The following is a 57099-nucleotide window of genomic DNA, read 5'->3' on the forward strand; positions in this document are numbered from 1 at the left end:
GTCTTTGGGCATCGGCACGACATGATCGACAAGATGGAGTCGATGCTTCCCGGTGCAGACGAGGCACTCACCGGCAAGCTGTATTTCCTGCTGGCAAAGCAGTATGCCAACGCCGGCAACAAGGAGCGCGCACGCAGTTATCGTGCTCGTTTTGACGAGCTGATGGAGGCACAGCGCCCCGCCTCGCCCTCGCAGAGCTAACGCGCCCACTTCGTGGCACCGCCGCGACCTTAGGTTGGATAACCCCGGGAGTTCAGTTCCCGCAGATATAGGCATATGCCCCAGGCAAGTTGGGGTGTGTATAAAGGAGGTACCTCTTATGATTGGATTCATCCTTACGGGCCACGGTCACTTCTCGAACGGCCTCAAGAGCGCCATCGACATGGTCGCAGGCGAGCAGCCCGCTTTTGAGATCGTCCCCTTCGAGGGCGATAAGGCTGGCGAGTACGGTGACACCCTGCGCGCCGCGATCACCAAGATGCGCTCTGAGTGCGACGGCGTCCTCGTGTTCGTGGACCTGCTCGGCGGCACGCCCTTTAACCAGTCCATGCTCGTCTCTGCCGACGTTGACAACATGGCCGTCGTTGCCGGCACCAACTTACCGATGCTCATCGAGCTCATCATGACCCGCTCCGACTCCTCCGAGCTCGGCGAGCTCGTCGAGAAGGCGGTCCAGGTGGGTAAGGACGGCGTTATCACCATGGCGCTGCCCACCGCTGGCGCGGACGATGACGACGAAGACGACGAGATGTAAGAACTGACACCTCGTGAGGGAGCGCCGCAAGCGCCCCACCGTGCGTGCCCGATCATTCGGGAGAGAGCTATGGCCATGCGAGCCAAGCGGCAGCCGCTCTACGACCAGCTCGTGGACATTCTGTCGGAGAAAATCGAATACGAGTACCGGCCAGGCGACCTCATGCCCTCCGAGCGTGAGCTTTCCGAGCGCTACGGGCTTTCGCGCACCACGGTGCGCCTGGCCTTGCAGGAGCTCGAGCGTCTGGGTCTCGTTGTACGCCAGCACGGGCGCGGGACGTTTGTTGCGGACCGCTCCGCCCGCACGACAAACCTCTTGCAGGCCTATAGCTTTACCGACCAGATGATCGAGATGGGCCGCGTGCCCGAGACGACGATTCTCGAGTTCAGCGAGCACGAGGCCGATGCCAAGATGGCCGAGTGCATGCAGATTCGCCCGGGCGACCGCATCTTCAAGCTCAAGCGCCTGCGTTCTGCCGACGGCATGCCCATGATGGTCGAGCGCTCGTACCTCCCGGTGCGAAAGTTCCTCTCCCTTAAGCGTCCACTCCTCGAGCGCAAGCCCCTCTACGACATTATTGAGAAGGACTTCCACGAAGAGATCAGCGTGGCGGAGGAGGAGTTCTACGCAAGCATCGCTCGTCCCGCCGACGCGCGTCTGCTTGGCATCGGCGAGAACGCTCCTGTGCTCGATCTGGTGCGCACCACCTATAACGTCAGCAACGAGGTCGTCGAGTACACGCTCTCTGTGGCGCGCGGCGACCAGTTCAAATACAAGGTCTATCACCACCGCAGAGATTAGCCAGAAAGGACTAAGAGACATGTTCGAGAAGAGTGTGGACGAGCTCAAGGCACTCGGTGCCGACATCACCACCGCCGAGATCGCCCAGCAGCCCGACCTCTGGGAGGATACCTTCCAGATCTACGCCGACAACAAGGCTGCCATCGAGAAGTTCCTCGCCGAGGCAAACGCCATGGGCGAGGGCCGCACCGTTGTAGTCTTCACCGGTGCCGGTACGTCCGACTACGTGGGCGACACCTGCGCGAGCTACCTCCGTCGCGCCGGTGACACCGACACCTACGACTTCAAGCCCATCGCGACGACCGACATCGTCTCCGCCCCGTATGACTGCCTGCGCGCCGACGACCCCACCATCGTGGTCTCCTTTGCGCGCTCGGGCAACAGCCCCGAGAGCCTTGCCGCCGTGCAGATTGCCAAGCAGGTCGTGAAGAACGTCAAGTTCCTGAACATCACCTGCGCGCCCGAGGGCAAGCTCGCCGTCGAGAGCGCCGACGATCCGGATGCGCTCACGCTCCTCATCCCGCGCGCCAACGACCGCGGCTTTGCCATGACGGGCAGCTTCAGCTGCATGACGCTGCTCTCGACTCTTATCTTCGACACCGCCTCCGACGAGCAGAAGAAGGCTTGGGTCGATGAGATCGCCGCTATGGGCCGCGAGGTCATCGCGCGCGAGGACGAGGTCGCAGCGTTTTTGGCGGGCGACTTCAACCGCGTGACCTACCTCGGCTCCGGTGCCTTCACCGGCCTTGCCCAGGAGGCCCAGCTGAAGATCCTCGAGCTCGCCCACGGTCTGGTGGCGACCTCTTGGGACAGCTGCATGGGCTACCGTCACGGACCCAAGAGCTTCGTTGACGACAAGACCCTCGTCTTTGTCTTTGTCAACAACGACCCCTACACCCGTCAGTACGACCTTGACATCCTGAACGAGATCGACGGCGACGGCATCGCCCAGAAGACCATCGCCATCCAGCAGGATGTGGCGCCCGCCTTTGAGCACGAGGCGTTCACCTTCTCTGGCCACGAGGCGCTGCCCGAGGGCTATCTTGCCCTGCCGTTCATCATGGTCGGCCAGACCGTGTCGCTTCTGAACTCGGTGCGCGTGGGCAACACGCCCGACACGCCGAGCCCCACCGGCACGGTGAACCGCGTCGTCAAGGGCGTGACGATTCACCCGCTCGCCTAAGGAGGCGCTCACCATGGCAACATTTGCTATCAAGGCCGACCGCTTCGTTCTTCCCGGCGCGCTCATGCAGGGCGGTTACCTCACGATCGAGGACGGGGTCTTTGGCGCTTGGAGCGCCGATGCGCCCGCGTACGAGATTCGCGACTACACCGGCTGCACGGTGGCACCGGGTCTGGTGGACACGCACATCCACGGCTTCCACAACCACGCGACGACCGACTGTGACCCCGACGCCATCGATGACTCGAGTATCGCGCTCGCCAAGGCGGGCACGACGGCATGGCTCCCCACCACCTTCACCGAGTCGGTGGAGGACATCGGCCGCGCCTGCGCCGCCATCGCCGAGGCGGACGAGCGCCGCAGCGCCGATTTCACCGGCGCGCACGTGGCAGGTATCTTCCTCGAGGGGCCGTTCTTCACCACGGCACACGTGGGCGCGCAGAACCCGGTCTATCTGATCGAGCCCTCCGAGGAGGTCTTCGACGGCTGGCAGGAGCAGGCGGGTGGGCGCATCCGCAAGAGCGCGCTCGCGGCAGAGAAGGCCGGCGCGCTGCCCTACATCGCCGCGCTCGACAAGAAGGGCGTGGTGACCGCCATCGGCCACTCCGACGCCACCTATGACGAGACGCTCGCCGCGGTGAACGCCGGTGCGAGCTGCTTTGTCCACACCTACAACGGCCAGCGCGGTCTGCATCACCGCGACCCGGGCGTGACGGGCTGCGCCATGACCACGCCGGACACCTACGCCGAGGTCATCTGCGACGGCAAGCACGTGGTGCCCGCCGCCATCAAGGCGCTGGTGGACGCCAAGGGCTGGCAGCACACCGTGCTCATCACCGACTGCCTTATCTGCGGCGGCATGCCCGAGGGCGAGTACGTCTCGGGCGGCATGCCCGTCATCATGAAAGACGGCCTGTGCTATCTCAAGGGCGAGGACGGCGCGACGGGCAACATCGCCGGCTCGGTGCTCACGCTCGCCCATGGCGTCAAGAACGTGGTCGACTGGGGCATCGTGACGGCCGAGCAGGCCATCCGCATGGCCTCCGAGGTCGCCGCCAAGTCCGCCCGCGTGGATGACAAGGTGGGCTACATCAAGCCCGGGCGCAACGCCGACCTTACCATCTTCAATGCGGACATGACGCTGCGTGACACCTATGTGAACGGCATCTCCGTGAACGCGTAGCCGCCGAGCACGCCATCGCGCCATTGCACGAGGGCTGACGATCGCCCGCGAAGCTGCTTCGCCTGACTAAAACCTCCCGTCCGTTGCTCCATGAGGCCCAAAGGACGGGAGGTATTCTGTTTGCGAATGGCGATGTGGTCAAATCACCCCGTGAGAGGGCATTTTCTACGGCGCTGAGTGCACGGGAAAGCGAAATACAGGGGTATTTGAACGTCAATGGACGCCATCACAGGATGGAAACGATTCATCTGGTGGGTGCCGAGCTGTCAGGAATGCCCCCTCACGGGGTGATTTGACCATATGGGTCAAACCGACCTGTTCCAAGCGGTCACGGTACGCCGCGTTGCCGATAGAAAGGGGCGGGCCGGGCATCCGATCTGAATGTCCGGCCCGCACGGTCAGCGGTGTTGCAGATAATTCTATTGCCCTATAGCGCGTCGATGAAGCGCTGCTGGGCGGCGCGGCCCGCCTCGTCCCACTTGTAGACGCCGGCGTCCTCGAGCACGTGCCCAAAGACTGCGCCCACCTCCTCGCGCAGGATGGTGTCCACATCGCCCGAAGCGATCTCCTGGGCACGGCGCGCGTACACACCGCTTGCCCATGTGGCGTGCGAGGAGCACGCGGGGTCCGCCTCAAGCGCGGCAAGAATGTCGATGGCGGAGGAGCCGGCCTCTGCCGCAGCGCTTAGGTGCGCGCCCACAGCGGCAAGCTCGTCTTTCAGACGTGCCGGCAGAATCGCGAGGCCCATGACCTCGATGAGGCCGATATTCTCCTTCTTGATGTGGTGGTACTCCGCATGCGGGTGGAAGACACCCAGAGGGTTCTCGTCGCTTGTGATGTTGCAGCGAAGTGCGAGGTACGCCTCGTAGCGGTCGCCACCAACGTTGCCGGCGCCGTCCACGCGGCGGATGACCGGCGTGACCGTGTTGTGCGCAACGCCGTCGGGGGTGTGCGCGACAATCCCCACGGACTCGTCCGACCAGCTGCGCCACGTATCGATTACGTGCACGCATGCGTCAAGCAGGCGGGCACGGTCCGCGCCGCGCAGGCGGAGCACCGAGAGCGGCCAGGTGAGCACCGCGCCCTCGATGTCCTCAAAACCGGGCATGGTGAAGCTCGATGCGACCTCGGCATGCATCATGGGGAACTCGTGCGCGCCGCCCTGGAAATGGTCGTGCGAGAGAATCGATCCGCCCACGATGGGCAGGTCGGCATTAGAGCCGATGAAGTAGTGGGGGAGCGTGTCGACAAAGTCGAGCAGGCAGGTCAAGCTCGCGCGGTCGATGTGCATGGGCCGGTGGTGCGCGCTCATGGCAATGCAGTGCTCGTTAAAGTACGCATAGGGGCTGTACTGGAATCCCCAGCGCTCCCCGCCGAGCTCGATCGGCACGATACGGAGGTTTTGACGCGCGGGGTGGTCGCCCGAGGGGCTCGCGGCGCCACGGCCGGAGTAGCCCTCGTTCTCGATGCAGAGCTGGCAGGCGGGATACTTCTCGCCGGTGTTCTTGGCGGCACCTGCCGCGGCGATGTCGCGCGGGTCCTTCTCGGGCTTGGAGAGGTTGATGGTGATCTCCAGGTCGCCCCAACGGGTGGGCGTGGTCCAAGCGATGTTGCGCGCAATGGCGCTACGGCGCACGTAGCCGGCGTCGCAGCACAGGCGGTAGAACCAGTCGGTTGCGGCCTTGGGGCCGCCTGCGGCTTCATGCTCGGTCCACGCTGCGGCAATGGCAGAGGGGCGGGGCATGAGGGCGCCCATGACGCGCATAGCGGCGCGGTCGTGCCCGGTCGAGGTGTCCTCTACGCGTCCCTGTGCGGCCGCAACCTCGGCAAGCAGGGCAAGCGCGGCGTCGAGGTCAAAATCGTCGTCGTGCGCCGCGTCTGCGAGAACCCATTCCTCGGCGAGCGCGGAGCCCTCGGCGCCGATCGTGTCGAGCACGGTGTTGTAGGCCCAGATGCGGTCTGCGGCGTCGATCATGCCTGTGGTGCAGGCGTAGTCAACAAGCGAGCACACGCAGGTGCGCAGGTCGTTTTCGGTTACAGCCATGCGGCGGTCGCCCCTTCCTCGGAGATGACGTAGTGGCGGCATGCGCCCTCGCCAAGCCAGGCGTTCATCTGGGCAATAAAGGCGTCGACCATGTCAACCGGCACGAAGCACTGGATCGAGCCGCCAAAGCCGCCGCCGTGGATGCGGATGGCACCGCGCCCGTCGAGCAGGCGCTCCGCCATGCCGAGGGCGAGCATCGCAGGCTGGTACGCACCGCCGGTGGAGACGTTTTGCAAGAACATGCCCGAGCTCGCGCCCGAGTCGCGGGTGAGCTTGAGGAACGCGTCGATATCGCCGGCGTTCAGGACCTCCCAGCGACGGTCGACGAGGTCGTTCTCGTACCAGTAATGAATGGCGCGCAAAAGGGCGCGGTCGCCGAGCTTCTCGCGCAGCGCCGGAAGCTCGCGGTCAAAGGCGGCCGGGTCGACCTCGCAGAGGCGCTCGGCGCCAAACTCGCGGGCAACCTGCTGCATCTCAACGGGAACGGTGGCGTAGTCGTCGGTAAAGGCGCTGTGGTCGCAGCCCACGTTCACAAGACAAAGCGCGTAGCCCGCGGCGTCAAAGTCAAAGTCGAGCTTAGCGGTCTTGGGCTCGGTCTCCTCAAAATCCATGTAGGCGAGGCCGCCCATGCACACGGCGAGCTGGTCCATCAAACCGCAGGGCTTGCCAAAGTAGCGGCGCTCGGCAATCTGGCTCATCTGGGCGAGCTCCACCGGCGTGATGGCGCGCCCGGGCCAGAGCGCCTCCATGGCGCGACCGTACGCCGCCTCGACCGCGGCTGAGCTGGAAAGACCGCCGCCAGAGGGAACGGTGCACACAAAGGCAAAGTCAAAGCCCTCGGGTGTGCGACCGGTCTCGGCAAGGGCGTGCGCCATGCCGCGCACGAGGCTTGCGGAGGAGACCTTCTCGTCCTCACGCGGCTCGAGCGAGTCTAGCGTGATCTCAAACGTGGGGAAGCCCTCGTCGGCCACACGGATCTTGTTGGTGCCGTTGGCGACGGCGATGCCAAAGACCGCCACGTTCACGGCGCCGGCGATAACGTGGCCGCCCTCGTGGTCGGTATGGTTGCCGGCAATCTCGGAGCGACCGGGGGCATAGACGGCAAGCTGGCGGGCGTCTGCCGCCGGCGCGCCAAACTCCTCCTCAAAAAGTGCCCGGGCGCGGGCGAACTCGGGGGCTTGCGTGAAGTCGGACATGGGCGATCCTTCCTTTCGGGGCCCTGAGGGGCCGCTTGCGTGACAGATGGATGCGGCGCCTAGCAGGTGCCAAAACGGTAGACGATGGTCTCCTCATAGGGATGGTTGGGCGTGCAGACGGGCTGCGGCCAGTCGGCGTGGTGCATGCCGTCTGGGTAGTACTCGGGCTCAAAGGCAAAGCCGGCTTGCGGGCTGTAGGTGGCGCCGCCCTTGGCAAGGTTAGCGCCGTCGTCGAGCCAGTTGCCCGTGTAGAGGTGCGCTCCCGGTTGAGTGATGGCGATGGCGAGGCTGCGGCCACTCGCCGGGTCGTGCACCTCGAGTGCGGGGCGCGGTGCGGCATCAAGTTCAAAGCCGTCGATGCAGAAGCAATGGTCGTAGCCGCGGCCGCGGGCGATCTGCACGTTGTTCTGGGCGTCGACGCCGGTGCCCAGCGCTGCGCCAGAGCGCAGGTCAAAGGGCGTGCCGAGGACGCTCTCGATAATCCCCTCGGACACGGAGTCCTCGCGCACGGGGAGGTAGCGGCTGGCGTGCACGGTCGCCTCCTGGGCGCGAACGTCGCCCGAGGCGTGGCCTGCGAGGTTGAAGTAGGTGTGGTTCGTCATGTTGACAAAGGTGGGCTGGTCGGTCTCGCAGCGGTAGGTGAGGGTGAGCGTGCCGTCCGATGCAAGCTCGTAGGTCGCCGTGAACGTGCGCTCGCCGGGGAGGCCGAGTTCGCCGTGCGTGAGATGGCACGTAAAGGTCACACGGCAGGCGCCCTCGTCCACGACGGCCGCCCACATGCGCTTATGGAGGCCATGCTCAAGGTCGCTATGCAGGTTGTTCTCGCCCTCGTTGGCGGCAAGGTGCCACGAGGTGCCCGCTATCGTCACCTCGGCGCCGCACGTGCGGTTGGCAACGGGTCCAATGGTCGCGCCGTAGCAGGCGGCATTCGTGCCCGCGTAGCCGCCGATGCCGGCAAAGCCCAGCACAATGTCTGCATTGTTGCCGGCAGCGTCAGGGGCGTCGATACCAAGGATCGTCGCGCCAAAGTCAGACAGACGCACCGTGACGGGCCCGTTCGCAAGCGTGTAGACGTGCGCGGGCGTTCCGTCCGGAGCGGTACCGAACGAGTTGATGGTAATCATCTAGGAGGCCTCCCAAGATGTGTTGGAGCGACAAAAGACTGCCATTGTGTTTATGAGTACGTTAACACTTTGCAGGTAATCGGGTTATGAGGTGTTAGGGCGCATCCGCAGACGGTAGATTTGGACCGGCGAGCGGACGTCGGTACGCGTGCGATTGAGGCCATACCGGACAGGCGCCGGCTTCGCTATGATGGAATGTGTTGTTAACGTATGCGTAAGGGTGCGATTACGGCGTTTTGCAGATGAGCGAATAGACGGCAAGAGGGAGGAGCATGCGACCTCACGGCTCGCGGGCGGCAGATGCGCCCCATTCGGTTTCCATGGCGGACGTGGCGCGCGTCGCCGGTGTCTCCCAGCAGACGGTGTCGCGCGTGGTGAACGATCAGGCAAACGTCAAGGCGGCAACGCGCGAGCGGGTGCTTGCCGCTATGGAGGAGCTGGGCTTTCGCCCCAACTACGCGGGCCGGTCGCTCCGCGGCGGCTCGTACCGGGCGGTGGGCCTCTTTATGCCCGACCTCATGTACGCCGGAAACCTTGCTACGCTCAACGGCCTCATGGCGGCTGCTGCCGAGCGCGGCTACGCAGTGACGCTCGCCGACCAGCCGAATGCCGCCGAGCGTTCGCTTACACGCGAGTCACGTCAGATGGCGGCGCTTCCCGTGGACGGCATCGTCATCAACATGAGTCAGAAGACCGCGGACTTCGACGAGTTCGTGCCGCTGCCCGGCCTCAAGACGGTCATCGTGGGTGCACTGCCGCATCCGCGCTGCACCACCGTTGACTCCGATCATTACGGGGCGGCCGTCATGGCGGTCGAACACCTCATCGTGCATGGGCACCGCCAGATTCGTCACATTGCAGGTCCGGTCGACTCGGTCCCGGCTGAGCAGCGCGAGCGCGCATGGCGCGATATGCTCGAGCGGCATGGTCTTCCCGTTGTGGACCCTTGTTGTGGGGATTGGTCGGCAGACGATGGGTATGAGCTCGGGTGCCGCTTAGCCGAGGACCGCTCGGCGACGGCGCTGTTTGCCGCAAACGATCAGATGGCCTACGGCGCCATGCTCGCCCTGCGCGAACGGGGCGTGCGCGTGCCTGAGGACCTGAGCGTCATCGGTATCGATGACTCGCTCGAGGGCGTCGTGCCGCACAACATGCTCACGACGGTCCGCCTGAACCTCGAGGAGCGTGGCCGAGCCGTGTTCGAGCACGCGGTGGGTGTGCTCGCCCAGAGCACGGAGCCCGCAACGGTGCGTATTCCCGGAACGCTCGTCACGCGCGCGTCAGTGGCGGATTTGCGCTGATGCTGCCCTTGTCCGCATGGCGCGGTACAATTTGAGGAACGGAATTCGACCCATCGAGGAGCAGCCATGATCCTGACCGTTACCATGAACCCGTCGATTGATACGGCGTATCAGCTCGACCACCTCATCATCGACGACGTGAACCGCGTTGTGCCCAAAAAGACCGCGGGCGGCAAGGGCCTAAACGTCAGCCGCGTGCTCGTCCAGCTGGGCGACGACGTGCTTGCGACGGGCCTCCTCGGTGGACACGCGGGCGCGTACCTCGGCAGCCTGATGGACGCCGATAACATTTCGCACCGCTTTACTCCCATCGCGGGCGAGAGCCGCACCTGCGTCGCCATCCTCCATGACGGCAACCAGACCGAGCTGCTCGAGAGTGGCCCCGAGGTCTCGGCCGAGGAGCTCGAGGCGTTTCTCGCCAACTATGCCGAGCTGGTCGAGCAGGCCGACTGCGTGACCATCTCCGGCAGCCTGCCCAAGGGCGTCGCCGCAGACACGTACGCGGGCATGGTTGCCACGGCGGCCGCCGCTGGCCGTCCGGTGCTTCTGGACACCTCGGGCGCCGCACTCGACGCCGCGCTCAACGCCGAGGTCAAGCCCACCCTCATCAAGCCCAACCTCACCGAGATTAACGGGCTTTTGGGCACGAGCTTCACGCCCGACGACCTGCCGGCGCTCAAGACCGCGCTCGAGGCCGACACGCGCTTTGCGTCCATCCCCTGGGTCGTGGTGACCATGGGCGGCGCTGGCGCGGTTGCGTTCCATGAGGGCCGCGGCTACCGCGTGATTATGCCCAACATCCCCGCCGTGAACGCTACCGGCTCGGGCGATTCCACCATCGCCGGCTTTGCCCACGCCATCGCGCGCAACGCCGACGATGATACGGTGCTGCGCTGCGGCAACGCATGCGGCAAGCTCAATGCCATGGACCCCCAGACGGGCCACCTGGTAATCGACCGCTGGGACGAGGTGTACAACGCTATTCAGGTCAACGAGCTCTAAGCGCACACACGGGCGGGGCGGCAGCGTCGTCAGCCGGCCCCTCGCCAAGACGTTTAGCAGCGTATCCAGCTGGTACTACCAATTTGAGCCAGTTACACGGTGCTCTGTTGCCTAGAATAGAGGCAGGCGAATACCCGCGATCGTACACGCGGGGCGTTACGAAAGGATGGGCAAGATGCTCGTTACCACCAAGGAGATGCTGCTCGACGCGCAGAAGAACCACTACGCTGTGGGTGCTTTCAACGTTGAGAACCTCGAGTTTGTTATGGCGGTCCTCGCTGCTGCCGAGGAGACCAAGTCCCCCGTCATCATGCAGACCACCTCGGGCACGATCAAGATGACCGGCCTCGATTACTTCTACGGCATGGTCAAGGCCGCCGCTGAGCGCACCTCGGTGCCCGTGGCGCTTCACCTCGACCACGGCGACGGTTACGACCGCTGCATGAAGGCCCTGCGCACCGGCTACACCTCCGTCATGATCGACGGCTCCCACGAGACTTTTGAGGACAACATCGCCCTCACCAAGCTCGTTGCCGATGCCGGTGCCGCCATGGGCGTGCCCGTTGAGGCCGAGCTCGGCAAGGTCGGCGGCAAGGAGGACGACGTCGAGGTCGAGGGTGAGAGCCCCTACACCGACCCGGACGAGGCTCGCGAGTTTGTCGAGCGCACCGGCTGCACCTCGCTCGCCATTGGCGTGGGCACCTCGCACGGCGTCTACACCGCCGAGCCGCACATCGAGCAGAACGTCGTGAAGGCAATTCGCGCCGCGGTGGACGTGCCGCTCGTTCTGCACGGCACCTCCGGTGTGCCCGATGAGCAGGTCGCCGAGGCCGTCAAGAACGGCATCTGCAAGGTCAATTACGCCACCGAGCTCCGCCAGGCCTTTACGAAGGGCTTCATGGCCTACATGGCCGAGAACCCCACCTGCTTCGACCCCAAGAAGCCGGGCCAGGCGGGCATGGCCGAGATTACCAAGATCGTGAAGATCCGCATGGAGAACCTCGGTTCGGTGGGTCGCGCGTAACACTGCGTGTCTCCGAGGGCGTTGTACCCATGAGCGCCGGTGGGTCCATTGAGGTGCCCGAAACGGCGAGGGGGACGGCCCTGTGCATATTCCTGGCACCAAAAGGCGGCCGGGCAAAACCATGCTGTTGCCGGTGTGGTTTTGCCCGGCCTTTCTTGTTTGCCGCCCACCGGTTCCGCATACTGATTGCGCAGGTTGTGCACATAGCAGCTCATGGACGGTGCCGTCGAATGCTCGCACGAACCGGCTGTCCTCGAACGAGCTGGCGGAACGCATGGTGGTCGCGCTCGGCCACGCAGGCGAGGCTTCAAGGGTAGCTGGAGCAGAGCGGGCTTGTAGGACCGCGTTGGTGCACACGGAACGGGTTCGCTCCCTCTGCCGGTGCTGGGGAGAGGTTCAAGCCAGTTCTGTGCATCAAATTCTGGAAACGTGGCGTAGAGGTCGTAGGAAGACGGTGATCAACAGGGGATTTGCTGTGTTTGAAGCTTAGCTACTCGGCTTGTTTGTTATTTGATGCACAGACGAGGCTTGAACTTGTGCCGGTTCTTGAAAGTTGCGCGAGGATGTCCCTTCGCGCGCGGTTATACGGTGAAAACGGCGAGGGATGAGGGCTATATTCCAGATCGCGGCGTATCACGAAGAGCATTGCCGGAAATCTCGCAACGAGAAGCCTGGGGCTCAGTTTTATGTTCGCTTTGGTGAGAAGGGCGGATGTATGCACCGCCTGTCCCTTTGAGCGCGCGTCGCGCTGATGGGCAGGTTTTGGCAGTGCCGCGATCGGGGAGAAATGATGGCGAAATCAAGCATATTATTGCTTCGTGCGTGTAAGCGCAGCGTATCACCGATGTAAACCCTTGTGCTGAAGCTCAAATTGTAAAAGTTGACGCCCCGCGAGGGGCGTTAACTCGGTACACTGGTATAAGGTATGACACTCCGTTTGATTGGGAGGATGCATGAACAAGCGCACCAAGATCGTATGCACCATGGGTCCGGCATGCGATGACGAGAACATTTTGCGCGAGATGATCAAGGCGGGCATGAATGTCGCCCGCTTTAATTTTAGCCATGGCAGCCACGAGGAGCATCACGAGCGCATGGAGCGCGTCAAGCGCATCTCCCGCGAGCTCGGCATCCCCGTCGGCATCCTACTCGACACCAAGGGCCCCGAGATCCGCACCGGCTTCTTGAAGGACCACGCCAAGGTCACCCTCGCCGAGGGCTCGCAGGTCACGGTTACCGCCGCTGAGACCTCCGAGGAGCTTGAGGGCACTGCCGAGCACTTCTACCTCGATCACCTCGAGCTGCCGCGCGAGGTCGGCGTGGGCGGCACCATCCTCATTGACGACGGCCTCATCGGCCTCACCGTCGACTCGATCGACGGTCAGGATATCCGCTGCACCGTGCAGAACGGTGGCGAGCTGGGCGAGAAGAAGGGCGTCAACGTCCCCAACGCCAAGCTGTCGCTTCCCACCATCACCGAGCAGGACCGTGCCGACATCCTCTTCGGCCTCTCCGAGGGCATCGACTTCATCGCCGCTTCGTTTGTGCGCGATGCCGAGGGCGTCAAGGAGATCCGCCACCTCTGCGACGAGAACGGCGGCGAGCACGTGAGCATCATTCCCAAGATTGAGTGCGCGCTCGCGGTCTATCACTTCGATGACATCCTCAAGGTCTCCGACGGCATCATGGTCGCCCGCGGCGACTTGGGTGTCGAGGTTGCGCCTGAGGTCTGCCCGGTCATCCAGAAGGAGATCATCTCCAAGTGCAACGCCGCGTGCAAGCCGGTCATCACCGCCACGCAGATGCTCGACTCCATGATCCGCAACCCGCGCCCGACGCGCGCCGAGGTCACCGACGTCGCCAACGCGATTAGCGACGGCACCGACGCCACGATGCTCTCCGGCGAGACCGCGGCCGGCAAGTACCCGGTCGAGGCCGTGAAGATGATGGCCAACGTCGCGCTCATCGCCGAGGCCACCATGCCCGAGCATAAGCCGCTCGACTTTGAGGCGCTCGAGCCCGGCCGCAACAAGGTCAACGCCGCCGTGGGCCTCTCTGCAGTGACCACCGCCTTCAACGTGGGTGCCAAGGCCATCCTCACGCCCACCAACTCCGGTCGCTCGGCACGTCTGGTCTCCAACTTCCGCCCGGTGCTTCCCATCCAGGCCGTGACGCCCAACGAGTGGGCTGTCCGCAAGATGACGATCTATTGGGGCGTCGAGCCCATCCTCTCCGGCCGCTCGGTGGGCAGCATCGCCTACGTGGTGGACAACGCTGTGGTCGAGGCCAAGATGACGGGCATCGTCAAGCAGGACGACCTCGTGGTGGTTACCGCCGGCGACCCGGCCATTCCCGTGAAGCTGCGCGACAGCGAGGTCTCCACCAACGTGGTCTACGTCTCGCAGGTCATGTAGCGTGTAACACCCTCGCAGCTCTAGATAACGAGCCGCCGGCACTATGCCGGCTGAAGCGGCGCCGCCTCAACAACCAGGGCGGCGCCGCTTTTTGCTGCGTGTCGCGAGACGCTACTTTTGTGGTGAGCTTGGGCTACGTTTTGCCGGGCAGGCGTCGTGGTTCGAATTACGGACGATTTGAGCTGGTTAACGTGGCTGCGTGAGGGGGCTAATTCATCAAAACCGTGTTTACCAGCTGCCCAGAGCTCTGGAGAGCTGGTAAACACGGTTTTGGTGAAAACAGGTGAAGGGGGCGGCTGGGCGAGAGTTCCGGTTCGTCTAAGCGGGCGGCAAGACAAGTCGGGTTTGCCCCGGCAGGATTGCCCCGGCGGGCTTAGCGCTAGGCCCGCAGCGTGCGAGCGAACGCGACGGCCTCGTCCACGTCGGCCTCTTCGGTGGCCCAACTCGTCACAAAGCGAGCGACAACGCGTCCCGCTCCCGCGGGGTCGGGCTGCACCTGCAGCTCGGCTCCAAGGGCTTCGGACAAGCGCGCGCCCTCCTCGGGGGTAACCCAGAAGAACTGCTGGTTGCCCGTAGTTGAAAGAACGGGTTCATACCCGGCATCGACAAGCCCCGTGGCAAGTCGGCAAGCGAGCGTGTTGGCGTGCGCGGCGAGCTGCCAGTAAAGAACCCTGCCGGTATCATCTGCGCCGGCCGGATCGAAGGCCGCCTCGTACATCACGCCCATGACGCGGCCCTTGGCGGAGAGCTGGCCGGCGCGTTTGGTGAGGTAGGGGAGGCGCTCGATGGCGCGGCGGCCGCGTGCGGTGCGCGGGCTCACCACAAGAGCCTCGCCAAAGAGCATGCCATTCTTGGTGCCGCCCAGTGTGAAGATGTCCGCGCGCTCGGCAATGTGCTGGATGGTAAGGTCGCCGCCTGCTGCCATGATGCCGCTCGCCATGCGGGCGCCGTCGACGTAGACAGCAAAGTCGCGCTCCTCTGCCCAATCGCAAAGGGCGTCGAACTCAGCGCGCGTGTAGACGTAGCCGAGCTCGCTCGTGTGCGAGAAATAGAGCATCCCCGGGCGCGTCGTTGCCGCCCCGTTTGCGACGGCCGCCTCCCAGAGCGGGTTCATGCCCTCGGGCGTCAGGCGTCCCAGGGGATCATGCGTGGCAAGAAGCCGGCGGCCGTGGGCCTCGATGGCGCCCGTCTCGTGGATGGTGGGGTGCGCATCGGCCGCGCAGAGCGGCCCCTCAAACTCCTCGGTAAGCGCAGTGATGGCGAGGATATTTGCCGAGGTGCCGCCGGGGACAAAGGACACGTGGGCGTCCGGTTGCCCAACCTCGGCGCGGATGAGCTCCGCCGCGCGGGCGCAGTGGGCGTCCTCGCCGTATCCCGGGCATTGCTCGGCGTTGGTGCGAACAAGAGCGTCGAGAATCGCGGGCGCGGCTCCCTCGCTGTAGTCGTTGCGGAACTGGTGCATAGTGGCCTCCAAAATGTGCCCGCGCACCTGCGCGCGGCGTGTTGCGAGCATTGTTTGCGAGCCTATTGTCGCACTTCTGCGCACGGGCGGGGCTTCTCGTATAATGGTGGGCCGAATACGGGCGAGAACGACCGCGCCGCGCATGCTGAGCGCCCGCGGTTGTCAGGGCAGATGCAGCGGCACCGTTGCCGCGGCGATACGGAGGAAACCATGCAGGCACAAAAAGCCGAGGGCACGAGGGACCTGATCGGGCGCGAGATGCGCGCGTGGCAAAAGATGCAGCAGGTGGCGGGCGAGGTGTTTGGCCCGTATGGGTTCTCGGCAATCGAGACGCCGGCCATCGAGCAGCTCGACGTGTTTGTGCACGGTATCGGCCAGTCCACCGACGTTGTGCGCAAGGAGATGTTCCGCGTGTTCTCCGGCGCGAACTTTGCGCGCGTGCTCGAGGAGGGCACCGACGCTAAGCTCAAGGCCAAGCAGCGCCTGGCGCTTCGTCCCGAGGGTACGGCCGGCGTGGTTCGCGCTGTTGTAGAGAACAACCTGGTTCCGCAGGGCGGCACGCCGTTCAAGGGCTGGTATGCCGAGGCGATGTTCCGCGGCGAGCGTCCGCAGAAGGGCCGCCTGCGCCAGTTCCATCAGGTGGGTATCGAGTGGCTGGGCGCGGCAGATCCCGCAGCGGACGCCGAGTGCATCATCATGCTGATGGAGTTCTACAAGCGCCTTGGCTTTGACCTCTCTAAGCTGCGCCTGCTTATTAACTCCATGGGCGACCCCGCGTGCCGCCCCGCCTATCGCGAGCAGGTGCGCAGCTTCATTCTGGACCATGCGGACGAGATGTGCGACGAGTGCCGTGAGCGCGCCGAGCTGAATCCCCTGCGCGCCTTCGACTGCAAGAACGACCATTGCCGCGAGATCATGCAGGCCGCCCCACTCATGCGCGACTGCCTGTGCGACGAATGTCGTGAGCACTACGCCCAGGTGAAGCGCTACCTCGACGAGGCGGGCATCGCCTACGTAGAGGACCCGACGCTCGTGCGCGGCCTCGATTACTACACGCGCACCGTCTTTGAGGTGGAGGCGCCGGGCGCCGGCGTGGGCTCCATCGGTGGCGGCGGGCGCTACGACGGCCTCGTGGAGCTCGAGGGCGGAAAGCCCACCCCCGGTGTAGGCTTTGCCGTTGGTTTTGAGCGTATCATGCTTGCGCTCGAAGCCCAAGGTGTCGAACTCGGTCAGGATGAGGAGACGTGCGTGTACGTTGCCAACGCCGGTGACGAGATGCGTGCCGCCGCGTTCACGGTTTGCTGCACTCTGCGCGCCGCGGGCATCGTTACCGAGGCCAACTACCAGGGACGCTCGCTCAAGAGCCAGTTCAAGCAGGCCGACAAACTGGGTGCCGCGCTCATCGTTGTGGTGGGTGGAGACGAGCTTGCCGAGGGTCGTGTGCGCCTGCGCGATATGCGCTCGCACGAGGAGGAGCTCGTCGAGCTCGACGCGCTTGCCGAGGCCGTGCGCACCCGCCTGTAACAGCAACGCCCGCCTGTAGCGGCAACGCCCACGAGGAGTACCCTCGCCACCCACAACATCCAGCTGTCCACGTACCCATGCGGACGGACCGTCGACCGATGCAGACGGCCCGTCCGCATAGTTTTTCTTGCGAAGATAGGCTTGCTTTGGTAACGCGTTCGTTACACACGAGACGGCGTGCCTATAATGAAGTCCGTTGACTGCACACGTAGGGAGGCAACGTGACCGCATCATCCGCCATGACGAGCAGCCCGAGGCAGGCGTGGGCGAGCGCCCACCAGCTCGGTGCCATCGACACCGATTCCGCCATCGAGGCCTATACCGAGATCGACATCCCGCAGAGCCTGCGCGACAACCTGGCACTGTTTTTGCGCCTCGAGCGCCGCGTGCTCCAGGAGTACGACCCCGCTATCTGCGAGCTTTTCGACAAGCTGCTTAACAGCGTAATCCACGCAAACGAGGGGAACCCCGGTACCGACGCCGCCGACGAGCCGGTCGATGACGAGGGCGTGCCTACCTCCGATGCGCCCGGTGCGGCGGCGTTCCGTCACGCGGTCGAGCTCATCGACGAGCTCCCGCACGACCAGGCGCAGGTGGTGATCCGCGCCTTCACGACGTTTTTCCACCTCGCGAACCTCACCGAGGAGAACTACCGCGTGAGCAAGCTGCGCGAGCGCGAGCAGGCGGTCGACATCAACTCGGTCATCGACCCCTCCAACGAGCTCACGGTTGCCTACCACCAGCTGCTTGAGGAGGTCGGCCCCGAGCAGGCAAACGCCCTTCTGCGCAAGCTCGAGTTCCATCCCGTGTTCACCGCGCATCCCACCGAGGCGCGCCGCAAGGCCGTCGAGGGCAAGATCCGCCGTATCGCGGAGCTTCTTGACGAGCATCCGCGTCTGGGCGGCTCGGCGCTCATCGAGAACGAGCGCCACATGCTGCAGGAGATCGACGCGCTGGTGCGCACGAGCCCCACGGCGCAGAAGAAGCCCACGCCCGTTGAGGAAGCCGACACCATCATCGACATCTTCGACCACACGCTTTTTGACATTGTGCCGCTCGTCTACCGTCGTTTTGACGACTGGGTCATGGGCGACCTTGCCGGCAGCGTAGAGCCTGTGTGCCCGGCGTTTTTCCACCCCGGCAGCTGGATCGGCTCGGACCGCGACGGCAACCCCAATGTCACCGCCAAGGTCTCGCGCGAGGTGGCTGCCAAGTTCTCGACCCATATGGTCAAGAAGCTCGCCGACAAGTGCCGCCGCGTGGGACGCAACCTCACGCTCGAGGCGGCCTACACCAAGCCCTCCGAGGAGCTGCTCAACCTCTGGAATCACCAGGTAGAGATGAGCGAGGTGCTCACGAGCCGCGCGCGCGAGATCTCGGAGTCCGAGCCGCACCGCGCCGTGATGCTCGTCATGGCGTCGCGCCTCGACGCGACGGTGCGCCGCAACGCGGACACCATGTACCGCTCGGCCGAGGATTTCCTCGCCGACCTGCGCGTGGTGCAGCGCTCACTTGTCGCCGCGGGCGCCACGCGCGCCGCGTACGGCCCCGTGCAGACGCTCATCTGGCAGGTGGAGAGCTTTGGCTTCCACATGGTGGAGATGGAGTTCCGTCAGCACTCCGTCGTGCACACCCGCGCGCTTGCCGATATCCGCGAGCACGGCCTGCACGGCGAGCACGGCCAGCTCGACCCCATGACGCGCGAGGTGCTCGACACCTTCCGCGCCATCGGCTCGATCCAGCGCCGCTACGGCCAGAAGATGGCGCGCCGCTACATCATCTCGTTCACCAAGTGCGCCCAGAACGTGGCCGATGTGTACGAGCTCGCCAACCTCGCGTTCGCGCATGCCGAGGACGTGCCCGAGCTCGACGTGATCCCGCTCTTTGAGCAGCTGGAGGACCTCGAGGGCTGTATCGACGTGCTGGACGAGATGATCGCCCTGCCGCCCGTGCAGAAGCGCCTGGAGAAGACTGGCCGCAAGCTCGAGGTCATGCTCGGCTACTCCGACTCCTCCAAGGACGCCGGCCCCACCACCGCGACGCTCGCCCTGCACTCCGCGCAGCAGCGCCTCGCCGCGTGGGCGGACGCGCACGACATCGACCTCGTGCTCATGCACGGCCGTGGCGGCGCCGTGGGTCGCGGCGGCGGTCCCGCCAACAAGGCGGTGCTCGCGCAGCCCGCGGGCTCGGTCAATTGCTTCTTCAAGGTAACCGAGCAGGGCGAGGTCATCTTCGCCCGTTACGGCAACCAGGCGCTCGCCATGCGCCATATCGAGAGCGTTGCTGCGGCGACCCTGCTCAATTCGGCGCCTTCGGTGGAGCGTCGCAACACCGAGGCAACGGAGCGCTATGCCGATATGGCGGCTCGTCTCTCGGACGCGTCTCACGAGGCATTCCTGAGCTTGCTCCATACCCCCGACTTCGCACCGTGGTTCTCGACCGTGACGCCGCTTACCGAGGTGGGCTTGCTACCCATCGGCAGCCGTCCGGCCAAGCGCGGCCTCGGCGCGCAGTCGCTCGACGACCTGCGCACGATTCCCTGGGTCTTCTCATGGAGCCAGGCGCGCATCAACCTTGCCGCGTGGTACGGCTTAGGGTCCGCCTGCGAGGCCCTGGGCGATATCGACCTTCTGCGCCGCGCCTATGCCGAGTGGCCGCTTTTTGCGACGTTTATCGACAACATCGAGATGTCGATCGCCAAGACCGACGGCCGCATCGCCAAGATGTACCTCGCCCTCGGCGACCGGCGCGATCTGGCCGAGACCGTCTACCGCGAGATGCAGCTCACCCGTTCGTGGGTCTTGAAGATCGTAGGTGACGAGTGGCCGCTCGAGCACCGTCGCGTGCTCGGCCGCGCCGTCCGCGTGCGCAACCCCTACGTGGACGCGCTCTCGCTTGCGCAGGTGCGGGCGCTCCGCGTGGTCCGCGAGAACCAAGAAGAGCTCTCTGCCGAGGCCAAGGCCGAGTACCTGGCGCTCATCCTCTCGACCGTGACCGGCGTCTCCGCGGGTCTTCAGAACACGGGGTAAGGCACACCCGTAAACTCCCACCGGATGCCCCGGAACGGAAGGCCCTGTCCCCAGCGCTCATGCACTGCGTGAAATCGCGCTGAGCACAGGGGCCTTCCGCTTCGGGACATCCTGCGTTTACAGCTGTGCGCAAGGCGGTTGAGGAGATGCGCATTAGCTTATCGCTGCAGGTAGACGGCGTGTAAAGAACTCTTGACGGTTGATTTGGGCGGCGCGGGCGCGTTTGTCGGGACCCTTTGATGGTACGATGCGATGCGACGTGGCATGGTCGTGGCCGTAAGGATCGCACTGAAGGCCGAAGGGAGGCAGAAAATGGAAATCGGGACACGTATACGCGAGCTCCGTGCGGGGCGTGCGATGTCGCAGGACGACCTCGCGGCGCGCGTGTACGTGAGCCGCCAGACGATCAGCTCGTGGGAGAACGGCAAGACCTACCCCGACGTCCAGAGCCTGCTTCTGCTCTCCGAGATCTTCGATGTGACTGTGGACTCCCTCATCAAAGGAGACGTGGACACCATGACCGAGACTATCGACCGCGACGTTCAAACCATGAAGCGCCTGAGCTACGTGATGACTGTCTTCATATTGCTTATGGTAGCGGCGCTCATTTGGCTTTCCGTGCAGCTCAGCGTTTGGGACTGGTCGCTTGAGCAGACCGTGCCCACGGCGGTGCTCGCCCTCGTGCTCTGGGGCGTCGCCATGTTCGCCGCGACGTGGGTGGACCGCATCAAGCGCGACCACGACCTCGTCACCTACGACGAGATTCTTGCCTATTGGCACGGCGAGCCGGTGGATCGCGATACCGAGAAGGGCCGTCGCGAGCGTCTCATTCCGCGCTGGATGAAGGTCGTTCGCGCCATCGGCCTCGGGCTTCTCGCCGCCGCCGTCGGCGCCTTTGTGGGCTATTGGGGCGCCAGCATCGCCAACGCGCTTTTGGGCTGATAGCCCATAGCGGGCGCGGCCCTCGGCTATACTTGGCTCAACTTCACTCAGCCGAGGAGGCCGCTATGCCGCGTATCAAGCTCATCCTCTCCGATATCGACAGCACCATCATGCCGCGTGGCGCCGCGCGCGTGTCCGACCGCACGCTTGCTGCCTTCCACGCCGCGCTTGAGGCGGGGCTGGTCATCGGTCCCGCGAGCGGCCGCGGCTTTGCCCAGATTGCTCCGTTTTTTGCAGGTGACACGGCGTGCTTTGCAACGTGCATCGCCACCAACGGGCTCGAGGTCTACCATGGCGGCGAGCGCATTTGCGCGCAGTATCTTCCGCGTGAGGCGCTCGAGCAGACGCTTGCCGCCCTGCGCGATATTCCGCGCGCGGGCCTGATCTGTTTCGACGGGGCGCACCCTCTGCTCGTGGCGGGTGAGCGCGCGGACCTTGCCGAGCGCATGCCCGGCTACGCGGAGGCTTGCGACGTGGTGGGCGCCTTGCCCGACCAGCCCATCATCAAGGCGAATGCCTTTATGGCGAGCGATGCCCTCACAACCGAGGAGTTCTGCGCGCAGCTGAACCGCGCGGCTCCCGCTCTCGACTTTGATATTCCGTTGCCCGGTTACCTCAACATCATGCCCGCGGGTTGGAACAAGGGCTCAGCGGTCAAGCACCTGTGCGACCATTTGGGCATCGGCCTTAATGAGGTGGTGGTCTTTGGTGACGCGGGCAATGACCTCACCATGTTCGATGTGGTGGAGAATGCGGTTGCCGTTGCCAACGCCTCGCCCGAGGCTGCCGCGGCGGCGCGCTGGCACATCGGCGCCTGCGCGGACGACGCGGTGGCGACTGCCATTGAGCAGCTGGCGGCAGACGAGTGGCCGTTTGTGCGGTAGCGGCTCATAGTTCTACCAAGGACGGCACTCCACCAAGTGCCGTCCTTTTTGTTTCCAAAGCGGTCAGATTGCGGTCCGAGCGGTCCCGTCGGGCCGGTAGATGGTAGTATCTTGCTTCGCGTGCTGGGACGCGCTGTCTACGCGCTCCGGCACATCTGTACGCAGCCGCCCGTACCGGCACGGGGCGGCACAGATCATAAGGAGGAAACCGTGGCAGATAACCACGTTGCCGGCTGCCAAGCCGATACCAATCCCGCAGACATCCACTCGCTGCACACCCGCACCGCTGGCGAGCTTCGCGCCGAGAACATCGGCGAGGAGGTCACGCTTACCGGTTGGGTGTGGCGTCGCCGTGACCACGGCGGCCTCATCTTCTGCGATCTGCGCGACCGCACGGGCATGACGCAGTGCACCTTCGACCCCGAGCACGCTGCGGGCGAGGCTTTCCACACGGCCGAGACTATGCGTCCCGAGTGGCCAATTCTCGTGCACGGCACGGTCATCGCGCGCGACGCCGAGACGGTGAACCCCAAGCTCCCCACCGGTGAGATTGAGGTACTGGCCGACCGCGTCGAGGTCCTTGGCCGCTCCAAGACCCCGCCCTTCCAGATCGAGGACGGCATCGAGACCGCTGAGGACACGCGCCTGCGCTACCGCTATCTGGATCTCCGTCGCCCTGAGATGATGGCGCGCATGCAGCTCCGAAGCGACTTCACCTTTGCCATCCGCAGCGCCCTCCACGACCGTGCCTTCATGGAGGTCGAGACGCCTGCGCTCTTCAAGTCCACGCCCGAGGGTGCGCGCGACTTCATCGTGCCTTCGCGCCTGCAGCCGGGCAGCTTCTACGCGCTGCCGCAGTCGCCGCAGCTTCTGAAGCAGCTCCTCATGGTGGGTGGCGTCGAGCGCTACTACCAGGTTGCCAAGTGCTTCCGCGACGAGGACTTGCGCGCCGACCGTCAGCCCGAATTCACCCAGGTCGATATCGAGATGTCCTTCGTCGACCAGGACGATGTCATGGGCGAGCTTGAGGACGTGCTCAAGAGCGCCTTCGCCAAGGTGGGCGTCGATATGCCTACGCCGCTGCGCCGCATGAGCTACTGGGACGCCATGGATACCTACGGCACCGACAAGCCCGATACGCGCTACGGTATGCACCTCGTGGACCTCACCGACGTGTTCAAGAACTCCGCCTTCAAGGTTTTCTCCGGCGCTGCCAACACGGAGGGCCACGTGGTCAAGGCGCTCAACGCCAAGGGCGCCGGCACGTGGGCACGCGCCAAGATCGACAAGCTCGCCAAGGTTGCCGAGACCTTTGGCGCCAAAGGTTTGGCGTGGATCGCCTTCCGTGAGGACGGCTCGATGAACAGCCCCATCGTCAAGTTCTTCTCCGACGAGGAGATGGCCGAGCTCCGTCGCCGTTGCGATGTGGAGCCGGGTGACCTCGTCATGTTTGCTGCAGGCCCGCGCCTTGCCTCCGACGAGATCTTGGGCGGCATGCGCTCGCACATGGCCGACGCCCTCGAGGTTCCGCGCGAGGGCCACGACTTCCTGTGGGTCGTGGACTTCCCGCTTTTCCACTGGGACGACGACGCCAAGCGCTACGAGGCCGAGCACCAGCCCTTTACCCTGCCGCATGTGGACGAGCTCGACCTGCTCGAGACCAACCCGCTCGCGATGGGCAGCTGCACCTACGACTTTGTCATGGACGGCTTCGAGGCTGGCGGCGGCGGCATGCGTATCCACGACTCGGCGCTGCAGCTCAAGATGCTCGAGTTCATGGGCTTTACCGAGGAACGCGCCCGCGCCCAGTTCGGTTTCCTCATGGACGCCCTCGAGTTCGGTGCACCCCCGATGGGCGGTTTCGCGCTTGGCCTCGACCGCGTGTGCATGCTGCTTGCGGGCTGCGATTCCATCCGCGACGTCATGGCGTTCCCCAAGACGAGCTCTGGCTCCGATCTTATGAGTGCCGCCCCCAGCGAGGTTTCCATGGCGCAGCTCAAGGAGGTCGACCTGCGCCTGATGTAGGCGTGACGCCCTCCGAGACATACTGAAACCAATAGGGCAGGGTCCGTGTATGCGAATGCGGGTTCTGCCCTTATTTTGTCGCTTTGAGTGAGTGGTTCTGAACTGATATTCATAGAACTTGAATATAGCGCTAGGAATATGCACATCCTGTAGAGCTATTGGGCAAATAGCATGTCCTCTTCAGTTCAATCGCGTATTCATTATTTTGATTCCTGTGCTTTTATATGCCTCTTTAGAGAGCAGCGAAGAAAAACAGGTCACGAAACGATTTTTTGCGCAGCCCTAGCTACCAGCGTAAATGCTTAGAAGTTGCAGGTAGGAGACATGGTCTCGCATGCGCAAAAAAGCTTTTCCTGACCTACTTTTCCTGTTCAGGAGCCTTGTGTTTCGGGCATATCGACATAGTATTTCATAACTATGAATAAACTTGTAAAAAGATACGAATAGGTGCATACTAAGCCGCGAGAAGAAAACCGACGTCTGATTTGACGCTTTAGGGAAGGAAGTCATCATGAAAAACATCAAGACCATGCTAAAAGCGCCCGTTGCGCTTGCCGCCACCTGCGCCCTCGCGCTCGGTCTCGCTGCCTGCGGCGGAGCCCCGGCAGCGGACGGTTCCGGCGCGGGTTCGGCTCCCGCTGCGGCAGACTCCGGCAGCATGACGCTCGAGGAGGGCACCATCACCTTTGCCACCTCGCCGGATTACCCGCCGTTCGAGAACCTCGTTGACGGCGAGTATGTCGGTCTCGACATGGATCTTGGCCGCGCCATCGCCGAGGAGCTCGGTCTCGAGTGCGAGTACACCAACATCGACTTCGACGGTATCGTCCCGGCTATCGTTGCGGGCGGTCAGGCGGATGCCGGTCTCTCCGGCATCTCGGTCACCCCGGAGCGCGAGGAGGAAGTCGACTTCTCCACGCCGTACTACATCGATAACCAGGCCGTTGCGGTTATGAACAGCAACACCGAGCTTACCGAGGAGAACGCCGCCGAGGCGCTCAACTCCGACACGGTCACCATCGCCGTTCAGAGCGGCTCCACCGGTGCCGACTTTGCGGGCGAGAACTTCCCCAACGCCAAGATCGTGACCTTCCCCAACTTCACCGACGCCTTTGCCGCCGTTCAGGCCGGGCAGGCAGATGCGGTTTGCGGCAACCTCGCGGTCGTCCAGCAGATGCTCTCTGGCGCATACACCGACCAGCACACCATTCTGACCTCCGCCACGGGCGAGGAGTATGCCATCGCGGTTTCCAAGGATAACCCCGAGCTGCTCGAGGCCATCAACGGTGCCATCGAGACGCTTCAGGAGGACGGCACCCTCGATTCGCTCATCGCGGCCAACATGGGCTAGGCGCTGAGCAACAGCAAGCTCGATCATCGCGTGGCCCCTCTCGTGCGGGAGGGGCCGCCATCGTATCTAAGCGAGGTCATGGTGAGAAATCCCATCACATCACAGGTTCGGATGCGGTCGCACGCTCATCCGGTAGCTCCGCGCCGCAGGGTGCGCGTGGCACTGAGGGTTATGCTCGCGTGCCTGGTCGGTTCGCTTCTAGCGCTCGCGGCACCCGCCGCGCCGGCGCAGGCGATGGAGATCGTCAAATGTACGGGCCGCCCCAACTCCGATAAGGACCAGACGACCATCCAGGGCGGCACGCAGTCGCGTATCACGATCGAGCTCGCGCTCGAAGCCGGCGAGGACGTCTCCCAAGTGCAGATTCACATCCCCGAGGGGACGCAGTACGAGACCGATGACCTCGCCGCCACGCTGCTCACGGGCGATGACCTTATGACGCGCAACGAGCTTACCTTCGACCTGCTCGCCGACGAGGATTCGCTTACCCTGCACTTCGACCCGGCGCTTTCTGAGGCGGGGCACCTGAACATCATCATCTACGGCGTCTACTTCCCCATGAGCGGCGGCGACATGCAGGTAGGTATCAGCTACCAGACAAAGGGATCGGACTTCAAGACCGTTTCCGATGTGCCCGTCATCTCCGTCGAGGGTATCTCCGGCCCCGAGGCGCTCTCGCAGTGGCTCGAGGAGCAGGCCTGGGTGCAGGCGTGGAACGAGAACCGCTTCCTGCATCTGTTCTTTGACCCCACCATCTTGGTGACGAGCTTCCCGGTGGTGCTGACGGGCTTCTTCATGTCGCTCGGCGTGGTGGCGGTTGCCTTCCCGCTGGCGATTCCGCTCGGTCTTCTGCTCGCGCTCATGCGCCTGTCCAAGATCGCCGTCGTGCGCGGCATCGCGACCACCTACGTGAACCTGGTGCGCGGCACGCCGCTCTTCCTCCAGATTTACGTGGCGTTCTTTGGTCTGCCGCTCGCGGGCATTGACATCCCCAACTTCCCGCTTGGCGTGACCGTCATGTGCATGAACTCGGGCGCGTATATGTGCGAGATTTACCGTGCAGGCATCCTCTCCATCAGCAAGGGCCAGACCGAGGCGGCGCGTTCGCTCGGCATGACGAGCCTGCAGACCACCCTGTACGTGGTGCTGCCGCAGATGTTCCGCCTCGTGATTCCCAACCTTACCAGCGAGTTCATCGTTCTGTACAAGGATACGTCGCTGCTCGCGGCCGTGGGCGTCATGGAGCTCGTGATGTACGCGCGCACCATCGTTGCCTCGACGGGTTCGATCACGCCCTACATCGTGGCCGCTGTGTTCTATCTCATCATTACGCTGCCGCTTTCCAAGGTGACGCGTCATCTGGAGGACCGCGTGCACGGCGGGCGTCGCCGTCGTCGCGCCGTAGCGGACGCCGCCGAGAAGGGGGAGGTCGCCCATGCCTAACGCAACTCAGGACGCTTGCACCGCGCCCGCAGACGACGTCATCATCTCCATCCGCGACCTCAAGAAGAGTTTTGGCGATGTCGAGGTCCTGAAGGACATCTCGCTCGATATTCACAAGGGCGAGGTCGTGGTGGTGCTCGGCCCCTCCGGTTCCGGCAAGTCGACCCTTCTGCGCTGCCTGAATCTGCTTGAGGAGCCCACTGCCGGCCAGATTATCTTCGAGGGTCAGGACATAACCGGCTCTAAGGTCAACATCAACAAGGTGCGCGAGCACATGGGGATGGTTTTTCAGCAGTTCAACCTGTTCCCGCACAAAGACGCCCTGCACAATGTCATGCTCGCCCAAATGAAGGTTCTCGGGCGCTCCAAGGCAGACGCGGAGCGCATCGCGCGCGAGCAACTCGACCGCGTGGGCTTGGCCGACCGCGCCGACCATTACCCCTCCGAGCTCTCGGGAGGTCAGCAGCAGCGCGTCGCCATCGCGCGAGCGCTCGCGATGGAGCCGCACGTGATGCTCTTTGACGAGGCGACCTCCGCGCTCGACCCGGAGCTTGTGCGCGGCGTGCTCGACGTCATGCGGGAGCTCGCGCAGGGCGGCATGACCATGGTCGTCGTCACGCACGAGATGGGTTTTGCGCGCGACGTGGCCGACCGCGTTATCTTCATGGAAGGCGGTGTGATTGTGGAGGAGGGGACGCCCGAGCAGGTCTTTGAGCATCCCCAAAACGAGCGCACGCGCGCCTTTATTGGCGAGGTGACCGCGTAGCGGGCCGCTCGTGCGTGCAGCTGCCAGGCTGCCTGCGTAGCGCACCGTCGCGACGGGCGGCTGTGTTAGCAGATGGTTGCAAGAGCTGCCCTTGTTGAGGCAAGCGCTTTAGCATGATAAAGTAAACACTCCGCATACGGGGTGCGCGGCACTTCAGCTGGGTCGCGCGCCCCGTGTTTGCAAATTACGGATGACATGGCGGCCCTGGGGGCGGCGAGGAGGAGTTATGAGGACGGTAACGTTGGCGGCGGGCGAGCGCCTTAAGGCCGCTCAGCTCACGCGCAAGGGCGTGTTGCCGGCAGAGATCGTCGAGGCGGCCCGTGGCATCGTGGCGCGCGTTCGTGCCGAGGGCGACACTGCCCTGCGCGACTTTGCGCGCACCTTTGACGGGGTGGAGATTGAGAACCTTCGGCTTCCGGACGAGGCACTCGACCGGGCGCTTGATAACGTCGACCCCACGTTTCGTGCTGCGCTTGAGCGCGCTGCGACGCAAATCCGCGCGTTTCACGAGCGCGAGCTCACCCAGAGCTGGTTCACAACACGCGCTGACGGCACCCTGCTCGGCGTCCAGGTGACGCCGGTTGCTGCGGCGGGCATCTACGTGCCGGGAGGTCGCGCGCAGTATCCCTCGACCGTTCTCATGAACGCCATCCCGGCCAAGGTGGCCGGCGTGGAGCGCGTGGTCATGGTGACGCCGCCGCAGCGCGACGCCGCCCCGGGCGCGCCCGCCATTTCCCCCTATACGCTTGCTGCGGCAAAGGTCGGCGGTGTAGACGAGGTCTACCTCGTGGGCGGCGCGCAGGCAGTCGCGGCACTCGCCTACGGTACCGAGACGGTTCCTGCGGTCGATGTCATCACCGGCCCCGGCAACGCCTATGTGGCCGCGGCAAAGCAGCTCGTCTCGGGTGATGTGGGCATCGATATGGTCGCCGGCCCCTCGGAGGTTTGCGTGCTGGCGGATGCCTCTGCCGCCCCTGCCGTGGTGGCAGCAGACCTCATGGCGCAGGCCGAGCACGACCCGCTTGCCGCCTGCTACCTCGTCACCTGCGACGCCGCCTTTGCGCGGGCGGTCGAGCGTGCGATCGATGCGCTGGTAGCGCAGAGCCCGCGTGCCGAGATTACGCGCGCCTCGCTCGACGCCGAGGGCATGATCATCGTCGCGGCCGACCTCGAGGCGGCCGTCGCCGCGGTGAACACCATCGCGCCGGAGCATCTCGAGCTCCACTGCGCGGATGCCATGGCGCTCCTCGGCAAGATCCGCAACGCCGGCGCGATCTTTGTGGGCGCTTGGAGCTCCGAACCCTTGGGCGATTATGTCGCCGGTCCCAACCACACGCTTCCCACGGGCGGAACGGCCCGCTTCTCGAGCCCGCTTTCGGTCGAGGACTTCCAAAAGAAGTCGTCGGTTATCTGCTACACGCCCGAGGGCCTGCTTGCCGATGCGCCGGCAACACAGCGTCTGGCCGAGGCCGAGGGCCTGTGGGCACACGCGCTTTCGGCGGGTTTGCGCCGCCGCGTGCTCGAGTGCGGCGCCGACGCCGTCGCGCCCGAGGCGCTCGAGGGCGCCGACCTCACGGCAATCGCTTGGCCGGGCGACGACACCCCGGTGGTCGCGGACGGCGCGTGCGGCAGCGCCCGTAACGCCCAGGTGGGGGAGGAGTAGGCCATGGCCCAGCTCTCCGAGCGCATGCGCGCTCTCGTCCAGCCGCATCTGGCCGACATCGAGCCCTACGACCCGGCGTTCTCGCCGTGCAAGATCAACCTCTCGGCCAACGAGAACACCTATCCCTTGCCCGCGGGCGTGCGCGAGGCCATCGACGCCGCGCTTGCCGCCACGCCGCTCAACCGCTACCCCGACCCCATGGCAAACGAGCTGCGCGACGAGCTTGCAAGCCGCCACGGCCTCGCGCGTGAGAACGTCTGTGTGGGCAACGGCGGTGACGAGCTCCTCTTCAACTTCCTGCTCGCCTTTGGCGGGCCCGGGCGCACGCTTGTGACCTGCCCGCCTGACTTCAGCGAGTACGGGTTTTTCGCCTCGCTTGTCCAAACCGAGTGCGTGCGCGTCTTTCGCGATGCGGAGACCTTCGCCCTCGACGAGCAAGCCCTGCTCGCCGCTGCGCGGGACGCGGCGATGGTGATTCTGACCTCGCCCAACAACCCCACGGGCGACCTTGTGCCGCTCGAGCTTATCGAGCGCGTCTGCGCCGCGTGCCCCGGTATCGTTATGGTAGACGAGGCGTACGGTGAGTTCGCGCCTGCTGGCTCCTCTGCGGAGGTGCTGCTTGCGCGCTGCTCCAACCTTGTGGTGCTGCACACGCTCTCAAAGGCCTTTGGCGAGGCGGGCATCCGCTTGGGCTACGTGCTCGCCGCGCCGGACATCATCGATGTGTTTGCCGCGGTGCGCCAGATCTACTCGGTAAACGTGCTCACCCAGGCAGCGGCACTCGCTGCGGTGCGTACGCGCGACGCCTACCGGCCCTGTGTTGCGACCATCTGCGCCGAGCGCGAGCGCCTGGCACGTGCCCTCGGCGCGCTCGACGGCGTGCGCGTGTGGCCGAGTGCGGCGAACTTTCTGCTCGTGCGCGTTGCGCATGCGGCCGAGGTGCGCCGGCGCCTGCGCGACGACTACTCGATACTCGTCCGCGACTTCAGCTCTGCACCGGGGCTCGCGGAGTGCCTGCGCCTCACGGTGGGTACGCCAGAAGAAAACGATGCGCTCGTCTGTGCCCTCAGCGAGCTCACGGGTAAGGAGGGACGATGACCGTTTACCGCAAACAGCCCAAGACCTTGGCCGAGACCTCGGCGGCGACCGTGTCTGAGGTGGACGCGCGCCAGAGCTCGGGGTTGACCTCGCTTTTCAAGGGGTCGAATCTGCCGGCTGACGCGCCTCGCGCCGCGAGTGTCGCGCGCCGAACGTCGGAGACCGACATCACCATCACGCTCGGGCTCGACGGCTCGGGTATCTGCGACATCGACACGGGTGTGCCGTTTTTTGACCACATGCTCAACGCCTTTGGCCGCCACGGTCTCTTTGACCTCAAGGTCAAGGTGGTGGGCGATACCGATATCGACGCTCACCACACTGTCGAGGACACGGGTATCGTGCTCGGCCAGGCCTTTGCCGAGGCGTTGGGAGACAAGGCGGGCATCGCGCGCTTTGCCGACTGTACGGTCCCGCTCGACGAGGCGCTCGTGCAGACGGTGGTCGATATCTCCGGTCGCGGCCAGGCGTATTGCACGCTGCCGCTGCCGACCGAGCGCGTGGGCGCGTTCGATGCTGAGCTTGCGGTCGAGTTCTTTTACGCTTTCGCCCGCGATGCACGCTTGACGCTGCACGTGCGCGAGCTCGCCGGCGCCAACACGCATCACATCGTCGAGGCGGCGTTTAAATCTGCAGGCCGCGCGATGCGCGCTGCCTGCGCGCTCGACCCGCGCGTGACGGGCGTGCCCTCCACCAAGGGCGCCCTCTAGGCTCATTTGGGCTCATTTGGGGACGGGTTCGTTTCGTGCACTCTGCCAATTTGGGGACGGGATCGTTTTGTGCGCTCGGCTCCGCTGGCGTGCGTTTGACCAAAAAAGGGGTGACGGAAAGTGGGGGCTAGCCCGCGTATCGTCGTTGTCGACTACCACAAGGGAAACCTCTCGAGCGTGGTGCGCGGTCTCTCGCGCGCCGGCGCGCAGGCGGTGGCAACCGACGATCCAGACAAGATCCGCCAGGCGGACGGCATCGTCCTGCCCGGCGTGGGCTCGTTTTTTGACGCCATCAGCTTCATGCGGGCATCGGGGCAAGACGCTGCCATAACCGAGGCCATCGCCGGCGGCGCGGGCACGCCTTTTTTGGGCATCTGTCTGGGGCAGCAGCTTCTGTTTGACTGTGGCGACGAGGGCGTGCCTGCCGAGGCGCCGCTTGCGGAGGTCGCAGCGCCCCGCGGAGGGGGGCTTGCGCCGGGCACGGTCTTTGCCGAGGGCGGCACGCGCTGGGTGCGCGGCCTCGGCGTACTCAAGGGCTCCTGCACGCTTCTGCCCGCGCGCCGCCTCAAGATTCCGCACGTGGGGTGGGACCAGGTGCATCTGACCGAGCAGGGCCGCGCCTGCCCGCTTCTCGCCGGTTTTGACGAGGGCGCAAACGTCTACTTCACCCATTCGTATGCGGTGGCCGAGGATGCCGACGCGCAAGACGTCGCCGCGCACACGTTCTACGCGCGCGCCATCCCCTCGGTCATCTGGCACGGCAACATTTTTGGCTGCCAGTTCCACCCCGAGAAGTCCTCCGCCCACGGCGCGGGCATCTTGCGAAACTTCACGAGTATCTGCCAGGGGGCGATCGCATGATTCTCTTTCCGGCAATCGATTTGGTAGCGGGCCGCGTGGTCCGTCTCGAGCGCGGCGACCGCTCGCGCTGCAAGGTCTATGCGGACGACCCGGTCGCGCAGGCGCGTGCGTTTGCCGAGGCGGGTGCGGAGTGGGTGCACGTGGTGGACCTTTCTGCCGCCCTTGAGGAGGACGAGGACGCGCGAGCCGCCAACACCGCGGCCATCAAGGCAATTTGCGAGGTCGAGGGCCTCTCGGTCGATGTGGGCGGCGGCGTGCGCTCGCTCGCGCGCATCGACGAGCTCGTAGGGTTTGGGTGCGCGCGCATCGCGCTTGGTACGGTGCTTGTGACCGAGCCGGGTTTTGCCGAGGTGGCGGCCCGCGCTTTTGGCGACGTGCTGGTGGCCGATGTGGCGGCGCGGGACGGCCAGGTCAGGGTGAACGGCTGGCGCGAGGACGTGTCGCGCACACTCGACGACGTGGTCTCCGAACTCGCGAGTTTGGGCTTTCGTCATCTTGTCTATACCGATATCGCGCGCGACGGCATGCAGACCGGTATCGACGTGGATGCATATCGCCGCGTCGCCGCCCTCGCGGGCTTTCCCGTGGTTGCCTCGGGCGGCATATCGTCGCTCGCAGACATCCGTGCGCTCGCCCAGGCGGGTCCCGATGTGATCGAGGGCGCTATCACGGGCCGCGCGCTGTACGAGGGCGCGTTCACACTCGAGGCGGCCCTCGCCGCCGCAGGGCCCGCTGGCGCCCTCGCGCGCGACGCCGCGGACGCCCCTGCCGCTACGGGCGCCCCCGCCACCGCCAAGCAGGAGGTCCGCCTATGCTAACAAAGCGCGTCATACCCTGCCTCGACGTCAAGGCCGGTCGCGTGGTCAAGGGCGTGAACTTCGTCGATCTGCGCGACGCGGGCGACCCCGTGGAACTCGCGCGCGCCTACGACCGTGAGGGCGCAGACGAGGTAATCTTTCTCGATATCACCGCCACGAGCGACAACCGTGCCACCACAATCGACATGGCCGCGCACGCGGCGGAGGAGCTCGCCATTCCCTACACGGTGGGCGGCGGCTTCCGCGACCTCGCCGGCATGCGCCAGATGGTCGCTGCGGGCGCGGACAAAGTCTCGATCAACTCGGCCGCGGTGCGCCGCCCCGAGCTCATATCCGAGGCGGCGGCAGCTTTTGGCAGCCAGGCCGTCGTCGTGGCCATCGATGCCAAACGCGTAGGCGAGCCGGGCGCGCCCGGGGCGGATCGCTGGGAGGTCTACCTTGCAGGCGGTCGCACGCCCACGGGCATCGACGCGGTTGCGTGGGCAGAGGAGGCCGCACGTCGCGGAGCGGGCGAGATTCTGCTCACCAGCATGGACCGCGACGGTACCAAGGAGGGCTTCGACCTTGCGCTCACCCGCGCGGTGGCGCGCGCCGTGTCCATTCCGGTGATCGCGTCTGGCGGCGTGGGCACACTCGAGCATTTTGCCGAGGGCATCATCGAGGGCGAGGCCGACGCGGTGCTCGCGGCGAGCGTCTTTCACTTTGGGACCTTTAGCATCCGCGAGGTGAAAGAGTACATGGCCTCTCAGGGCATTCCCACAAGGCTCGACTTCTAGGCGAGGAGCTGGCAGATGACAACAGACGAGCTCAAATTCGATGCGCAGGGGCTCATCCCCTGCGTGGTGCAGCAGTACGACACCGGCGAGGTGCTCATGGTTGCGTGGATGAACGCCGAGTCGCTTGCGCTCACGCAACAGACGGGCACAACGTGGTTTTGGAGCCGGAGCCGCCAGGAGTTCTGGAACAAGGGCGCCACGAGTGGCAACATGCAGCAGGTGCGCGAGCTTTGGGCGGACTGCGACGGCGATACGCTGCTCGTAAAGGTGGACTCGCCGGGCCCCGCGTGCCATACGGGCGCCCGCAGCTGCTTTTTCAACGAGCTTGGCGTCGAGGCGTAAGGCAAACAGCGCGCACGGCACGCGTGAGATAAGGAGTCTGATATGGGGGAGCGCACAGCCAACGTGCAGGCGGGCGATATCGGTGAGACCATCAGCGGCCTCGCCGCAACCATACATGGCAGGCGCGACGCCTCGCCCGAGCAGAGCTACACGGCGCGTCTTCTCACCGGCCGTGAGGACAGCCTGCTCAAGAAGCTTACCGAGGAGGCGACGGAGGTCGTCATGGCGGCAAAGGACCGCGACCACGACCACATCCGCTATGAGGCGGCGGACCTCGTCTACCACCTGCTTGTGACGCTCGAGCGCTACGGGGTCACTATCGACGAGCTCGCCGGCGAGCTCAATGCGCGCATGAGGTAACGCAGCTTCATCTGCTCACAGCGTCAGGCAAGCGGCACGGTTTCCCACGAGCCGTCTGCGTGCGGCACGTCAAAGCTCCGGTACCCAATCGCAAAGGCGTGGCCCATGGCGTCGGCAATGCCCGAGCAGATGTCGCGCGCCACGTGCGCATCGGAGCTAAAGGTGATGGGTACACCCGCGCGGCAGAAGCGTTCAAGGAGCGCGCGGTTGGGGTAGTAGTCGCCCACGCCCTTGCGGAGACCCGCGGTCGAGATCTCAATGCGTCTGCCCGTGTCGTGGGCACAGACGGCCATCTCGTCCATAAGCGGACGAAGGTCGCAGGTGGCGGCAAGACCCTCTTGGCAAAAGCGCTGGGCGAGGTCCGGATGGGCCATCACGTCAAAGGCGAGCGGGCTCTCGCAGGCGCGGCACCAAGTGCGCGCGTAGCGTCGCCACACCTCATCGGGCTCGAGTTCCAACCAAAGGTGAAGGTCGTCGCCGTCGTCGATCCAGCCCGCGCCCGACCCGGGCGTTCCTGCGGCGGCCACGCGTGCAGCAGGGTCGTCTGTATCCCCGGGGTGCGCGGCGCCGGCAGATATGTCGCCGGGGTCGCCTAACCAGTGAACGCTGCCCAGGCGCACCACCGCGCCTGCGCTCCATCGCTCTACGTACGGCTCGCAGCCCTCGTACCAGTCGCATTCAAACCCGTAGATGTACTCGAGCTCGGGCGCCAGCTCGGCGGCCATCGCACGCGCCTCGTCAAAGGTGGCACGGTGATGGGCGAGCTCGCCCTCGGCAACGGATACCGCACAGGTGGGGTCCATACTCGCCGGTAGGGTGAGGTGGTCGGTCGAGACCATAACGCGGCAGCCCGCGCCCGCCGCGGCGCGCACGTTCTCCGCGAACGTTGCCGCACCGTCCGAGAAGAGGGTGTGGGTATGGCAATCTACGAGAGTGCGTGCAGGTAGGCCCATGTGAAACTCCTTACTGGCACATTTGGGGCATGTTTGGGGACGGGGTCGAAATGACCATTTGAGGTGGCCATTTGGGGACGGGGTCGAAATGCCCCATGTGACGCTTCGTCGCACGACGGGGTACCATGGTAGGGTGTATTCATGATACGACACAAGGAGGCCCAGATGCCGTCTGCCGCAACCATTCTCTTTATCGAGTACCCCAAGTGCTCAACCTGCAAGAAGGCCAAGAAATGGCTCGACGAGCATGGCGTAGCCTATACCGATCGCCACATTGTGGAGGACAATCCCACCGCCGCCGAGATCGCCGACTGGCAGGCGCGCGCCAATCTTCCCGTGAGGCGTTTTTTCAACACGAGCGGCATGAAGTATCGCGAGCTCGGCATCAAGGCTCAGCTCGACGCCGGCATGACCGATGAGCAGGCGCGCGAGCTCCTGGCGACCGACGGCATGCTCGTCAAACGTCCCATCGTGGTTGCGGGCGACACGGTGCTTGTGGGCTTCCGTGAGGCCGCATGGGCAGAGGCCCTGCTGTAAGGGGGACATGAAGCGCGCCGTGCGATGCGGCGGGAGAGGATGCGCATGGACGCATACGATTTGGAGAGACTGGCACGCAGGGTCGCTGCGGGCGAGATGGCGCCGCACGAGCTCGTGGAGCGCGTGCACCTCGACGCGGTGAGCGACCTTGGCTACGCTCAGGTCGACACCGCGCGTGGGGCGCGCACGGGTGTCTCTGAGGTCATCTACGGTGCCGGCAAGACGCCCGAGCAAATTGCGGGCATTGTGGGCGCCATGCGCGCTGCGGGTCAGCGGCGCATCCTCATCACCCGCGTCGATGCGCAGAAAAACGAGGAGCTCCTCGCGCTCGAGGCCTTTGCCCCGGCGCTCGGCTCCTATACCTATCACGACGACGCTCACGCGGGCGTGGTGGGGGAGCTCCCCGAGCCGTCCGGTAACGGCGAGATTCTCGTTATCACCGCAGGTACGAGCGATATTCCGGTGGCGGCCGAGGCGGCGCTCACGGCCCGTTTTCTCGGCAACCAGGTGAACGTGGTAAACGATGCGGGTGTTGCCGGTATCCACCGCCTGCTGCGCCATGCAGATGACATCGCCCGCGCGCAGGTGATTATCGCCATCGCGGGTATGGAGGGGGCGCTGCCGAGCGTGGTGGGCGGTCTGGCGTCGTGCCCGGTTATCGCCGTGCCCACGAGCGTGGGCTACGGGGCCAACCTCGGCGGTGTGACCGCGCTTCTTGCCATGATCAACAGCTGTGCGAGCGGTATCTCGGTCGTAAATATCGACAACGGCTTTGGCGCGGCGTACCAGGCCTCGCTTATCAACCATCTGCCCGGCCCGCGGGAATAGCCTGGGAGTTGCCGCGGTGCCGTCTCTTGAGGGGCGCCGCGGCATATCCGAGGCATAACAAAGGGGCGCCACCACCGCATCGATGAGCGGTGGCGGCGCCCCTGCATGTGGGTCAGGCTGCTCGCCACGACCCTAAGTCGAGCGCGTTAACGCGTGTAGACCGTGCGGCCGCCCACGATGGTGCGCACGACCTCGAGGTCGGCGTCCACGATGGTGAGGTCGGCGTCGCAGCCACGCGCGATGTTGCCCTTGGTGGGCAGGCCGATGAGGCGCGCGGGGTTGGCGGTCATAAGGTGCGCGGCGTGAGCCACGTCCGTGTCGGCGAACTTCACGATGTTGCGAAGCGCCTGGGCGAGCGTGAGCGTGGAGCCGGCGCGCACGCCGGTGTCGGCGAGTTTGGCGTCGCCGTCCTCAACAACCACGTCGCTCACACCGAGCTTGTAGTTGCCGTCGGGCAGGCCGGCGGCCATGATGGAGTCGGTAATGGCGACCACGCGGTCCCAACCCTTGTCCTTGAGGTAGAGGCGCACGCTGCCGGGGTGCAGGTGACGGCCGTCGCAGATGGCCTCGACGTAGAGGTCGCTCTCAAGCGCAACGCCCCAGATGGCGGGGTTGTGCTGGTGGAAGAGGCGCATGGCGTTGCCCAGATGGGTCGCACTCGCGGCGCCCGCCGCCACACATGCCATGGACTCGTCGTAGCCCGCGCCGCTGTGGCCGATGGCGCAGACGATGCCCATCGCGTTGAGCTCGGGGATGATCTTCTCCACACCGGGAACCTCGGGGGCGAGGGTGGTGTAGCGGACGTTGCCGCCGGACGCCTCCTGATAGCGGCCAAAGAGCTCCGAGGTCGCCTCATGCATGAGCAGGTGCTCGGGCATGGCGCCCTTGTACTCGCTGGAGAGGCACGGACCCTCGAGGTGGATGCCAAGGAGCGCGGCGCCGTCGTAGGGGCCGCCCTCGATGACCTTGCGGGCCTGCTCCATGCACCAGAGCGTCTGCTCGGGCGTGTCGGTGAGTACCGAGCAGAGCCAGCCGGTGACACCCTGGCTCGCAAAGAAACGGCCGATGGTGCGCAGACCTTCCTCGTCAGCGGCGTTCACGTCAACGTTGGCAGCGCCGTGCGTGTGGATGTCGATAAAGCCGGGGAGCACGGTCATGCCGGTGGCATCGAGCTCGGGCAGACCCTCGATGTTGGCGGTGTCACGGGGGAGACCGGCGATCTTGCCGTCTTTGACAACAACATCCGTGCGCGTCATGCCCTCGGGAAGAAGGACGGTGGCGCCTTTGAGGTAGAACGAGTTCTCAGATGAAGCCATAACGGGGCCTCCTTAGTAGGCCTGACCGGCTGCGACGTTGTTGACGAAGATCTTCGCGTCGGGGTGGTTCTGCAGAAGGGTCGCCGGGAAGGCAGCGGTGATGTCGCCGTAAGCGGCGCGGCGCACCACGGCGCGGTGCCAGTCGCGGAAGACGCCCAGGCGCACCTTGCGAGCGCCGAGAATCTCCTTCATGCCGATGGTCACGCAGCGATGGGGCATGTCCTCAAGGGCGCCGCCGAGGTCGCCCACGCAGTTGGTGGCGCGGGTCTCGGGGTGGATGGAGAGGACGCGCGTGTCGAGTGCGGCGAACTCGTCAACCGGCATATCGGGCTCGGGCTCGTTGAAGGCGAGGTGACCGGTGATGCCGATGCCGCCGAAGGCGATGTCAACGCCGCCGAGCTCGTCGATCACGCGGCCGACGTTGGCGGGGTCCTTGGGGTCGGGGAAGATGCGCTGCGCCTCGGGGACAACGAGCTCCGGGTCGATCTTGCTGTAGACGGTGCGCTCCATGAAGCCGCGGAAGGAGAGGGCGTCCTCGGCGTCGATCCACTCGTCGTCATCGGTGAGGTACTCGTCCATGTTGATGAACCAGCAGTTCTTGAGGGAGACGCGGCGCTCGTTCACGAGACGCACGAAGATGGGGTACTGGCCGACCGGGCCAACCGGGCAGATGAAGACGGTCTTCTCGCCGCGGGCGTTGTGGGCCTCGATCTCCTCGACCATGGTGAGGGCGATCTCGTAGAAGATCTCGCCGGAGTCACCGAGGACCTCCAGCGGAATCTTGGCGCCCTCGCCCAGCTTGTCAGCGGGGATGTGATAGTAGTCATGCTTCATGGTGATGCTTCCTCTCTCTTGGGGCGCAATGCCCAGAAAAACGACAGCCGGACACTCGCATGTGCAAGGCCCGGCTGTCGACTAGATGCTACACAGGCTTCGCCTGGTCAGCAAAAGCTACTTGATCTCCTCGTAGATCTTGTACGCCTCGTCCATGATGTCGGTCTTGACGTAGTTCTCCACGGGGACCTCCTCGGTGACTTGGCCACCGTCGAGGAAGACCTTCTGCTGAGCCTCGTAGTAACCGAGGATGACGTCGTCATTGCCGAGCGCCTCGACCGTACCGTCCCAGTCGCCCTCGCCCGTAGCCTGCTGCATGGTCTCCTCGGGAACCTCGAGCTCGGTGGCGAGCAGCGTCGCGACCTTGTCGATGTTCTCGGCACGATAGACCTGAGCCTTGGCGATGGCAGCGCCGAAGCGAGCGAGAATCTCAGCGTTCTCCTCAGCGTACTCGGGCAGGCACACGAAGCTGGACGGGAAGGCGACCTCGTCGGAGTAGTCGGTGTTGGTGCCGAGGACGAGGTAGTTGTCGCCGAGCTCGTTAGCGATGGTCACGGTGTTGGGCGACCAAGTGGCGGCGGCGTCGATCTGACCGGAGAGAAGAGCGGTGGTCATACCAGCGACCTGCATCTCCTGGACCTCGATGTCGTCACGGGTGAGGCCGGCGTCACGGAGCACGTAGTCGAGGATGATCTCGGAGGAAGTGCCGGACTGGAGGCCGACCTTCTTGCCCTTGAGGTCAGCGGCGGAAGCAATCTTGGTCTTGTCGCAGACCACAGCGTCAGCCTGGGAGAGCTGGTCGAAGGCGAAGACGACGGCGTCGCCGTTGATGCAGAGGCTGTGAGCACCGTGACCGATCTGGGAGATGTCGATGCTGCCGGACTGCATAGCGGTGATCTCGGCGGGGCCGGCCTCGAACTTGGTGGCCTCGATGGTGATGCCGACCTCGTCGAAGTAACCCTGATCCATGGCGGAGAAGAGGGAGGAAGCCGAACCGAGGTTAGGCATGTAGGCAACGCGCAGGGTCACGGGCTCGTACTCAGAGCTGGCGGCGGGGGTGCTGCCGGCAGGAGTCTCGCCGTTGCTGCAGCCGGCGAGGCCGGCCATGGCAAGACCGAGGCCACCGAGGCCAGCAAGCATGCTGCGACGGCTGAGCATGAAGTCGTTCAGGTTGGACATGGTGTTCTCCTTCTCTTGTACAACCTCGCACCCTTAAGGGTGCTGTTTCCAATAGACCCGGGTGCTAGACCCGGAAAACGCGGCGCGCGAGAAGCGCGCCGCGGTCGTGCCTACTTGCGGACGGAGAGGTACTCCTGGTACACCTGGCTCCAGATCTCGTTCTTGAGCTCAAGGAAGCGCGGGCTCATCTTGGTGGCCTGGTCACGCGGATAGGGGATATCGATGTCGATGATGTCCTTCACGCGGCCGGGACGTGCGCTCATGATCACGCAGCGGTTGCCAAGGATGATTGCCTCCTCGACGTCGTGGGTGATGAAGAAGCAGGTCTTGCGCTCCTTCTCCCACGTCTCGATGAGCTCCTGCTGGAGCTGAGTGCGGGTCTGCGCGTCGAGAGCACCGAAGGGCTCGTCCATGAGCAGGACCTGCGGGTTGGTGGCATAGGCGCGGGCGATGGCGACGCGCTGCTTCATGCCGCCGGAGAGCTCTTTGGGATAGTGGTTGGCGAAGTCCTCGAGCTCGACCATCTTGAGGTACTTATGGGCGATCTCCTCGGCCTCCTCCTTGGATTTGCCCTGGAGCTTCAGACCGAACATAACGTTCTTGATGACCGTGAGCCACGGGAAGAGCGCGTACTGCTGGAAGACGATGCCGCGCTCGGGGCTCGGGCCCTCAACAGGCTTGCCATCAACGAGGACCTGGCCATCGGTGGGCTTCTCAAGGCCGCCGATGATGTTCAGGAGCGTCGACTTACCGCAGCCGGACGGGCCGACGACCGTGATGAACTCGTTCTCGTGGATATCGAGGTCGACGCCGTTGAGTGCAGTCATCTCACCTTTGCGCGTCTGGAACTTCTTCACCACATGGTCAATCTTGACCTTTACTGCTGCACTGTTTCCTGCCATCCGGTGAACCTCCTTTCAAGGAAGCGAACAATCTTCTCGAAGGCGATGCCGATGATACCGAGCATGATGATGCCCAGCAGCACGACGTCCATCTGATAGTAGCCACTGGCCTGCTGAATCATCATGCCGAGGCCGCGGTCGCCACCGACGATCTCGGAGGCCATGAGGGTCGTGAGCGACGTGGAGAGGCCCAGGCGCGCAGCGACGAGGATGAACGGGGTGGAGGCGGGGATGATGACCTTGAAGAAGATGTCAGACTCCTTGGCGCCGAGCACGCGCGCCGCCTTGATGAGGGTAGTGTCGACACCCTTGACGCCCTGATAGATGGTAACAACCTGGACCAGGAACGCGGCGATGAAGATAACCGTGATCTTGGAGACGTTGCCGATGCCGAGAGCGGCGATGATCAGGAAGACGTAGGCGAGCGGCGGAATGTTACGGATGAACTGGATCCACGGCTCGACGATGTGGCGGAACGGGTCGTACCACGCCATGAGGAATGCCACGGGGATGGACGTGACAAAAGCGATTCCGAAGCCCGTAAGGACGCGGGAGAGCGACGCCCAGGTGTGCTCCCAGAGCGTGCCGGAAACAGCTCGGGTTACCGCGGCGTCCCAGACCTCGATCGGCGATGCGAAGACCGCCGGCCAGGCGCTGTTGGCGAAGAACCAGAGTGCACCGGCGCAAGCCACCGATATAAGCACCCACACCCAGTTGGGTATCTTCGCCCAGATGGGCACTTTCTTTTCATTCTGCATCGCGACAAGCTCCTTTCTCCGTGAGGATCGATGCCGGAGTCGCTCGATTTGGTTACTTAAACGTATAAGTAGCCGGACGAACATTCTCATCAAGCATAGTAGCCGCCTTTTCGCCGAATTGATAGGGGGAAGCTTGGCCTTCAATCGTCGGATTACCGTGTTTCAAGGGCATTAAAAGCGCAGGTAAACATGCGAATAAACGATTTATCTTTGAGCGTGCCCCTTTTCTCCAAACGGTAGTTTTAGAGCGCCCAACGGTCTATTTCGATTTGTTTACAAGAAGTCGAGAATATCTTTGCAGCTTCGTGGTAACTTAAACGTGTAAGTTCGGCAGCGGACTCATTCTGCCTATCCGAGGTGGGTCTGCCGAGGATTTGGAGCCGAGGAGGCGACATGGCAAAGCGCGTGACATTAAAAGACATCGCTCAGGCTGCCAATGTCACCGCTGCGACGGTCTCCTATGTAATAAATGACACGCCCGGCCAATCCATCGCGCCCGAGACGCGCGAGCGCGTGCTGCGCGCTGCGCGCGAGCTCAACTACGTGCCCAACAGCGCCGCCCGGACGCTTCGCCGCCGCCGGTCGCTGTGCGTGGGCGTCGTTGCGAAGAAAAACGTCGCCGTGCCCCGCTTCTCCCAGACGATCCGCGGTATCCAGAGCCGTCTGGAGGATTTGGGTTACAACCTTCTTCTTTGTACTAATAAAGTAAAGACGGCCGGTTTGAGCGATTACTTGATCGCGTATCTCGAGGGTCGCGTCGACGGCGTCATCTTCCTGGGCAAAGACAACGTTGGACCGAGTGCCGCGAGCCTCGCCGTTATCAAGCGCGACCATATTCCGCTCGTGGCCTTTGACTGCACGGGCAACTCTAACGTGTATAGCACTATCGATTTCGATTACCGGGGCGGCGCGCGCGCCCTTGCTGAGCGTGTGCTTACCGAGGGGCCCGCACGCGTGCTCTACGTCAAGCCGGATATCGACACCCCGCAGGAGCGCGACCGCGAGCGCGGTCTTTCAGACGCGCTCGAGGCGCACCCCGAGACTGAGCTCATTACCGTGACGACCCCCGTCACGCTCGAGAACCTCGACGTCTGGGACCTTCGCTACTCGGTCGGCACCACGCCCGAGGGTGATCGCTTGACGGCTGCGTTTTCCGAGATTCTGCGTCGTGCGGTCGATGACCTCGACCGCGGAGATGCTGTTATTGCGAGCTGGTCGGGCTGGACCGAATCCATCCGCTACCGCTGCCGCGAGCGCGGCATCATCACCGCAGAGCTCGCCAACAACGCTGAGAGCAACTTCTACCCCGATTTCTACTTACGCCTACCCAACTTCGACGCGGGCGTCGCCTGCGCCGACGAGATGCTTTCGCTTATAGACGGCAAACCCTCGAGCGCACGTATCCTGCACCTCACCAACGTGTGCGACGGAAGGCGCGGCGTCTATGGGCGGGAACCAAGGTAATACCGGCGCCGGACCGAATCCGGCACTAGCAAAGGAGCTGTGATCGCTATGCCACTCGTCCCCCTGAAGCCCGTGCTCGATGCCGCTAAGGCTAACGGCTATGCACAGGGTGCGTTCAACGTGAACGCGGTCTGCCAGGCCAAGGCCGCCATCGAGGTGCATGAGATGTTCCGCAGCCCGGTCATCCTGCAGGGTGCCGACCTCGCCAACGCCTTCATGGGCGGTCGCGCCGACTTTGCCAACGGCACCGTTGAGGACAAGATTCGCGGCGCCAAGAACATCGGCGACGCTGTTAAGAAGTATGGCGAGAACTCCCCGGTGCCGGTGGTGCTCCACCTCGACCACGGCCGTGACATGGAGTCCGTCAAGGCAGCTATCGCCGGCGGCTACACCTCGGTCATGATCGACGGCTCGTCGCTGCCCTTTGAGGAGAACAAGGAGCTCACCCGCGAGGTCGTTAAGTACGCCCACGAGCGCGGCGTCTCCGTCGAGGGCGAGCTCGGCGTGCTCGCCGGCGTGGAGGACCACGTCTTCGCGGCTTCCTCGACTTACACCAACCCGCTTTCCGCCGTTGAGTTCGTGCGCGACACCGGCTGCGACGCGCTCGCCATTTCCTACGGCACCATGCACGGTGCCTCCAAGGGCAAAAACGTCAAGCTCCGCCGCGAGATCCCCATCGCCATCCGCGAGTGCCTGGCGCACGAGAACCTCGACTGCGCGCTCGTGAGCCACGGCTCCTCGACCGTCCCGCAGTACATCGTGCGCGAGATCAACGAGCTCGGCGGCACGATCGGCGAGGCCCACGGCATTCCGGTGGCCGAGCTCATCGACGCCATCCCCGCGGGCATCAACAAGATCAACGTCGATACCGACATCCGCCTTGCCGTGACGCGCAACATGCGTGAGCTCTTCGAGCGCGAGCCCGAGCTCAAGGAGAGCTCGCTCTCCGGTGTCTGGCAGCTTCTCGACGAGAAGCGCGACCAGTTTGACCCGCGCGCCTTCCTGCCGCCGGTCTATGACCTCGTTATGTACGGCACCGTGGCAGACGACGCCCAGGCAAAGCTCGTTGCCGCCATCGAGGCGGGCGTCAAGGAGGCGGTGGGCACGCTCATCGTCCAGTTTGGTAGCTACGGCAAGGCGCCGCTCGTTGAGGTCGCCACGCTCGACGAGATGGCTGAGCGCTACGCGAAGGCAGGGAAGTAATCATGGCAGGTAAGAACATCCTCGTGATGCACGGCGGCGGCCCGACGGCTGTCATCAACGCATCGCTTTACGGCATCGTCGCCGAGGGCAAGGCCCATTCCGAGATCGCGCACGTCTACGGCGCGCACGGCGGCCCCTCCGGTCTTATGAACGGCACCCTCATCGACCTCAGCTCGATGGATGACTCCGAGCTCGTGCGCCTGCGCGACGCGCCGGGTTCCGCCATCGGCACGGGTCGCGACGCGCTCGCCGGTCATTACCCGGCTATGGTCGAGCTGCTCGTCAAGAACAAGATCGACATCGTGATGCCCACCGGCGGCAACGGCACGATGAACACCTGCGCTCTTCTGCAGGAGGCCATAAACGAGGCCGGTGTGGACATCCAGGTCATCGGCGTGCCCAAGACCATGGACAACGACATCGCCGAGATCGACCATGCGCCGGGCTACGGCAGCGCCGCGCGTTACGCCGCCCAGAGCGTGGGCGAGGTGTGCTGCGACGTGCACAGTATGCCCATCCACATCGTGGTCGTCGAGGTCATGGGTCGTGCCGCCGGCTGGGTTGCGGCGGCGACCGCGCTCGCCGAGACCTGCGGTCAGGGCGGCCCCGACCTCATCTATATGCCCGAGCGCGCCTTTGACCAGGATGCCTTCCTCGCTGACTGCCAGCGCATCATCGACACCAAGGGCGGCGGCGTGGTCGTGGCGAGCGAGGGTTTGCACTATGCGGACGGCACCCCCATCGTCGAGCCGGTTATGGAGGTCGAGCGCGCTACCTACTACGGTGACGTCTCCTCGCACCTGTCGAACCTCATCATCAAGCACCTCGGCTACAAGGCCCGCTCCGAGAAGCCCGGTCTGCTCGGCCGCGCCTCTACGGCGCTCCGGAGTGAGTCGGACGTGCGCGAGGCCGAAGAGGTCGGACGCGCCGCGGTGCGCGCCGCTCTCGCGGGCGAGACCGGCAAGATGGTCGGCATCCAGCGCATCCCGGGCGACGTGTACGGCATCGAGACGAATCTCATCGATGTCGAGCGCGTTCGCATGATCGAGCGTCTGCTGCCCGATACGTTCATCAACGAGGCGGGCAATGGCGTTACGCCCGAGTTCAAGACCTGGGCTGCACCCCTTGTGGGCGAGCTGCCGCGCTTCGTGAGCTTCCTGTAAGAGCGGAACCGAAGGAGACCGGCGTATGAAACATATCTTTCTGAACCTCAAACGCTTTGATATCAAGCCCGAGCTGGGCGGCGTGAATCGCTTGGCCGAGCCCGAGCGCTGGGGCGAGGCCGTGACCTCGTCTATCAAGGAGGTTGCGAGCCGCTATGCGGACGCGGAGTTTGCCGCGTTTCTGCCCGAGGCGCATCTTACGAGCGCCGTTGCGGGCGCTGAGGGCTCGCCTCTGGGCGTGGGCTGCCAGGGCGTGCACACCGCCGACACCGCCCCGGGCGGCAACTTTGGCGCGTTCACGACGCTGCGCACCGGCAACGCCGTGGCCCAGCTCGGCTGCACCTGGGCGCTTATCGGCCACTGCGAGGAGCGCATGAACCTGCGCGCCATCATGGGTGAGGCCGGCGCGGACCCGGAGGCCGTTGAGGCCGCGGTCAACCGCATCCTCGCCCGCGAGGTCGCCGCGGCTCAGGCTGCGGGTCTCAAGGTGCTCTTCTGCATGGGCGAGCGCGAGGAAGAGGTCGACCGTTGGGACGAGGTGCTCGCCACGCAGGTGCGCGAGGGTCTCGCCGAGGCGGACCTCGCCGGCGTGCGCGTTGCCTACGAGCCCGTGTGGAGCATCGGTCCGGGCAAGACCCCCGCAGACGCTCCGTACATCCAGAAGGTCGCCCGTCTCATCAAAGAGACGGTACCGGGAGTCGACGTGGTATACGGCGGTGGCCTCAAGGCCGATAACGCCGAGATGCTCGCCGGTATCCCCGAGATCGACGGCGGCCTCATCGCCCTCACGCGCTTCACCGGCGAGATTGGCTTCTATCCGGAGGAGTACGCCGAGATCGTTGACCTGTACATGAACGCGTAGACACGCATACCAACCATTGGCAACCAGCGGGTTTTACGACAGAAAGGAACCGCTATGCATCTTGATTTCGAGTGGGGCACCGGCATGATGGGAGCCGAGCTCCCCGATAACACCGATGTCTTTGTCACCGGCGAGACCGTAAAGGACCCCGAGTGCCTGCCGCAGGACTGGGATAGCCTGTACGCCGCCACCCTCGAGAGCATCCGCAACCCCATCGGCATGGATCCGCTCGCCTCCTATGCCGGCCCGGGCAAAAAGGTCGTCATCGTCATTCCCGACATCGTGAAGGGCGGCACCCAGCCTACCGCGCACCGCAAGGTCGCCATCCGTGCCTGCCTGGACGAGCTCTTCGCCCACGGCGTCAAGCACGATGACGTGCTTCTGCTCTTCTCCAACGGCCTGCATCCGCGCACCTCGACCGCCGAGGCCAAGCAGATTCTCGGTCTTGACCTCTACAACGAGTTCGAGGGCACGGGCCAGATCACGAGCCACGACTCCGAGGACTACGATCACCTCGTCGACCTCGGCTTCACGCCGCAGGGCGACCACGTGATCATGAACAAGTACGTCTACGACGCCGACATCGCCATCCTCATCGGCCACACGCAGGGCAACCCCTACGGCGGCTACTCGGGCGGCTATAAGCACTGCGCTACCGGCATCACCCACTGGAAGAGCATCTCCGCTCATCACGTTCCGCGCGTCATGAGCCGTCCCGACTTTGTGCCCGTTTCCACCTCTTCCCTCATGCGCGACAAGTTCGACCAGCAGGGCATGTTCATGGAAGAGAAGATGGGCAAGAAGTTCTTCTGCGTGGACGCGGTGCTCGACACCTGGAGCCGCCAGATCGCCATCTTCTCGGGTTACGCCGCCGAGATGCAGCCCATCGCCTGGGAGCTCGCCGACAAGCGCACCTACGTGCACTGGGCCGAGAAGAAGTACGACATCGTGGTCATGGGCATGCCCACGAACTTCCACTACGGCGACGGCATGGGCACCAACCCCATCCAGATGATGCAGGCCGTCTCTGCCCAGGTCATCCGCCACAAGCGCATCCTCTCCGACCATTGCGTCTTTGTGATTGCGAGCTACTGCAACGGCTGGTTCCATGACGAGCGCTGGCCGTACCTGCGCGAGCAGTGGGAGCTGTGGCAGTCCGACAAGATGAACACGCTCGACGAGATGATCAAGTACGGCGAGTACTTCGCTACCAACCAGGAGTACATCCGCAAGTACCGCTTCGCGAACGCGTTCCATCCGTTCCATGGCTTCAGCATGATGACCTGCGGCAACCTCGCCGAGAAGTACCTCGCTGCCACCTACATCGTGGGCGCGCAGAAGCCGGGCATCGCCCGCACCATGGGCCTCAAGACCCGCCCGACCTTCGAGGAGGCCATCGCCGACGCCACGCGCAAGTACACCGACGGCAACCCCAACATCCTGGCGCTGCCGCACGCGTACAACCGCGCCGTGCCGCACCTGTGCATGAAGGACCCCTCGCAGAACAGCCACTTCATGGATGACGCTCCGGCGCATCCCTGCGGCTGCTAGTAACGCTTTGGAGCTGTCTGGGCCGGGCATATGCCCCGTGCTCAGACAGCTTCGCTTTGCGAAGAACTGCGCGCGGAGCATATGCCCGGCCAGCCAGCCTGCACGGTTGCTTGAGCAGGACTGATTCCGTCGACGTGATTGTTCGCCCGCACGTTTACGCCTTCCTGGAATAGGACCTAAACGTTGCTGAGAGTTCGGACGTGTCCGCCGCGCGCAGTTCTTCGCGCGCAGCGAGAAGCTGTTTGAGCACGGTGGACACGTCCGAACTCCTCCGATACGAATTGGAGCTTCACATGCTCGATCTGAACATCAAGTTCGCTGAGAAGTTCGTTTCAACCGACGAGCTGGATGCCTACGCCGCTGCGCACGCTGACGTGCTCGCGCGCTGTCAAGCGGGCGAGGAGCGCTACGCTGACTCCCAGGGCTGGCTTGACGTGGACGAGTGGGCGGGGCCCGAGATTCTCGACCGTACCGAGAAGCTCGCCGCGCACATCCGTGAGATTGCCGACACCTTCGTGATCATCGGCGTCGGCGGTTCCAACAACTCCGCCCGCGCCGTGGTGGAGGCCACGCACCCGAGCGGTGCGCGCATCGTCTACGCGGGCAACACGCTTTCCGCCTATGAGCTCAACCGGGTTATCGAGGAGCTCGAGGGGCATGAAGTGGTCATCGACTGCATCGCCAAGAACTTCGAGACGCTCGAGCCCGGTTCCTCGTTCCGCCTGCTCCGTCAGTACCTTGTTAAGCGCTATGGACGTGAGGAGGCCGCCCGCCGCATCGTCTGCTGCGGCACCATTGGCTCGCCGCTCGAAGACCTCTGCCATGCGGAGGGCTACACCTTCGTGCCGTTTGCGACCAACGTAGGCGGCCGCTACACCGCGCTCACCGAGGTCCATCTGCTGCCGCTTGCCGTTGCCGGGGCAGACATCCGCGCCCTTGCCGCCGGTGCCAAGAAGATGCAGGAGCTCTGCCGCTGCTCCGACAGTGTCTCCAACTCCGCATGGCGCTATGCCTGCGCGCGCAACATCCTGTGGGACCGCGGCTACCGCGTCGAGCTTCTTGGTTTCTTTGAGCCGCGTTTCCGCTGGTTCTCCAAGTGGTGGGAGCAGCTCTTTGCCGAGAGCGAGGGTAAGGACGGCAAGGGCATTTTCCCCTCGTCGCTCGAATGCTCTGAGGAGATGCACTCGCTCGGCCAGTACGCTCAGGACGGCACCCATCAGCTCTTTGAGACCTTCATCGACCTCACGACGCCCGGCGAGGGCGATAGCCTGGTCTTAGGTGGCACGGATGTTGCCGATGCCTTTGGGTATCTCGACGGCAAGGATTTTTGGGACATCAACAAGGCGAGCTTTACCGCCACGCGTGCGGCGCATGCCGAGGTCCTGCCCGTCTTCACGCTCGAGATCGACCGCATCGATGAGGAGCACTTCGGTATGCTGTTCTACTGGTTTGCCTTTGCATGCTATGCTTCTGGTAGTCTGCTGGGTGTGAATCCATTCGATCAGCCCGGCGTAGAAGCCTATAAGCGCCTTATGTTCGAGGCGCTGGGGAAATAGAGAAAGGATTTCTTTCATGAAGGACGTTAAGCTGCTGTGCGCTGCTGGCACCTCCACCCAGGTGCTCGCCAAGAAGGTTCAGGAGACCGCCGACAACCTCGGTCTCGAGATGCACGTGACCGCTGGCCCTGTCACCGGTGACGACGAGGTCGCTACTGCCGACCTTCTGCTCCTCACCCCGCAGGTTGAGTTCAAGCTCGACCTTGTCAAGGTCACGTATCCCGAGAAGAAGATCGCCGTCATCGACCCGGAGGCCTTCGCCTCCGCTGATGCCCAGGCCATCATCGCTCAGATCAACAAGGAGCTCGGCGCCTAAGTCCGGCTGAATCTTGCCAAGCCTTTTGGTATCCGCCCCGCACGCGATGGGGTAGATACGTTGCGGACCAAAAAGTGATTGCGGACGGAATACATCTGCGTTCCGTCCGCAATCTTGTTGTGGGCGCTGTTGTGGTGCGCTGAAACGGGGAGATCATGGGAAAGACGCTCTATCTTGATTGCACAAACGGCATCAGCGGCGATATGACCGTCGCTGCCCTGCTTGACTTGGGTGCCAACGAGGCGCGTCTGCGTGACGCGCTGGCGAGCCTGCCCGTTTCGGGATATGAGGTGCGCATCAGTCGCGTAAAGAAAGCCGGAATCGACTGCTGCGATTTTGACGTCGTGCTCGATGCGGCGCACGAGAACCATGACCACGACATGGCCTATCTGCACGGTGAGAGCGGTGAGCACCATCATTCCCGTGACCATGTGTGCTGCCACGAGCATACCCACAATCATGTCCACTCCCATGAGCTGGGAAAAGATTACGATCACCATTGCGACCACGAGCATGATCACGGACATAGTCACGGGAACCACGGCCATGAGCACGCCCATCACCATCATCACGAGCATCGTGGCCCCGCTGACATAGATGCGATCATCGATGCTGGCCAGCTTGCGCCGCGTGCCCGTGACCTTGCGCACCGCATGGTCGACGTAATTGCCCATGCGGAGGCCAAGGCCCACGCCGTCCCCCTCTCTGAGGTGCACTTCCACGAGGTGGGGGCCATCGACTCTATCGTTGATATCGTGTCGGTGGCGGTGCTTCTTGACGACCTGGATATCGACCGCGTTATCGTTCCGCGCTTGGTGGACGGACACGGCACCATCCGCTGCCAGCACGGCGTCATCCCCGTTCCGGTTCCTGCGACCCTCAATATCGTCGAGGCCCACGGCCTGCCGCTTTCGGTCTCTGATGTCGAAGGCGAGCTGGTGACGCCCACCGGTGCCGCTATCGTTGCCGCCACGAGGGCCGAGCATGTGCTTCCTGAGCCGTTTAGGGTGGTCAAGACGGGTCTTGGTGCGGGCAAGCGCACCTATGAGTGCCCGAGCATCCTGCGCGCGATGCTGATCGAGGAGCTTCCTGGTGAGGGCGATCCTGCGCCTGCGACGAGCGCTTCGTTTACGGGCAATCCGCTTGCGGCGCCTACCATTGGGGCCGACGCGCCTACGCAGGTCGTCCGTTTGGAATGCGATATCGACGACGCGACGGGGGAGGAGCTCGCGTACGCCGCGGAGCGCATCCGTGAGGCAGGCGCGCGCGAGGTCCACTGGGCGCCGATCTTCACCAAGAAGGAGCGCCCTGCGTGGCAGCTTCAGGTTGTCGCCGCTGCCGGCGACGTTGCCGCTGTGGAGCATGTCATCTTTGCCGAGACAACTACCATCGGCGTTCGTCGTTGGGTGTGTGAGCGCACGGTGCTTGCGCGCGAAGAACTTACGGTCGAGACGCCCTGGGGCGAGGTTCGCGCTAAGCGAGCGACGCTTCCCAACGGCTCTGCGCGCGTGAAGCCCGAGTATGCGGACTGCGCGCGTATTGCGCGGGCCGAGGGCGTGCCGCTGCGCGCGGTTATCGACGCCGCGACGCGCGCATAGGGATTGCGCTTATCGCCTACGCCCACCGGCTGCGATCGCCGTTTGCAGAAGACGGGTACATCCGGCGCCTCACCAAGGACACACGGGGTATAACCTTTCCAAGCCACGAAGCGTCCTGGCCGCCTGCGAGCGAGCGGGCGAGTGCGAGGGAAGGAGTCCGGTATGTCTCAGAACCAGAAGATGCTCAAGGTCGCGAGCTTCATTACGCTTCTCGCTGCGTTTGGCATGGCAGCGGACTCGGTCATGACGCTTGCGTTTGCCAACACCGGTCCCGGTCTTTTGCTCGCCATCTGCGTAATCGTGCAGTGCCTGCTCGATGCGGTCATGGGCGTGTGGGGCATCGCCGCCGCCAACAAGCCTACGCGCAGCGTCGAGACGCCGTTTGTGGGCCTCAACTGGCTAGCTCTTGTGCTAAACGTGGTGGCGGTGGTGGTGACCGTGCTCATCGGTGGTTTCCCGTGGGCGCCGATCCTTAACGCCATCGTGGTCTTCTTCTACTTCTTCTACGCACGCAACGTCCGGGAGGAGGCGCTCGACTGATCGGGACGCCTGCGCCGGCACATATCATATGGGTACAATGGGGGTGCCGCCTTCGGGCGGCGCCCTTTGTTTTGGTCAAGTCGCAGCGCCTGCGCCGCGCCGCTTCGTGAGAAAGGTCTCCCATGAAGGTCCTTATTGCATCCGATATTCACGGCTCCGCCTACTGGGCGGAGCGCCTGGCTGAGGCCATCGAGGCCGAGCAACCCGACCGCATCGTCCTTCTGGGCGACCTTCTCTACCACGGGCCGCGTAACGACCTGCCGCGCGATTATGCGCCCAAGCGTGTGATTCCGATCCTGAACCGCCTAGCTGAGCAGGGCAACCTCATCGCCGTACGCGGCAACTGCGACGCCGAGGTAGACCAGATGGTGCTCGACTTCCCCTGCATGGCAGACTATGCCGAGCTCATCGACGAGGATGGCCGCGCGCTCTTCCTCACGCACGGCCACGTCTTTGGGGCGGGGTTCCACAACAGCGTAGACAACCTGCCCGCGCTCGCCGCAGGGTCCGCCATCGTCTACGGCCACACGCATGTGAAGGTGAACGAGCAGGTGCCCGGGCATCCGGCCATCTGGGCGTTCAACCCCGGCAGCGTCTCAATTCCCAAGGACGGCAGCCACAGCTATGGCATCTACGTGAGCGGCTGGCCGGCGGATGAGGCGTTTCGTCACGTCGTGCTTGAGGAGGCGTAAGGACATGCTCGATCGCTTTGGAGGGACGATGCGCAGGCCCGAGCGCGACCAGAGCACGCGCGCGGATGCACAGGCGGAGTTCGACCGCCTGACCGAGATTATCTGGCGTCTGCGTCAGCCTGACGGGTGTCCCTGGGACCGCGAGCAGACGCACGAGAGCATTGCCCAGAACATGATTGAGGAGGCCTACGAGGCCGTCGAATGCATCGAGGCGGGCGACACGGCACATTTGCGCGAGGAGCTTGGTGACGTCCTCATGCAGGTCATGCTGCATGCGCAGATTGCCGCTGACGCGCATGAGTTCACCATCGCCGATGTGGTGCGCGAGCTTTCCGACAAGCTCGTGCGGCGCCATCCCCACGTGTTTGGCAAGCGTGCCGCGGGGAATGCGGACGAGGTGCTCGACATCTGGGACCAGGTGAAAAGCGACGAGCGAGCCCAAACGGGGGAGGGCGCCGAGCGGCCCCAGGGGCTTCTCGACAGCGTGCCCAAGGCGTTTCCTGCCCTTATGCAGGCGCAGAAGGTGTCAAAGCGCGCCGCCAAGGTGGGCTTTGAGTGGAAAACCGTCGATGACGTGTGGGACGAGGTTGACGCCGAGCGCGCGGAGTTTTTGGCGGAGGCGCCGGGCAGCACCGAGCGCGAGCTCGAGTTTGGCGACATGCTCTTTGCGCTCGTGAACGTGGCGCGCCGTGAGGGCATCGATGCCGAGCGCGCCCTGCGTGCGAGCACCGAGAAGTTCCGCCGGCGCTGGGCGGCCATCGAGGAGGCTGCGTTTTACGCTGGCATCCCGGTTGAGAATCTCTCGACCGAGCAGCTGAATGCCATGTGGGATGCGATCAAAGCTGCGGAGCGTGAGGAGCGCGCAAAACAATCGGGAATCGACGATTCTGCTGCCTAAAACTCGGGACAACGGGCATACTGACAAAAGTTTAGTCAGGCTAACCTTTAGCCGCGCCTGATGTCTTCGAGAAAGGAAGATACGATGAGCGAGATTCTAGATGTCTACGGGCGCGAGGTGCTCGACTCGCGCGGCAACCCCACCGTTGAGGTGGAGGTTGTGCTGGCGGACGGGTCGTTCGGCCGCGCTATGGTTCCCTCCGGTGCCTCCACGGGCGCTTTTGAGGCAGTTGAGTTGCGTGACGGCGACAAGGGTCGCTACCTCGGCAAGGGCGTGACCCGCGCTGTCGACCACGTCAACAAGGAGTGCGCCGAGGCCGTGATTGGCATGGACGCCTTTGACCAGCGCGCCGTCGACGCCGCCCTTATCGCGGCGGATGGGACCCCCAACAAGGGCAACCTCGGTGCGAACGCGATCCTGGGCGTGTCGCTTGCCGTCGCGCGTGCCGCGGCGCAGTCGGCAGGCCTCGAGCTCTTTAGCTACCTCGGCGGCGTGAACGCGCACACCCTGCCCACGCCCATGATGAACATCCTGAACGGCGGCGTGCACGCCGACAACAACGTTGACTTCCAGGAATTCATGATCATGCCGGTGGGCGCTCCCAACTTTGCCGAGGGTCTGCGCTGGTGCGCCGAGGTCTACCACACGCTGAAGAGCGTCCTCAAGGAGTCTGGCCACGCCACAGGCGTGGGCGACGAGGGCGGCTTTGCCCCCGACCTTGCCACCAACGAGGAGCCGCTGGAGTACATCGTGCGCGCCATCGAGGCCGCGGGCTACAAGCCGGGCGACGACTTTATGATCGCTATGGATCCGGCAACGACCGAGCTCTATAACGCCGAGACCGGCACCTATGAGCTCAAGGGCGAGGGCCGCACTCTCACCACGGACGAGATGATCGACTACTGGGCGGCGCTCGTGGAGAAGTACCCCATCATCTCGATTGAGGACGGTCTTGCTGAGGAGGACTGGGACGGCTGGGTCAAGCTCACCGAGCGCCTGGGCAAGAAGGTCCAGCTTGTGGGCGACGACCTCTTTGTTACCAACACCGAGCGCCTTGCCAAGGGCATCGAGCTCGGTGCGGCAAACGCCATCCTCGTCAAGGTGAACCAGATCGGTACGCTTACCGAGAGCCTCGAGGCAATCGAGATGGCCAAGCGCGCCGGCTACGCCTGCATCGTTTCCCACCGCTCGGGCGAGACCGAGGACACCACCATCGCGGACATTGCCGTGGCTACCAACGCCGGCCAGATCAAGACGGGTGCACCCTGCCGCAGCGACCGCATCGCCAAGTACAACCAGCTGATCCGCATTGAGGACGGACTCTTCCAGTCCGCCTCCTACGCGGGCAGAAGCGCGTTCTACAATCTCAGGTAGCGGCCACGCTGCGCATCTGAGTGCCAAAGCCGCACGTAGCGGGCGGATGGGGAGGCGCGAGCCACAAGCCCCATCCGCCCATCACATGTGCGGCGCGCCCTTGTGGTATAACAATCTCGCGCATACACACCACAATCGCAGCAAGGCGCTCATGAACGATTTCCGCAATAACGCATCTCGCGCGGCCTCGACGCGCTCCGGTGTCCCCTCGGACGCTGGCGCTACCGGCAACCTCGCCGAAGCCGCTCGCCGTGCGAACGGCCGCCCAACGCGCCGGCGCGCCGCAGATGCGCGCGGCGGCACGAAGGCTGCCGCCGGAGGGCGCCGTCGCTTTGGCGGCAGAGACACCGCGGCGTCTTCTGCCCAGTCCGCGCCGCGCGCAGCCCGCCGCAAGGCCGATGCCGCGCGGCCCTCGGCCGCCCAGGGAAGCGCGCGCACCCGCGCCGCCGCCGGTCGCGGCTCTGCTGCTTCCGCTCGCGCTGCCCGCACCGAGGCCCGCCGTGGTGCGCTCATGCGCTATGCGAGCGATAACCGCGTCGTTCGCGCTATCTATACCATCACAACGGGTCCGTATCGCCTGTTCTTCTACCTCGGCGTCATCCTCGTGGTGGGGCTCAGCCTCTACTTCCCGCTGCGCGACCTCTACACCGCCCACCGCACGGGCGAGATTTTGCGCCAGCAGCAGGAGATCCGCGACGCGTACAACGAGAAGCTCCAGGGCGAGGTGAACAAGCTCCTCTCCACCGAGGGCATCGAGGACACCGCGCGCGAGAACCTCGGTCTGGTTAAACCCGGCGAGACGGCAATCGATATCGTCGGGCTCGACGATGAGGAGCCCGAGCCAGCTGAGGATGCTGAGGGCGCCGACGCCGCTGCGGACGCTGATACGCCCGATGCGGCCGATACCACAGCCGATGCGGACAATCCCGATGCAACCAACACCGACGCCGCAGCAGATGCCGCGGAGCAGGGGGACGCCGCCGGGGCAGATGCCGCGGGGGAGCCGGATGCCGCCGCACCCGAGCCCGAGACACCCGCCGAGCCCACAACAAGCGCCGAGGCGGAGGCCGCCGAGCGCGCGGTTGTCGAGGATGCACCGTGGTACATCCAGCTGCTCGATGCCATCTTCTTCTACCAAGGGACCTCCGGTCAGAAGGTCACCTCGACGGGGTCTTCGTCCTCATAGGTCACCCGGCGCCAAAGCTCATACAAGGAGGTTCTCACGATGGAGAATGCGCCCACTATGCACCGCGTAGCCGCGATTGATTTGGGTACGGTCTCGTCGCGCCTGTCGCTTGCCGAGGTGGCGGGCGGCACGGTGCTCTCTGCACGCAAGCACACCGAGATCACGGACCTCGGACAGGGGGTCGACGCCACAGGGCGCTTTGACGAGGCCGCCGTCGAGCGCGTTGCCACGGCTTGCGCCACCTTTGTGGAGGAGGCCCGCGCGTTTGGGGCAGAGGCAATATCGACGACGCTCACGAGCGCGGCGCGCGATGCTCAAAACGCCGAGGAGCTTCTCGGGCGCCTGCGCGACCTTGGCCTCATCCCTCAGATCATCCCCGGCGAGGTGGAAGCGCGCCTCACGTTTTATGGCGTTGCACACGACTTCCCGGGCGAGCGCATAGCCGTTGCGGACTCCGGCGGCGGTTCGACCGAGATCGTGGTGGGAAGCTACCTGCCGGAGCAGGGCTCGCTTGAGCTCGAGCGCGTGCAGTCGCTCGACATCGGCTGCCGCCGCGTGACCGACCGCTTCCTGCCGGGTGACCCGCCCTTGGGGGCGGACATTCTTGCCGCGGGCCGTTGGGCACGCGAGCAGTTCGAGGCTTATTGGGCAACCGCCCCGCAGCGCCCTGATCGCTTGGTTGCTGTGGGTGGAACCGTCACCACGCTGGTGGCGCTCACGCACGAGCTGGTGCCCTACGATGCATCCTTTGTGCACCTGCATGCGCTGACGGCGCTCGAGGTGGAGCGCGCCATCGACCGCATGCGCAAGCTCCCGGCGTCGGAGATCGCTCAGCTTCCGGGTATCCAGCCCAAGCGCGCCCCTGTTATGCTGGCGGGCGCGGTCGTCATCCGCGAGCTCATGCGCGCCGGCGGCTACGACGAGCTCACCGTAAGCGAGAACAGCCTGCTTGCGGGTGCGGCCTCCACTATCGGCGAGGCGCTTGCCGGTGAGCGTCCCGTTGTGGGCTGGACGCCGGAGCTCTCGCACGAGCGGTAGCGCGGCGGGCGGGTTTTCGCTATACTTCCCCCTACGGGCGATTGGCGCAACGGTTAGCGCAGGTGCTTTACACGCACAAGGCTGGGGGTTCGAATCCCTCATCGCCCACCAGCAAACGATAAGGCCCCCGACCAGCTCGGGGGCCTTTTTGCTACCGTGCTGGCGTTGTCGTTTGCAGCCGCTAGAACGTGACCGTGTGCGGCTCGGCGGTAAACGACGAGAACGTGGCGGTGGCGTTCTCGAGCGCGAACACCTCGCAGTTGCCGTCATC

At 64.5% G+C, this 57099-nt stretch carries 52 protein-coding genes and 1 tRNA gene (2 of these 53 only partly in view); 42 read left to right on the top strand and 11 right to left on the bottom strand.

Translation table 11 applies throughout. The annotated features are described in order from the left end of the window. From B5F89_RS03635 to nagA (B5F89_RS03655), 5 genes are all read left to right on the top strand, one after another. Positions 1 to 201, top strand: partial view of a hypothetical protein gene (locus B5F89_RS03635; RefSeq protein ID WP_087430442.1) — the 3' end only. Its footprint begins 423 nt before the window's first position; the window shows 201 of its 624 coding nt (coding positions 424-624); its start codon lies off the left edge, out of view; the stop codon is at positions 199 to 201. A 118-nt stretch (positions 202 to 319) separates the two neighbouring features. Further along, positions 320 to 754: a PTS sugar transporter subunit IIA gene (locus tag B5F89_RS03640; RefSeq protein ID WP_087430443.1), complete on the top strand. Its 435-nt coding sequence runs from the start codon at positions 320 to 322 to the stop codon at positions 752 to 754. A gap of 69 nt (positions 755 to 823) precedes the next feature. Continuing rightward, positions 824 to 1555 carry a GntR family transcriptional regulator gene (locus B5F89_RS03645; RefSeq protein WP_087430444.1) on the top strand — a complete coding sequence of 244 codons (732 nt, stop codon included), beginning with the start codon at positions 824 to 826 and terminating at the stop codon, positions 1553 to 1555. Between the two features lie 19 nt (positions 1556 to 1574). Next, entirely contained in the window at positions 1575 to 2738 is a 1164-nt protein-coding gene (locus tag B5F89_RS03650) for an SIS domain-containing protein (protein ID WP_087430445.1), read from the top strand. 13 nt (positions 2739 to 2751) lie between these two features. Continuing rightward, a complete protein-coding gene (nagA, locus tag B5F89_RS03655; protein WP_087430446.1) occupies positions 2752 to 3921 on the top strand; it encodes an N-acetylglucosamine-6-phosphate deacetylase in 1170 nt (389 codons plus the stop codon). Positions 3922 to 4348: 427 nt separating this feature from the next. Here nagA (B5F89_RS03655) and B5F89_RS03660 read toward each other — a convergent pair whose 3' ends face one another. From B5F89_RS03660 to B5F89_RS03670, 3 genes are read right to left on the bottom strand one after another with little or no spacing between them, the layout of a single operon-like run. After that, positions 4349 to 5965 (bottom strand): UDP-glucose--hexose-1-phosphate uridylyltransferase, encoded by a 1617-nt coding sequence (locus tag B5F89_RS03660; RefSeq protein WP_087430447.1) that lies wholly within the window; start codon positions 5963 to 5965, stop codon positions 4349 to 4351. Continuing rightward, positions 5956 to 7161 (bottom strand): galactokinase family protein, encoded by a 1206-nt coding sequence (locus B5F89_RS03665; RefSeq protein ID WP_087430448.1) that lies wholly within the window; start codon positions 7159 to 7161, stop codon positions 5956 to 5958. The genes B5F89_RS03660 and B5F89_RS03665 overlap by 10 nt, the downstream gene beginning before the upstream one ends. 59 nt (positions 7162 to 7220) lie before the next feature. Then, complete coding sequence (locus tag B5F89_RS03670) at positions 7221 to 8285, bottom strand: aldose epimerase family protein (RefSeq protein ID WP_087430449.1); 1065 nt, start codon at positions 8283 to 8285, stop codon at positions 7221 to 7223. A 272-nt stretch (positions 8286 to 8557) separates the two neighbouring features. On the opposite strand from B5F89_RS03670, the gene B5F89_RS03675 reads away from it, so the two are divergent. From B5F89_RS03675 to pyk, 4 genes are all read left to right on the top strand, one after another. Beyond that, positions 8558 to 9586, top strand: a complete 1029-nt coding sequence (locus B5F89_RS03675; RefSeq protein ID WP_239286660.1) for a LacI family DNA-binding transcriptional regulator — start codon at positions 8558 to 8560, stop codon at positions 9584 to 9586. A gap of 66 nt (positions 9587 to 9652) precedes the next feature. After that, entirely contained in the window at positions 9653 to 10588 is a 936-nt protein-coding gene (locus B5F89_RS03680) for a hexose kinase (RefSeq protein WP_087430450.1), read from the top strand. 175 nt (positions 10589 to 10763) lie between these two features. Beyond that, positions 10764 to 11612 carry a class II fructose-bisphosphate aldolase gene (locus B5F89_RS03685; RefSeq protein WP_087430451.1) on the top strand — a complete coding sequence of 283 codons (849 nt, stop codon included), beginning with the start codon at positions 10764 to 10766 and terminating at the stop codon, positions 11610 to 11612. 953 nt (positions 11613 to 12565) lie between these two features. Further along, positions 12566 to 14026 (top strand): pyruvate kinase, encoded by a 1461-nt coding sequence (gene pyk, locus B5F89_RS03690; protein ID WP_204230567.1) that lies wholly within the window; start codon positions 12566 to 12568, stop codon positions 14024 to 14026. Between the two features lie 379 nt (positions 14027 to 14405). Here pyk and B5F89_RS03695 read toward each other — a convergent pair whose 3' ends face one another. Continuing rightward, positions 14406 to 15488, bottom strand: coding sequence for a beta-eliminating lyase-related protein (locus tag B5F89_RS03695; RefSeq protein WP_087430549.1), 1083 nt, complete (start codon positions 15486 to 15488; stop codon positions 14406 to 14408). Positions 15489 to 15698: 210 nt separating this feature from the next. Between B5F89_RS03695 and hisS the strand changes: the two genes are divergently transcribed. The 16 genes from hisS (at position 15699) to hisE (ending at position 34080) form a co-directional block, all read left to right on the top strand. Then, positions 15699 to 17012: a histidine--tRNA ligase gene (hisS, locus tag B5F89_RS03700; RefSeq protein ID WP_087430453.1), complete on the top strand. Its 1314-nt coding sequence runs from the start codon at positions 15699 to 15701 to the stop codon at positions 17010 to 17012. 239 nt (positions 17013 to 17251) lie between these two features. Further along, entirely contained in the window at positions 17252 to 20041 is a 2790-nt protein-coding gene (locus B5F89_RS03705) for a phosphoenolpyruvate carboxylase (protein WP_087430454.1), read from the top strand. A gap of 312 nt (positions 20042 to 20353) precedes the next feature. Next, positions 20354 to 20983, top strand: coding sequence for a helix-turn-helix transcriptional regulator (locus B5F89_RS03710; protein WP_087430455.1), 630 nt, complete (start codon positions 20354 to 20356; stop codon positions 20981 to 20983). 65 nt (positions 20984 to 21048) lie between these two features. Next, a complete protein-coding gene (locus tag B5F89_RS03715) occupies positions 21049 to 21867 on the top strand; it encodes an HAD family hydrolase (RefSeq protein WP_087430456.1) in 819 nt (272 codons plus the stop codon). Between the two features lie 210 nt (positions 21868 to 22077). Further along, complete coding sequence (aspS, locus tag B5F89_RS03720) at positions 22078 to 23892, top strand: aspartate--tRNA ligase (RefSeq protein ID WP_087430457.1); 1815 nt, start codon at positions 22078 to 22080, stop codon at positions 23890 to 23892. A gap of 511 nt (positions 23893 to 24403) precedes the next feature. Next, the gene (locus tag B5F89_RS03725) at positions 24404 to 25243 is read left to right on the top strand and encodes an ABC transporter substrate-binding protein (RefSeq protein ID WP_087430458.1); all 840 of its coding nucleotides are present in this window, start codon (positions 24404 to 24406) and stop codon (positions 25241 to 25243) included. Positions 25244 to 25399: 156 nt separating this feature from the next. Next, positions 25400 to 26686: an amino acid ABC transporter permease gene (locus B5F89_RS03730; RefSeq protein ID WP_239286661.1), complete on the top strand. Its 1287-nt coding sequence runs from the start codon at positions 25400 to 25402 to the stop codon at positions 26684 to 26686. Then, complete coding sequence (locus B5F89_RS03735; protein ID WP_087430460.1) at positions 26679 to 27452, top strand: amino acid ABC transporter ATP-binding protein; 774 nt, start codon at positions 26679 to 26681, stop codon at positions 27450 to 27452. The genes B5F89_RS03730 and B5F89_RS03735 overlap by 8 nt, the downstream gene beginning before the upstream one ends. Positions 27453 to 27678: 226 nt before the next feature. Next, the gene (gene hisD, locus B5F89_RS03740) at positions 27679 to 29115 is read left to right on the top strand and encodes a histidinol dehydrogenase (protein WP_087430461.1); all 1437 of its coding nucleotides are present in this window, start codon (positions 27679 to 27681) and stop codon (positions 29113 to 29115) included. A 3-nt stretch (positions 29116 to 29118) separates the two neighbouring features. Further along, positions 29119 to 30213: a histidinol-phosphate transaminase gene (gene hisC, locus B5F89_RS03745; RefSeq protein WP_087430462.1), complete on the top strand. Its 1095-nt coding sequence runs from the start codon at positions 29119 to 29121 to the stop codon at positions 30211 to 30213. After that, positions 30210 to 30923 carry an imidazoleglycerol-phosphate dehydratase HisB gene (gene hisB / locus B5F89_RS03750; RefSeq protein ID WP_087430463.1) on the top strand — a complete coding sequence of 238 codons (714 nt, stop codon included), beginning with the start codon at positions 30210 to 30212 and terminating at the stop codon, positions 30921 to 30923. The genes hisC and hisB overlap by 4 nt, the downstream gene beginning before the upstream one ends. 120 nt (positions 30924 to 31043) lie before the next feature. After that, positions 31044 to 31784, top strand: coding sequence for an imidazole glycerol phosphate synthase subunit HisH (locus B5F89_RS03755; RefSeq protein ID WP_087430464.1), 741 nt, complete (start codon positions 31044 to 31046; stop codon positions 31782 to 31784). Next, complete coding sequence (locus tag B5F89_RS03760; protein WP_087430465.1) at positions 31781 to 32602, top strand: HisA/HisF-related TIM barrel protein; 822 nt, start codon at positions 31781 to 31783, stop codon at positions 32600 to 32602. The genes B5F89_RS03755 and B5F89_RS03760 overlap by 4 nt, the downstream gene beginning before the upstream one ends. Next, positions 32596 to 33378 (top strand): imidazole glycerol phosphate synthase subunit HisF, encoded by a 783-nt coding sequence (gene hisF / locus B5F89_RS03765; RefSeq protein WP_087430466.1) that lies wholly within the window; start codon positions 32596 to 32598, stop codon positions 33376 to 33378. The genes B5F89_RS03760 and hisF overlap by 7 nt, the downstream gene beginning before the upstream one ends. A 15-nt stretch (positions 33379 to 33393) precedes the next feature. Beyond that, positions 33394 to 33720, top strand: a complete 327-nt coding sequence (gene hisI / locus B5F89_RS03770; RefSeq protein ID WP_087430467.1) for a phosphoribosyl-AMP cyclohydrolase — start codon at positions 33394 to 33396, stop codon at positions 33718 to 33720. Positions 33721 to 33762: 42 nt separating this feature from the next. Next, positions 33763 to 34080: a phosphoribosyl-ATP diphosphatase gene (gene hisE / locus B5F89_RS03775; RefSeq protein ID WP_087430468.1), complete on the top strand. Its 318-nt coding sequence runs from the start codon at positions 33763 to 33765 to the stop codon at positions 34078 to 34080. A 23-nt stretch (positions 34081 to 34103) separates the two neighbouring features. Here hisE and B5F89_RS03780 read toward each other — a convergent pair whose 3' ends face one another. After that, entirely contained in the window at positions 34104 to 35033 is a 930-nt protein-coding gene (locus tag B5F89_RS03780) for a PHP domain-containing protein (RefSeq protein WP_087430469.1), read from the bottom strand. Positions 35034 to 35198: 165 nt separating this feature from the next. Here B5F89_RS03780 and B5F89_RS03785 point away from each other — a divergent pair, with 165 nt between their 5' ends. Beyond that, entirely contained in the window at positions 35199 to 35570 is a 372-nt protein-coding gene (locus B5F89_RS03785) for an arsenate reductase family protein (RefSeq protein WP_087430470.1), read from the top strand. A 45-nt stretch (positions 35571 to 35615) separates the two neighbouring features. Beyond that, on the top strand, positions 35616 to 36398 hold the full coding sequence (gene larB, locus B5F89_RS03790; RefSeq protein WP_087430471.1) for a nickel pincer cofactor biosynthesis protein LarB: 783 nt from the start codon (positions 35616 to 35618) through the stop codon (positions 36396 to 36398). 146 nt (positions 36399 to 36544) lie between these two features. Here the strand turns inward: larB and nagA (B5F89_RS03795) are convergent, their stop codons facing one another. The 5 genes from nagA (B5F89_RS03795) to B5F89_RS03815 form a co-directional block, all read right to left on the bottom strand. Beyond that, positions 36545 to 37714 (bottom strand): N-acetylglucosamine-6-phosphate deacetylase, encoded by a 1170-nt coding sequence (nagA, locus tag B5F89_RS03795; protein ID WP_087430472.1) that lies wholly within the window; start codon positions 37712 to 37714, stop codon positions 36545 to 36547. Between the two features lie 12 nt (positions 37715 to 37726). Next, positions 37727 to 38548 (bottom strand): glucosamine-6-phosphate isomerase, encoded by an 822-nt coding sequence (locus B5F89_RS03800; protein ID WP_087430473.1) that lies wholly within the window; start codon positions 38546 to 38548, stop codon positions 37727 to 37729. Between the two features lie 117 nt (positions 38549 to 38665). Then, complete coding sequence (locus B5F89_RS03805) at positions 38666 to 39727, bottom strand: ABC transporter substrate-binding protein (protein ID WP_087430474.1); 1062 nt, start codon at positions 39725 to 39727, stop codon at positions 38666 to 38668. A 110-nt stretch (positions 39728 to 39837) separates the two neighbouring features. Next, positions 39838 to 40629, bottom strand: a complete 792-nt coding sequence (locus B5F89_RS03810; protein WP_087430475.1) for an ABC transporter ATP-binding protein — start codon at positions 40627 to 40629, stop codon at positions 39838 to 39840. After that, complete coding sequence (locus B5F89_RS03815) at positions 40605 to 41387, bottom strand: ABC transporter permease (RefSeq protein ID WP_087430476.1); 783 nt, start codon at positions 41385 to 41387, stop codon at positions 40605 to 40607. The genes B5F89_RS03810 and B5F89_RS03815 overlap by 25 nt, the downstream gene beginning before the upstream one ends. Positions 41388 to 41780: 393 nt before the next feature. Between B5F89_RS03815 and B5F89_RS03820 the strand changes: the two genes are divergently transcribed. From B5F89_RS03820 to B5F89_RS03890, 15 genes are all read left to right on the top strand, one after another. Then, positions 41781 to 42851, top strand: coding sequence for a LacI family DNA-binding transcriptional regulator (locus B5F89_RS03820; protein WP_087430477.1), 1071 nt, complete (start codon positions 41781 to 41783; stop codon positions 42849 to 42851). A 48-nt stretch (positions 42852 to 42899) separates the two neighbouring features. Beyond that, the gene (locus B5F89_RS03825; RefSeq protein ID WP_087430550.1) at positions 42900 to 44054 is read left to right on the top strand and encodes a class II fructose-bisphosphate aldolase; all 1155 of its coding nucleotides are present in this window, start codon (positions 42900 to 42902) and stop codon (positions 44052 to 44054) included. A 2-nt stretch (positions 44055 to 44056) separates the two neighbouring features. Continuing rightward, positions 44057 to 45217, top strand: a complete 1161-nt coding sequence (locus B5F89_RS03830; protein WP_087430478.1) for a diphosphate--fructose-6-phosphate 1-phosphotransferase — start codon at positions 44057 to 44059, stop codon at positions 45215 to 45217. A gap of 25 nt (positions 45218 to 45242) precedes the next feature. Beyond that, a complete protein-coding gene (locus B5F89_RS03835) occupies positions 45243 to 46079 on the top strand; it encodes a triose-phosphate isomerase family protein (protein ID WP_087430479.1) in 837 nt (278 codons plus the stop codon). Positions 46080 to 46133: 54 nt separating this feature from the next. Beyond that, a complete protein-coding gene (locus tag B5F89_RS03840; protein WP_087430480.1) occupies positions 46134 to 47630 on the top strand; it encodes a lactate racemase domain-containing protein in 1497 nt (498 codons plus the stop codon). Positions 47631 to 47923: 293 nt separating this feature from the next. Beyond that, positions 47924 to 49186 carry a glucose-6-phosphate isomerase gene (locus B5F89_RS03845; protein ID WP_087430481.1) on the top strand — a complete coding sequence of 421 codons (1263 nt, stop codon included), beginning with the start codon at positions 47924 to 47926 and terminating at the stop codon, positions 49184 to 49186. A gap of 16 nt (positions 49187 to 49202) precedes the next feature. Then, positions 49203 to 49502, top strand: coding sequence for a hypothetical protein (locus tag B5F89_RS03850; RefSeq protein WP_087430482.1), 300 nt, complete (start codon positions 49203 to 49205; stop codon positions 49500 to 49502). A 155-nt stretch (positions 49503 to 49657) separates the two neighbouring features. Beyond that, positions 49658 to 51100: a LarC family nickel insertion protein gene (locus tag B5F89_RS03855; protein ID WP_087430483.1), complete on the top strand. Its 1443-nt coding sequence runs from the start codon at positions 49658 to 49660 to the stop codon at positions 51098 to 51100. Between the two features lie 162 nt (positions 51101 to 51262). Beyond that, positions 51263 to 51640: a hypothetical protein gene (locus tag B5F89_RS03860; protein WP_087430484.1), complete on the top strand. Its 378-nt coding sequence runs from the start codon at positions 51263 to 51265 to the stop codon at positions 51638 to 51640. Between the two features lie 122 nt (positions 51641 to 51762). Then, positions 51763 to 52332 (top strand): phosphodiesterase, encoded by a 570-nt coding sequence (gene yfcE / locus B5F89_RS03865; RefSeq protein WP_087430485.1) that lies wholly within the window; start codon positions 51763 to 51765, stop codon positions 52330 to 52332. Between the two features lie 4 nt (positions 52333 to 52336). Continuing rightward, positions 52337 to 53230 carry a nucleoside triphosphate pyrophosphohydrolase gene (gene mazG, locus B5F89_RS03870; RefSeq protein WP_204230568.1) on the top strand — a complete coding sequence of 298 codons (894 nt, stop codon included), beginning with the start codon at positions 52337 to 52339 and terminating at the stop codon, positions 53228 to 53230. Positions 53231 to 53314: 84 nt separating this feature from the next. Then, positions 53315 to 54604 (top strand): phosphopyruvate hydratase, encoded by a 1290-nt coding sequence (gene eno, locus B5F89_RS03875; RefSeq protein WP_087430486.1) that lies wholly within the window; start codon positions 53315 to 53317, stop codon positions 54602 to 54604. A gap of 151 nt (positions 54605 to 54755) precedes the next feature. Further along, positions 54756 to 55790, top strand: a complete 1035-nt coding sequence (locus B5F89_RS03880) for a septum formation initiator family protein (protein WP_239286662.1) — start codon at positions 54756 to 54758, stop codon at positions 55788 to 55790. 39 nt (positions 55791 to 55829) lie between these two features. Beyond that, entirely contained in the window at positions 55830 to 56828 is a 999-nt protein-coding gene (locus B5F89_RS03885; protein ID WP_239286663.1) for a hypothetical protein, read from the top strand. A gap of 35 nt (positions 56829 to 56863) precedes the next feature. Then, positions 56864 to 56939: transfer RNA gene (locus B5F89_RS03890), tRNA-Val, on the top strand. 70 nt (positions 56940 to 57009) lie between these two features. On the opposite strand, the gene B5F89_RS03895 is transcribed toward B5F89_RS03890, so the two are convergent. Continuing rightward, positions 57010 to 57099, bottom strand: partial view of a pyridoxamine 5'-phosphate oxidase family protein gene (locus tag B5F89_RS03895; protein ID WP_087430487.1) — the final stretch only. It continues 309 nt past the right edge of the window; only the last 90 of its 399 coding nucleotides appear in the window; its start codon lies beyond the right edge, outside the window; its stop codon occupies positions 57010 to 57012.

It is taken from the genome of Collinsella sp. An307 (assembly GCF_002161805.1).
Classification (GTDB): Bacteria; Actinomycetota; Coriobacteriia; order Coriobacteriales; family Coriobacteriaceae; genus Coprousia.

Excerpts from the sequence above, each read along its gene's own strand:
- B5F89_RS03660 (WP_087430447.1), bottom strand. The coding sequence starts at position 5,965 with ATGGCTGTAACCGAAAACGACCTGCGCACCTGCGTGTGCTCGCTTGTT.
- B5F89_RS03855 (WP_087430483.1), top strand. The coding sequence starts at position 49,658 with ATGGGAAAGACGCTCTATCTTGATTGCACAAACGGCATCAGCGGCGAT.
- B5F89_RS03650 (WP_087430445.1), top strand. The coding sequence starts at position 1,575 with ATGTTCGAGAAGAGTGTGGACGAGCTCAAGGCACTCGGTGCCGACATC.
- B5F89_RS03840 (WP_087430480.1), top strand. The coding sequence starts at position 46,134 with ATGCATCTTGATTTCGAGTGGGGCACCGGCATGATGGGAGCCGAGCTC.
- mazG (WP_204230568.1), top strand. The coding sequence starts at position 52,337 with ATGCTCGATCGCTTTGGAGGGACGATGCGCAGGCCCGAGCGCGACCAG.
- yfcE (WP_087430485.1), top strand. The coding sequence starts at position 51,763 with ATGAAGGTCCTTATTGCATCCGATATTCACGGCTCCGCCTACTGGGCG.
- B5F89_RS03680 (WP_087430450.1), top strand. The coding sequence starts at position 9,653 with ATGATCCTGACCGTTACCATGAACCCGTCGATTGATACGGCGTATCAG.
- hisS (WP_087430453.1), top strand. The coding sequence starts at position 15,699 with ATGCAGGCACAAAAAGCCGAGGGCACGAGGGACCTGATCGGGCGCGAG.
- B5F89_RS03860 (WP_087430484.1), top strand. The coding sequence starts at position 51,263 with ATGTCTCAGAACCAGAAGATGCTCAAGGTCGCGAGCTTCATTACGCTT.
- larB (WP_087430471.1), top strand. The coding sequence starts at position 35,616 with ATGGACGCATACGATTTGGAGAGACTGGCACGCAGGGTCGCTGCGGGC.
- B5F89_RS03785 (WP_087430470.1), top strand. The coding sequence starts at position 35,199 with ATGCCGTCTGCCGCAACCATTCTCTTTATCGAGTACCCCAAGTGCTCA.
- B5F89_RS03735 (WP_087430460.1), top strand. The coding sequence starts at position 26,679 with ATGCCTAACGCAACTCAGGACGCTTGCACCGCGCCCGCAGACGACGTC.
- B5F89_RS03820 (WP_087430477.1), top strand. The coding sequence starts at position 41,781 with ATGGCAAAGCGCGTGACATTAAAAGACATCGCTCAGGCTGCCAATGTC.
- B5F89_RS03800 (WP_087430473.1), bottom strand. The coding sequence starts at position 38,548 with ATGAAGCATGACTACTATCACATCCCCGCTGACAAGCTGGGCGAGGGC.
- B5F89_RS03830 (WP_087430478.1), top strand. The coding sequence starts at position 44,057 with ATGGCAGGTAAGAACATCCTCGTGATGCACGGCGGCGGCCCGACGGCT.
- B5F89_RS03640 (WP_087430443.1), top strand. The coding sequence starts at position 320 with ATGATTGGATTCATCCTTACGGGCCACGGTCACTTCTCGAACGGCCTC.
- hisE (WP_087430468.1), top strand. The coding sequence starts at position 33,763 with ATGGGGGAGCGCACAGCCAACGTGCAGGCGGGCGATATCGGTGAGACC.
- B5F89_RS03725 (WP_087430458.1), top strand. The coding sequence starts at position 24,404 with ATGAAAAACATCAAGACCATGCTAAAAGCGCCCGTTGCGCTTGCCGCC.
- B5F89_RS03780 (WP_087430469.1), bottom strand. The coding sequence starts at position 35,033 with ATGGGCCTACCTGCACGCACTCTCGTAGATTGCCATACCCACACCCTC.
- B5F89_RS03645 (WP_087430444.1), top strand. The coding sequence starts at position 824 with ATGGCCATGCGAGCCAAGCGGCAGCCGCTCTACGACCAGCTCGTGGAC.
- B5F89_RS03665 (WP_087430448.1), bottom strand. The coding sequence starts at position 7,161 with ATGTCCGACTTCACGCAAGCCCCCGAGTTCGCCCGCGCCCGGGCACTT.
- B5F89_RS03685 (WP_087430451.1), top strand. The coding sequence starts at position 10,764 with ATGCTCGTTACCACCAAGGAGATGCTGCTCGACGCGCAGAAGAACCAC.
- B5F89_RS03670 (WP_087430449.1), bottom strand. The coding sequence starts at position 8,285 with ATGATTACCATCAACTCGTTCGGTACCGCTCCGGACGGAACGCCCGCG.
- hisD (WP_087430461.1), top strand. The coding sequence starts at position 27,679 with ATGAGGACGGTAACGTTGGCGGCGGGCGAGCGCCTTAAGGCCGCTCAG.
- B5F89_RS03825 (WP_087430550.1), top strand. The coding sequence starts at position 42,900 with ATGCCACTCGTCCCCCTGAAGCCCGTGCTCGATGCCGCTAAGGCTAAC.
- hisB (WP_087430463.1), top strand. The coding sequence starts at position 30,210 with ATGACCGTTTACCGCAAACAGCCCAAGACCTTGGCCGAGACCTCGGCG.
- B5F89_RS03885 (WP_239286663.1), top strand. The coding sequence starts at position 55,830 with ATGGAGAATGCGCCCACTATGCACCGCGTAGCCGCGATTGATTTGGGT.
- B5F89_RS03705 (WP_087430454.1), top strand. The coding sequence starts at position 17,252 with ATGACGAGCAGCCCGAGGCAGGCGTGGGCGAGCGCCCACCAGCTCGGT.
- B5F89_RS03805 (WP_087430474.1), bottom strand. The coding sequence starts at position 39,727 with ATGTCCAACCTGAACGACTTCATGCTCAGCCGTCGCAGCATGCTTGCT.
- B5F89_RS03880 (WP_239286662.1), top strand. The coding sequence starts at position 54,756 with ATGAACGATTTCCGCAATAACGCATCTCGCGCGGCCTCGACGCGCTCC.
- pyk (WP_204230567.1), top strand. The coding sequence starts at position 12,566 with ATGAACAAGCGCACCAAGATCGTATGCACCATGGGTCCGGCATGCGAT.
- B5F89_RS03715 (WP_087430456.1), top strand. The coding sequence starts at position 21,049 with ATGCCGCGTATCAAGCTCATCCTCTCCGATATCGACAGCACCATCATG.
- B5F89_RS03845 (WP_087430481.1), top strand. The coding sequence starts at position 47,924 with ATGCTCGATCTGAACATCAAGTTCGCTGAGAAGTTCGTTTCAACCGAC.
- nagA (WP_087430472.1), bottom strand. The coding sequence starts at position 37,714 with ATGGCTTCATCTGAGAACTCGTTCTACCTCAAAGGCGCCACCGTCCTT.
- B5F89_RS03695 (WP_087430549.1), bottom strand. The coding sequence starts at position 15,488 with ATGCACCAGTTCCGCAACGACTACAGCGAGGGAGCCGCGCCCGCGATT.
- B5F89_RS03815 (WP_087430476.1), bottom strand. The coding sequence starts at position 41,387 with ATGCAGAATGAAAAGAAAGTGCCCATCTGGGCGAAGATACCCAACTGG.
- nagA (WP_087430446.1), top strand. The coding sequence starts at position 2,752 with ATGGCAACATTTGCTATCAAGGCCGACCGCTTCGTTCTTCCCGGCGCG.
- B5F89_RS03850 (WP_087430482.1), top strand. The coding sequence starts at position 49,203 with ATGAAGGACGTTAAGCTGCTGTGCGCTGCTGGCACCTCCACCCAGGTG.
- B5F89_RS03675 (WP_239286660.1), top strand. The coding sequence starts at position 8,558 with ATGCGACCTCACGGCTCGCGGGCGGCAGATGCGCCCCATTCGGTTTCC.
- B5F89_RS03810 (WP_087430475.1), bottom strand. The coding sequence starts at position 40,629 with ATGGCAGGAAACAGTGCAGCAGTAAAGGTCAAGATTGACCATGTGGTG.
- hisC (WP_087430462.1), top strand. The coding sequence starts at position 29,119 with ATGGCCCAGCTCTCCGAGCGCATGCGCGCTCTCGTCCAGCCGCATCTG.
- hisI (WP_087430467.1), top strand. The coding sequence starts at position 33,394 with ATGACAACAGACGAGCTCAAATTCGATGCGCAGGGGCTCATCCCCTGC.
- hisF (WP_087430466.1), top strand. The coding sequence starts at position 32,596 with ATGCTAACAAAGCGCGTCATACCCTGCCTCGACGTCAAGGCCGGTCGC.
- B5F89_RS03760 (WP_087430465.1), top strand. The coding sequence starts at position 31,781 with ATGATTCTCTTTCCGGCAATCGATTTGGTAGCGGGCCGCGTGGTCCGT.
- B5F89_RS03710 (WP_087430455.1), top strand. The coding sequence starts at position 20,354 with ATGGAAATCGGGACACGTATACGCGAGCTCCGTGCGGGGCGTGCGATG.
- eno (WP_087430486.1), top strand. The coding sequence starts at position 53,315 with ATGAGCGAGATTCTAGATGTCTACGGGCGCGAGGTGCTCGACTCGCGC.
- B5F89_RS03835 (WP_087430479.1), top strand. The coding sequence starts at position 45,243 with ATGAAACATATCTTTCTGAACCTCAAACGCTTTGATATCAAGCCCGAG.